Here is a 56383-nt window from a genome sequence, read left to right on the forward strand (position 1 = left end):
GTCAACGTGCCGCTGCACGCCTGCGAGCACTTCTACATCGTCTCCGAGCCCATCGCTGGCCTCACCCAGCTCCCCGTGCTGCGCGTGCCCGATGAATGCGCCTACTACAAGGAAGACGCAGGCAAACTCATGCTCGGCGCTTTTGAGCCACGCGCCAAGCCTTGGGGCATGGAAGGCATCTCCGAGAGCTTCGAATTCGACCAGCTTCAGGAAGATTTCGATCACTTCGAGCCGATCCTCGAAATGGCCGTGAATCGTATGCCCATGCTCGGCGCAGCGGGCATCCATACGTTTTTCAACGGCCCCGAAAGCTTCACGCCCGACAACGCCTACCACCTCGGCCTCGCCCCCAGCATGGACAACGTCTGGGTCGCCGCCGGCTTCAACTCGATCGGCATCCAGTCCGCCGGCGGCGCGGGCATGGCACTGGCCGCTTGGATGGACACAGGCGAAAAGCCCTTTGATCTGGGCGATGTCGATATTTCGCGCATGCAGCCTTTTCAGGGCAACAAACACTACCTGTTTGAGCGCTCCAAAGAGGCCCTCGGCCTTCTTTATGCCGATCATTTCCCCTTCCGCCAGAAAGACACCGCCCGAGGGATCCGCCGCACGCCCTTTCATGACAAGCTCCTTGCTCAAGGCGCGGTCATGGGCGAAATCGCGGGCTGGGAGCGCGCCAACTGGTTTGCCAATGAGGGCCAGAAAGCCGAATACGCCTACACATGGCAGCGCCAGAACTGGTTTGAAAACCGCGCCGCCGAGCATAGGGCCATCCGCGAAAACATCGGCATGTATGACATGTCCTCCTTCGGCAAACTGCGCGTCGAAGGCTCGGGTGCGGAGGCCTTCCTCAACCGCGTCTGCGGCGCCAATATGTCCGTGCCCGCAGGCAAAATCGTCTACACCCAGTTTCTCAATTCAAAAGGCGGCATAGAGGCCGATGTAACCGTCACGCGCCTCTCTGAAACCGCCTATCTCGTCGTCACCCCCGCCGCCACGCGGCTGGCCGATGAAACATGGCTGCGCCGCCACCTCGGCGCTGACATGGCTGTGATCACCGATGTCACAAATGCCGAAGGCGTCCTCGCCGTCATGGGGCCAAACGCGCGCGCGCTGCTGCAAGCTGTTTCGCCCAATGACTTCTCAAACGAGGCCAACCCCTTTGGCACAGCACAAGAAATCGAGCTGGGCATGGGCCTCGCCCGCGCGCACCGCGTGTCTTATGTCGGCGAGCTGGGCTGGGAGCTCTATATAGGCTCTGATATGGCTCAACACGCCTTTGACACACTCTTTGAAGCGGGGCAGGGCCTCGGCCTCAAACTCTGTGGAATGCACGCGATGGACAGCTGCCGCATCGAAAAGGCCTTCCGCCATTTCGGCCACGATATCACAGCCGAAGACAATGTGGTGGATGCCGGCCTCGGCTTCGCCGTCGATATGTCCAAATCCGATTTTATCGGCAAAGCCGCCGTTGCCGCCCGCCGTGAAAGCGGCCCCAAGGCGCGCATGGTGCAATTCCTGCTGCAAGACAGTGCGCCGTTGCTCTACCACAACGAGCCGATCCTGCGTGACGGCCAGATCGTCGGCTACCTCAGCTCAGGCGGCTATGGCCACAGCCTCGGTGCAGCAGTCGGCCTCGGCTACGTCCCCTGCGAAGGTCAAAGCGCTGCCGATGTCCTCGCCTCCAGCTACGAGATCGACGTCAAAGGCGCCCGCGTGCCCGCCAAGGCCTCACTCAAACCGATGTATGACCCAAAGTCCGAGCGCGTGCGCGCCTGATTCTTCTTCTGGTCATAAATACCTAAAAAGGGGCAGGGGCCCCAAACACAACACCCGCGATGATGTGCCAGCCCGATGGCGCTGGCGGGTGGGTGGGCGGGGCCAGTGCCATGGGGCTGGCATCTGCCTTCAATCCACCCTACTCAGAGAGCGAAGGAGCACCCCATGACAGAGAACCGCGACACACCCCAAGGCCTCGCCTTTGCGCTCACCGCCTATATCCTCTGGGGTTTTTTGCCGCTCTATATGAAGCTGCTCAGCCATATTCCGCCCGCCGAAGTCGTGGCACACCGTGTGCTCTGGTCGGTTCCCATCGCGGCCACATTGCTCATCCTGCTGGGCCGCACATCCGATATCAAAACGGCTCTCACAACGCCCAAAATGCTCTTTATGGGCTGCGTCACAGCCGCGCTCATCTCGGTCAACTGGGGCTTCTACGTCTGGGCCATCACATCAGGCAACGCGCTCGACGCAGCACTTGGCTACTACATCAACCCGCTGTTTTCTGTCTTCCTCGGCGCCGTGCTCCTCGGCGAGCGGCTCAACAAGCTCCAGTTCGCCGCCCTCGCGCTTGCCTTCGCCGCCGTGGTCATCCTCACCCTTGAGGCGGGCAAGCTGCCTTGGGTCGCCATGGCGCTCTTCATCACTTGGGGCTTTTACGCGCTGGCCAAAAAGTCGCTGCCCATCGGGCCAAATCAGGGCTTCCTGCTCGAAGTGCTCATCCTCACACCGCCCGCCATAGCCTATCTCCTCTGGCTCGGGCCAAGCGGCAATTTCCTCGGCAGCGCTTCTGATACATGGCTCCTCCTCGGCTGCGGCGTGGTCACAGCCGTGCCGCTCATCATCTACGCCAATGGCGCAAAGCTTCTGCGCCTCTCTACAATCGCCATTCTGCAATATATCGCCCCCACGATGATCTTTCTCATCGGCGTCTTTGTTTTCAAAGAGCCGTTCAGCGGCGCGCGCATGGTCGCCTTCCCGATGATCTGGCTCGCGCTCGTGCTCTATTCCATTGCCATCTTCCGCAACATGCAAAGCGCGCGTAAACTGGCCCGTGAAACCTCGGGCAAAACGACGACACCACCATGAGCAACACACTCCTCTCCATAGGCCATGGCTACAGTGCGCGCGCGCTTGCGCAGCGCCTGCTGCCCCTCGGCTGGCAGATAAGCGGAACCACACGTTCGCCGGAAAAATTTGCAGCCCTCAAAGCCGAGGGCGTCACGCCCCGTCTCTTCCCCGGCGGCGATCTGACCGAGGCGCTGGACAAGGCCACGCATCTGCTTGTTTCTGCCGCGCCAAGCGAAAACGGCGACCCCTTTCTTGCCAAATATGGCTCTAAACTGGCCCAACTCGCGCCCAATCTGCGCTGGGTCGGCTACCTCTCCACAACGGGTGTCTACGGTGATCATGCCGGTGCTTGGGTGACAGAAGACACCCCGCTCACCCCAAGCAGCCGCCGTGGCCTCATGCGTGTTGAGGCCGAAGAGCAGTGGCGCGGCACCGGCTTGCCGCTGCACATCTTCCGCCTCGCGGGCATTTATGGCCCGGGGCGTGGTCCCTTTGAAAAGCTCCGCAAAGGCACGGCGCGGCGCATCATCAAGGAAGGGCAGGTTTTTTCGCGCATCCATGTCGAAGACATCGCCCAGGTGCTGCACGCCTCGATAGAGCAGCCCGCCCCCGGCACAGCCTATAACGTCTGCGATGACATGCCCGCCCCGCCACAAGATGTGCTCGCCTATGGCGCAGAGCTGCTCGGCATGGCCCCACCGCCCGAAGTGCCGTTTGAAGAGGCCGAGCTCACGCCAATGGCCCGCAGCTTCTATGGCGAAAGCAAACGCGTCTCCAACAGGCGCATCAAGGATGCGCTCGGTGTAAACCTGCTCTACCCCGACTATCGCGCGGGCTTGCAAGCGGTCCTCGCCACAGAGGTTGCCGAATAATCCTTGCCTTTCGGCTCACACCCCTTACCTAACGCATACCGTCCACACACGAGGCCCCAATGTCCCTGCGCGTAACGCTTGCCAAGTTTATTGAACACCCCAGAACAGCCGCCATCATCACCGCTGTTATTGTTTTCAATGCCATCATTCTGGGCCTTGAAACCTCGCCGGACATCATGGCGCAATATGGCCCGCTCATCAAAGCGCTCGACACCCTCTGTCTCAGCATTTTCGTAGCCGAGCTTCTGGCAAAGCTGGTTGCTCATGGCCCACGCTTTTTCCGCTCCGGCTGGAATATCTTTGATTTCGTGATCATTGCCATCTCGCTTATTCCCGCCGGTCAGGGTTTCTCGGCGATGCGCGCGCTGCGGATCCTGCGGGTGTTGCGGGTGGTCTCTGTGGCCCCGTCGTTGCGCCGCGTGGTTGAGGGGCTGATCACCGCCATGCCGGGCATGGGATCGGTCTTTATGCTGATGGGGCTGATTTTCTATATCGGCTCTGTTATCGCCACAAAGCTCTTCTCGGAGGCTTTCCCCGAGTGGTTTGGCTCTCTGGGCGCATCGGCCTACACGCTCTTCCAGATCATGACACTGGAAAGCTGGTCCATGGGAATCGTGCGCCCGGTGATGAAGGTCTACCCCCACGCCTGGGCGTTCTTCTTGCCTTTCATCCTCGTCACCACCTTCGCGGTGGTGAACCTGCTCGTCGGCCTTGTGGTCAACTCCATGCAAGACGCCCACCACACCGAAGATGTCGCCAACACCGACGCCTACCGCGACGACGTCAAAGCGCGCCTCGATGCAATTGACAAGAAGCTCAACGCTCTGGCGGGAGAGCGGAAGGGTTAGGCCTGCTTATCTGGGTTTTTCAAAGACAATAATATGTCCCGTCGATATCGTCCAATACCCGTCACGCCCGCTTGACTTGTGCCACCCCCAGCACATCCAGCACTTTCGTCACGATATGCTCGGCCTGAAGCCCGGCTTCGGCATACATCTCCGCAGGTGAGCCCTGGTCAATAAACCAGTCGGGCAGCACCATGGAGCGGAACCTGAGCCCCGTATCAAACGCGCCTTGCTCGGCCAGAAGCTGCGCCACATGGCTGCCAAACCCGCCCACAGCACCCTCTTCCAGCGTGATCAGCACCTCATGCTCCCCCGCCAGCTTCAAGATCATCTCGCGGTCCAGCGGCTTGGCAAAACGCGCATCCGCAACCGTGGCTTCAATGCCCTTGGCCGCCAGCTGCTCGGCGGCGGTCTCGGCCTCGGCCAGACGCGTGCCAAAGCTCAAAAGCGCCACACGGCTGCCCTGCCGCACAATCCGCCCCTTGCCGATCTCAAGCGGTACACCGCGCGCAGGCAGCTCCACGCCCACACCCTCACCGCGCGGATAGCGGAAGGCAATCGGCCCGGCGTCATAGCCCGCCGCGGTGGCGACCATATGCTTCAGCTCGGCCTCATCTGCCGCCGCCATCACAACCATGTTGGGCAGGTTCGCCAGATAGGCGATGTCATAGCTCCCCGCGTGGGTCGCGCCATCGGCGCCAACAAGCCCCGCACGGTCAATCGCAAAGCGCACAGGCAGGTTCTGCAAGGCCACATCATGCACAATCTGGTCATAGCCACGTTGCAGGAATGTCGAATACATGGTGCAAAACGGCTTCATGCCCCCGGCCGCCAAAGCGCCGCAAAAGGTGACGCCGTGTTGCTCGGCAATGCTCACATCAAAGCAGCGCGAGGGGTAGCGCTCCGCCATCAGGTCAAGCCCCGTGCCGCTCGGCATCGCCGCTGTGACCGCGCAAATCTTGTCATCCTCCGCCGCCAGCGCCACCAGCTCCTCGCCAAAAACGGCGGTGTAGCTCGGCGCATTGCTCGGCGTTTTCACCTGCTTGCCGGTGATCACATCAAACTTCGCCGTTGCATGTCCCTTATCGTCGCGCGCTTCAGCCGGGGCATAGCCCTTGCCCTTCTTGGTGATCGCATGAATGAGGATCGGCCCCGTCGCGCGCGCCTTCACAGTGCGCAAGAGCGGCAAGAGCTGCTCCATGTCGTGCCCGTCAATCGGCCCGATATAGCTAAAGCCCAGCTCCTCAAACAGCGTGCCGCCCACGGTCATGCCCTTGAGCATCTCCTTGGCCCGCTTCGCCCCCTCCTGAAAAAACGGCGGCATCAGGCTCACCGCGCCCTTGGCCGCCGCTTTGAGTTCCTGAAACGGCTCTTCGGCATAAAGCCGGTTGAGATACCCCGAAAGTGCGCCCACAGGCGGCGCAATGCTCATGTCATTGTCGTTGAGAATAACAATCAGTCGCTTGCCCAAATGGCCCGCGTTGTTCATCGCCTCAAAGGCCATGCCCGCGCTCATCGCCCCGTCACCGATAACGGCAATCGCGTCGCCCAGCCCCTCGGGGCAGTTCCCGCCCAAATCCCGCGCCACGGCAAAGCCGAGCGCCGCGCTGATCGAGGTCGAGCTGTGCGCCGCGCCAAAGGGGTCATAGGGGCTTTCAGAGCGCTTCGTAAATCCGCTCAAGCCACCGCGCTTGCGCAGGGTGCGAATGCGGTCGCGCCGCCCTGTCAGAATCTTGTGGGGGTAAGACTGGTGCGAAACATCCCAGATGATCTTGTCTTTCGGCGCATCAAACACCGCATGAAGCGCCACCGTCAGCTCGATCACCCCCAAGCCAGCGCCTAAATGTCCGCCCGTTTCGCTCACCGCGCTGATGGTTTCGGCACGCAGCTCGCCCGCAAGCTGCACAAGCTCGCGGTTGCTCAGCCGCTTCATATCGGCGGGGCTGGCCACTGTGTCTAGCAGCGGGGTTTTGGGGCGGTCACTCATGGTCACCCTTTCGGGGCTGTTACTTACGCCGCGAGATAACGAAGCGCGCCGCCTCTCGCAAGCATTCGGCATCGTCTTGATAGCTAGATAAAGCGTCACAAGCCTCTTCCACAAGGTTTGCCGCCTGGCGTTTTGCCGCATCCAGCCCGAGGAGTGACACAAAAGTCGCCTTGCCAGCGTCCTCGTCCTTGCCCACAGCCTTGCCCGTCTCGGCGGCGTTCCCCTCCACATCAAGGATGTCATCGGCAATCTGGAAGGCAAGGCCAAGCCTGTCCCCATATGTCTCTAATCCAGCCGAATTCGCCCCCGCCATCACAGCGCCCGCCGTGGCCGACCAGCGGATGAGCGCACCTGTCTTGCCGCGCTGCACCGCCTCGATCTGCGCCAGATCCAGCGGCACAGCGCTCGTTTCGGCGGCAATATCCATCATCTGCCCGCCAACCATCCCGGCATGGCCGCTCGCCTGTGCCAACCCGCGCAAAAGCTCTAATGCATTGGGCATCTCCTCGCTTGCAAGCAGTTCGAATCCCTTCGCCTGCAGCGCATCCCCCGCCAAAACGGCGGTATGTTCGCTCCATTTGCGGTGCACCGTCGGCTTGCCACGGCGCAGGTCGTCGTCGTCCATGCAGGGCAAATCATCGTGGATCAGCGAATAGGCGTGGATACACTCCACAGCCAGCGCCGCCTGCTCGGCAGCGTCAAACCCCTGCCCATGCAGCCTTGCGGATTCGATCACGAGAAACGCGCGCAGAGCCTTGCCGCCCTCCAGCGCATAAAGCATGGCGAGCAAAAGCTCCGCCTCAGGCAAAGACTTGGCCGCCAGAAAGTAGCGCATCGGCGCATCTTGCATGATGCTTTGCGCCCGCTTCAGAGCCGCGTCAAACCCCAGTGGTTCAATCAACGTCAAGCGGCTTCGTCCCTGTCGGAGTGCCCTCGCCATCCAGCGTGATCGCGGCTACCTTTTCTTCCGCGTCCTTGAGCTTGCCCTCGCAATGCTTCTTCAAAAGCGCGCCGCGCTCATAGAGCGCAATCGAGTCATCCAGCGGCACATCGCCCCGCTCCAGCTGGCCCACAACCTTCTCCAGCTCGGCCATAGCGGCCTCAAAGCTCATCTCTGCAACAGGTGTCTCGCTCATGCGTCTCTCCAACTTGTTGAGCCAACCTTACAGGCGCTTGGAAAAGGGTTCAATTCACAACCGGACCGGCGTAAAGATATGGTCATGTCAGTGATCGAGAGTAGCAATTTGGCGCTTTACCCCGAGGAGGCCGCGGCCGCCCTCCAAAAGCTCACCCAGCTTACGTCCATCTGCCTCAAGGGTCGCGCCTATCGGCTCGATCAACCGCTTCACCTCGTGCCTGCGCGTCACGCCGTCTTTCGCGGCACGCTTGAGGGTGCCGATGTGGTCTTCCGCCTCGCCCTTTCCGCGAAGGCCCGCGAAACCATGGCTGGCGAATGGGCCGAGCTCTCCCGCGTCTGGCCCCATATGTCCGCGCCGCCGTTTACCGTGCAACAACCGCTCTTTCACGCCGCCAAGGCTGGCCTCACCATCACCGCGCTGGCCCGCGGCGAGGGCCTGCTCACAGCGCTCTGGCGGCTTCCCCCCGAGGCGCGCCACGCGCCCATCGCCCTCTCGGCAGACTGGCTGCACAAACTCACTGCCCCAAGCATCGAGACGCGCGCGCCCAACCGTCGCCCCTGGCGCATGTGGGCCGAGAAGGCCGCCGAAAAACAGCCGCACGCAAGCCTGCGCAGCGTCGAGGCACAAGTGCTGCAAAAAATGAAAAAGCTCTACCGCCAGATCGACCACCCCGAATGGCGCATCGCCCTCGCGCATGGCGATTTTCACCTCAACAATCTCTTCTGGGATGGCACCACCCTCACAGGCATCGACCTTGGCGCAACAAACCACGCCCCGCTCTACAAGGACATCGCCCGCGCGCTCGTTCATATGGCGCGGCGCGGCATGCTGCCCTCAGGCGCGCGCCGCTTCGGCGTCGATGCCGAGGCGTTTGCCGCCTTCAGCGCCCGCTTTGCGCTCTCCGAGATCGAGGCAAACGGCTTTTTGCCCTATTTCATCGCCTTTGAAACGCTGATCAAAGTCGAACATCCGCAAATGCCCCAAGCGCGGCTCGATCACGCCTTGGCGATGTCCGAAGCGCTCGCAAGCGACCTCAAACAAATCACTTAGCCAGCTTCGCCTTCAGCTCGTAAAGCGCTGCAAGCGCCTCGCGCGGGGTCATCTCGTCGGGGTATATCTCGGCCAAAGCGCCCTCAACTTCGCTCACTTTCGCCTTCACTGGCTGCGGCGCAGGTGCGGCACTAAACAAGGGCAAATCATCAATAACCGCCTTTGCAGAACCTTCCCGCTCACCCTTCTCCAAGGCGTCAAGCACCACCCGCGCCCTTGCAATCACACTCTCTGGCAGCCCCGCCAGCTTGGCCACCTGCACCCCATAAGAGCGGTCCGCCGTGCCCTTGCGCACCTCATGCAAAAAGATAATATCGCCCTCCCACTCCTTCACCATCACCGTAGCATTGGAGCAGCGCGCCAGCTTGTCGCTCAGCTGCGTCATCTCGTGGTAATGCGTGGCAAAGAGCGCGCGGCATTTGTTGGCCTCGTGCAAATGCTCCAGCGTCGCCCAGGCAATGCTAAGGCCGTCATAGGTCGCCGTGCCGCGCCCGATCTCGTCAAGAATCACCAGCGCACGGTCATCCGCCTGATTGAGGATCGCCGCCGTCTCCACCATCTCCACCATAAAGGTCGAGCGCCCCCGCGCCAGATCATCAGACGCGCCCACGCGGCTGAACAGCTGGCTCACAATCCCCACACGCGCCGCCGCCGCAGGCACATAGCTGCCCATCTGCGCCAGCACAGCAATCAGCGCATTCTGCCGCAAAAACGTCGATTTACCGGCCATGTTCGGCCCCGTCAGCAGCCAGAGCTGGTCATCCTCCGCCAGCGCACAGTCGTTCGGCACAAAGCTCGCGCCGCCCTGCCGCCGCAGCGCCTGCTCCACAACGGGGTGGCGCCCCTGTTCAATCTCCAGCGCGCGGCTCTCGTCCACTTTCGGGCACGCCCAGTCCTCCTCGCGCGCAATCGCCGCCAGCCCGAGCGCCACGTCAATTTCGGCCAGCGCCCCGGTGGCTGCAAAGACAGCCTCCTGCGCCTCCAGCACCGCGGCGCGCAGCGCGCCAAATATGCGCAGCTCGATCTCGGTCGCACGCCCCCCTGCGTTCAAAATCCGCGTTTCCATCTCGCTCAGCTCGGGCGTGGTAAAGCGCACTTGGTTGGCCGTGGTCTGGCGGTGCTTGAAGCGCTCGTTGAGCGGCGCGCCCAGCATCTTCTCCGCATGGGTCGAAGTGACCTCGATGAAATACCCCAGCACATTGTTGTGCTTGATCTTGAGCGCGCCGATGCCCGTCTCGGCGGCATACTCCGCCTGCATCTTGGCAATCACGCTGCGCCCCTCGTCGCGCAGGGCGCGGCTGGCGTCGAGCTCTGCGTCATAGCCCGCCGCCACAAACCCGCCATCGCGGGCAAAAAGCGGCGGCTCCGCCACCAGCACCGCATCGAGCAAATCGCACAGCGCCTCATGCCCCAGAAGTTTCTGCCCGGCCTCATTCAGCAGCGCAGGAAGCGCAAGTTGCGCCATGTTAGAGCCTATTTCACCCGCCTTCGCGAGGCCATTGCGAAGGCTCGCAAGGTCGCGCGGCCCGCCGCGCTCAAGCCCAAGCCGCGAGAGCGCGCGCTCCATATCGGGCACATGCCTGAGCTGCTCGCGCGTCTCGCTCAAAAAGCCCGTCTCGCCCAGCGCATAGCTCACAGCCTCCAGCCGCCGGTTGATCTCACCCACATCGCACGAGGGCGCGCTCACCCGCCGCTCCAGAAGCCGCGCGCCCTGCGCCGTCAGCGTGCGGTCAATCGCCGCCAGCAGCGAGCCGGCCCGCGCCCCCTGCATGTTCCGCGTCAGCTCAAGGTTGCGCCGCGTGGCCGCGTCAATCTGCATGACCCGCCCCGCCACCTCGCGCACAGGCTTGCTCAAAAGCGGCAGTTTCCCCTTCTGGGTGATCTCCAGATAATCAAGCACCGCCCCCAGCGCCGAAATTTCTGCACGGCTGAACTGCCCGAAGGCCTCCAGCGTCTCGACCTCAAAGAAATCACAGAGCCGCTTCTGCGCGCCCTCGCTGTCAAAGCTGGCCTTGCCCAGCTCCGTCACAGCCACGCCTTGCTCTTCGGCAATTGGCGCAAGCGCACCAAACTGCGCATCGGCAAAGACAATCTCGCTGGGCGCAAGCCGTGCCAGCTCCGGCCCAAGCCGCACACGGGAAAGCTCCATCACCCGCAAATCGCCTGTGGACATATCCAGCCAGGCCAGCCCCGCCGCCTCGCGTATCTCCACATAAGCCGCCAGAAAGTTGTTGCGCCGCGCTTCCAGCAGGCTGTCTTCCGTCAGGGTGCCAGGCGTCACAAGCCGCACCACATCGCGCCGCACAACCGATTTATAGCCGCGCTTCTTGGCCTCTTCGGGGCTTTCCAGCTGCTCGCACACAGCCACACGAAAACCCTTGCGAATGAGCGTCAGCAGATAGTTCTCCGCCGCATGATGCGGCACGCCACACATCGGGATATCGTCGCCCTCATGCTTGCCGCGCTTGGTGAGCGCAATGTCCAGCGCCTCGGCCGCCGCCACCGCATCGTCAAAAAACATCTCGTAAAAGTCGCCCATGCGGTAAAACAAAAGCGCCTCGGGGTAATTCCCCTTAATCTCAAGATATTGCGCCATCATAGGCGTCACGGCAGATTTGCCAGCGCTCACAGTGTCATCCCCCCGAATGGTTAGCGCCAAACTAACCATGCCACGCCCAGCGCGAAAGCCGAAAAGTCGTGTTTTGGTTGAGAGAAGGCCGCGCAACGTCTATGACGAACCGACCCAGCATGAAATCAGGCCCGAAATGACCAAACAAAAGATCTCCCGCGAAGACGCCCTCGCCTTTCACCTTGAGCCAACTCCCGGCAAATGGGAGGTGCAGGCGACTGTCCCCATGACAACCCAGCGGGATCTGTCGCTTGCCTATTCCCCCGGCGTGGCCGTGCCCTGCGAGGATATCGCCGCCAATCCGGAGCTGGCCTATGACTACACCAACAAAGGCAATCTCGTCGCGGTGATCTCCAACGGCACAGCCGTCCTCGGCCTTGGCAACCTTGGCGCGCTCGGCTCCAAGCCGGTCATGGAGGGCAAATCCGTGCTCTTCAAGCGCTTCGCCGATGTAAACAGCATCGACATCGAGCTTGATACAGAAGACCCCGACGAATTCATCAACGCGGTGCGCCTCATGGGGCCAACCTTCGGGGGCATCAACCTTGAAGACATCAAAGCCCCCGAATGCTTCATCATCGAGCAGACCCTCAAAGAGCAGATGGACATTCCTGTCTTCCACGATGACCAGCACGGCACAGCCGTGATCTGCGCCGCCGGCCTGCTCAACGCCCTGCAAATCAGCGGCAAGTCGATTGATGAGGTCAAAATCGTCGTCAACGGCGCGGGCGCAGCGGGCATCGCCTGCATCGAGCTCATCAAAGCCATGGGCGCCAAGCATGACAACTGCATCTTGTGCGACACCAAGGGTGTCATCTACCAAGGCCGCACCGAAGGCATGAACCAGTGGAAATCGGCCCACGCCGCCAACACAGAGGCGCGCACCCTGGCCGAGGCGATGGATGGCTGCGATGTCTTCCTCGGCGTCTCCGTCAAAGGCGCGGTCACGCCCGAGATGGTCGCCTCCATGGGCGCCAACGCCGTGATCTTCGCCATGGCCAACCCTGATCCGGAGATCACCCCTGAAGAGGCCCACGCCGTGCGCGAAGATGTGATCGTCGCCACAGGCCGCTCGGATTATCCCAATCAGGTCAACAATGTCCTCGGCTTCCCCTATCTGTTCCGCGGCGCGCTTGATATTCACGCCCGCGCCATCAACGACGAGATGAAAATCGCCTGCGCCGAGGCTCTGGCCAAACTGGCGCGCGAAGATGTCCCCGATGAGGTCGCCATGGCCTATGGCAAAAAGCTCAGCTTCGGGCGCGATTACATCATCCCGACCCCCTTTGATCCCCGCCTCATCTATGTCATCCCCCCCGCCGTCGCGAAGGCAGGTATGGACACTGGCGTCGCCCGCCGCCCCATCATTGACATGGACGCCTACGAAGCCTCGCTCAAATCTCGGATGGATCCGACAGCCAGCATCCTGCGCAGCCTCAACGCCCGCGCCCGCCAGAATCAGGCCACGATGATCTTCGCGGAAGGCGATGATCCGCGCGTGCTGCGTGCCGCTGTGCAATACCAGCGCTCCGGCATGGGCAAGGCGCTTGTTGTCGGCCGGCTCGAAGATGTGCGCAGCAAGCTCACCGCTGAAGGTATGGCCGATGCGGTCGATGAGCTTGAAGTGGTCAACGCCGCCAATTCGCCCCATCTGCCCGAGTATAAGGCCTTCCTCTACAAGCGCCTCCAGCGTCAGGGGTTTGACCGCCACGATGTCCACCGCCTTGCCGCCCGTGACAGGCATGTTTTTGCGGCGCTCATGCTGGCCCATGGCCACGGCGATGGCCTTGTCACAGGCGCAACGCGCAAATCGGCCCATGTCATGCAGCGCATCAACATGGTGTTTGATGCCTCTGCCGAGGCCGGGGCCGTCGGTGTGACAGCGCTGTTGCACAAAGGGCGCATTGTTCTTGTGGGCGATACGCTGGTGCATGAATGGCCTGATGAGCAGGACTTGGCAACAATCGCTGAGCGCTCTGCCGATGTGGCCCGTCACTTGGGCCTTGAGCCGCGTGTGGCGTTTGTGAGCTTCTCCACCTTTGGGTATCCGCGCTCCGAGCGGGCCGAAAAGATGCACAAGGCCCCCGAGGTTCTGGCCGCGCGCGGTGCCGATTTTGAGTATGAAGGTGAAATGACCGTTGATGTGGCCCTCAATGCCCAGGCGCAAAAAAGCTATCCTTTCTCGCGCCTCACGGGTCCGGCCAATATCCTCGTCGTCCCCGCCCGCCATTCTGCTTCGATCAGCACCAAGCTCATGCAGGAAATGGCCGGCGCAACTGTCATCGGCCCGATCCTTGCCGGCATCGACGAAAGCATCCAGATCTGCTCCACCGTCAGCACAGTGAACGACATCCTCAACATGGCGGTGCTCGCCGCCTGCAAGGTCGGCTAGGGAATGACACTCTTCTGCCTCGGCTCGATCAATCTGGATCACTTCTATGAAGTGCCCCAGATTCCCCAGCCGGGCGAAACCCTCCTCGCCAAGGCTCATAGAACGGGCCTGGGCGGCAAGGGCGCAAATCAGTCTGTCGCTGCCGCGCAGGCAGGCGCAGATGTGGTGCATATCGGCGCGGTGGGGGCCGATGGCGCTTGGGCCAAAGCCCGCATGGCAGAGCTCGGCGTGCGCACCACATATATTTCAGAGGTCGCCGCCCCCACGGCCCACGCCCTCATCACAGTCGATAAAGCGGGCGAAAACGCCATTGTCGTCTTCCCCGGCGCAAACATGCACCAGTCTCTCACACAGCTCAAAACGGCTCTGCTCACCGCCAAGCGCGGCGATATGCTGCTTCTGCAAAACGAGACAAATCTGGCGCTGGAAGCCGCCACCCTCGCGGGCAGCCTCGGCCTCACAGTGCTCTACGCCGCCGCGCCGTTTGAGGCCGCGGCCACCAAAGCGCTCCTCCCGCTCACCAACCTACTCATCCTAAACGCCGTCGAAATGGCCCAGCTCACCGAGGCCACAGGCCTTTCGCCCGAGAGCCTCGCGCCCGAAACCATCATCATCACGGAAGGTTCAAAAGGCGGCCGCGCCATCACGCAAGCAGGCGAAACCCGCTTCCCCGCCTTCCCCGTCAAAGCGCGTGACACAACCGGTGCAGGCGACACTTTCACAGGCTATCTCGCCGCCGCCCTTCTTGAGGGCCAGCCGCTTGAAAGCGCGCTGCGCCTCGCCGCCGCCGCCTCGGCCCTCAAAGTCACAAAAAAAGGGACAGCCGATGCCATCCCCGCCCGCGCCGAAGTCGAAGCCTTCCTGAAAGCCCAACCCTAGCCCTTTCTTATTGCTCTAAATATCCCACCGATCCTGCGCAGCAAGTGCGCTCTATCGGTCATCGCGTTTGCTGCGCAAACTGCTTGGGGGGTCTGGGGGCAGCGCCCCCAGCGGATCGGCTTGCGAAGCAAGTCGAAGCCTCACCCCGCAAAAGGCGCAGCACTCCCCCAGAGCTTTTTCACGGTTTTATCCCGCCCACAGGCCTTGCGATAAAACTTATAAGCGCTCGCCCGCGTCTTCGGCCCGGCCCGTGTCAATACAATCGCGCTGCTCTTGTAATAGTCCTGATGATAGTCCTCTGCCGGATAAAACCCGGTCAGCGGCAAAACCTTGGTGACAACATCGCGCCCCAGATCTTGCTCTGCCTCCGCCACAGCCTTCTCGGCAGAAGCCTTCTGCGCCGCGCCATCATAAAACAGCGCGGTTTTATAGGCCGGTCCACGGTCACAAAACTGCCCGCCGTCATCCGTTGGGTCAATCGAGCGCATAAATTTGTGCAAAATCTCGTCCCGGCTGATCTTGCCCGCATCAAAGGTGATCTTCACCACCTCATAATGCCCCGTGTGGTTCTTATACGTCGGGTTGGTGCTCTTGCCGCCTGCAAAGCCCGAGACCGCCTCAATCACCCCGTCAACGCTTTCAAAGTCTGATTCCACACACCAAAAGCAGCCGCCCGCCACAACAATCGCCTCGCGCGGCCCGGCCTTGGCCACCCCTGATTGCATCCCCAGCACCAGCGCGATCAACACCGCCAGAATCAGGGCCTTCATTTCTCTCACACAGCACATCATAGCGCATTCTCCTGCCAAACCTGCCCCAGTCTAGCGTGCAAAAACTCCCCTGTAGACAGCCCTCACAGAGAGGTTACAACTTGTTCCCGAAACGTGAGAGGCCAAACCATGAGCGACAAAATTACCACCCACGCCGCCGAAGAAGACGCGCGCAATGAACAGATCAAGATCTGGCTCAACGGGCGCTGTGTCCCCAAGGCCGAGGCGCTGGTCTCTGTCTATGACAGCGGCTTCATGCTCGGCGATGGCGTCTGGGAGGGGTTGCGGCTCTACAATGGCACATGGGCCTTCTGGGAGGAGCATTTCGACCGCCTCTTTGAGGCCGCCAAAGCGATTGATCTGGACATCGGCATGCGCCGCGACGCGCTCTATTCCGCCTTGTTAGAGACACAACACGCCAACAACATGAGCACAGACGCCCACGCGCGCCTCATGGTCACACGCGGGGTCAAGACACGCCCCTTCCAGCACCCCTCGCTCAGCCAGCAAGGCCCGACCGTGACGATCATCATGGAGCACTCCCAGCCCAAGATCCCGCGGCCCATCCGCCTCGCCACGGTCCCACACATCCGCGGCCTGCCGATGACGCAAGACCCGAAGCTCAATTCGCACAGCAAGCTCAACTGCATCCTTGCCTGTATCGCCGCCGAAAAGGCCGGGGCCGATGAGGCTCTCATGCTCGATGTCCACGGCTTCGTGAACACCACCAACGCCTGCAATTTCTTCATCGTGCGCAAGGGCGCGGTTTGGACCTCCACGGGTGATTATTGCATGAACGGCATCACCCGCCAAAAAGTGATCGACCTCTGCCGCGCCAACGATATTCCCGTGTTCGAGCGCAATTATTCCCTGGTTGATACCTACTCCGCCGATGAAGCCTTCCTCACAGGCACATTCGGCGCCCAAACTCCGGTCAGCGAAATTGATGGCCGCCCCATCGGCACAGGCGAGATGGGCCCGGTCACCAAGCGTTTGCGCGCGCTCTACAAAGATCTCATCGAGGCACAATCATGACATCTATCGCCATGTGGTCTGGCCCGCGCAACCTCTCCACCGCGCTCATGTATAGCTTTGCAAACCGGCCCGATTTTGTGGCCGTTGACGAGCCGTTTTATGCCCATTACCTCGCACAAACAGGGCTCAATCACCCGATGCGCGAAGAGGTGCTTGCCAGCCAGCCTCAGGAGGCCGCCACAGTGGTGCAGTCTCTAATCCGCCCTTTAGAGACACATTTTTATCAAAAACACATGTGCCAACATATGTTGCCTTCGGTGCCGCGCGATTGGATGTTTGGCGTCCAGAACGTCTTTCTCATCCGCCACCCCGCCCGCGTGATCGCGAGCTTTGGGGCCAAATATGAGGGCTTCGGGCTGGCAGACATCGGTTTTTCCCAGCAGCTGGAGCTTTACGAGATGCTACAGCGCGCCGGCCACCCTGCCTTGGTGATAGACAGCGCGGATATTCGTGCAAACCCCGAAAAAATGCTCACCAAACTCTGCGCAGCGCTGGGTGTGCCGTTTGATAAATCCATGCTGAGCTGGCCTGAGGGCGGCCAACCCTGCGATGGCGTCTGGGCGTCCCATTGGTATCAGGCCGTGCATGGCTCGCGCGGATTTGCCGGCCCCGAAGGCCCGCTGCCTGAGCTTCAGAGCCCGGCAGACAAGGCGCTTCTCTCCGCCGCGTTGCCCATCTACGAAACAATGGCACATCAGAAGATGACCGCCTGATCGCGCCCAAATCCGCTACCTTTTGGCTCAGTTTCAACTGAAAACTCATATTTCTCTTGTCACATGCCTTGGTTGCTCTATTCGTTGCAGCAAGAAACAATAAGACAGAGCCGTATGAACATCGCATCCGCCTTCCCGACCGAGCAGACAGATAAAGCCAAATCAGCCAAAGAATGGGTCTCCACCCTGGCCAAGTTCCGCGAGCCAAACACTGCGCGCAGCTATTTTGAATTGCTCGTCACGGCAGTGCCTTTCTTGGGGCTTTGGGCCGCCGCTTGGGCGGCGCTTTCGGTCAGCTATTGGCTCGCTCTTGCGCTCTCGCTGCCGATTGCGGCGTTTCTTTTGCGGCTGTTCACAATCCAGCATGATTGCGGCCACGGCTCCCTGTTCAAGAACCGCAAGGTAAGCGATTGGGTGGGCCGCGCCCTCGGGGTTGTCACCCTCACCCCTTATGATGTCTGGCGGCGCACCCACGCCATTCACCACGCCAGCCATGGCAATCTCGCCAAGCGCGGCATTGGTGATATCGTCACCCTCACTCTGGCCGAATACAAGGCGCTCTCCCCTTTGGGCAAGCTCCAGTATCGTATCTATCGCAGCCCGTTTTTTCTCTTTGGCTTCGTGCCTGCCTATCTCTTTTTCATTCAACAGCGCTTTCCCGTCGGGCTGATGACAACTGGCAAATACTGGTTTTCGGCGATGCTCACAAACCTTGTGATCCTCTGCGTGCTCGGTCTGATCTATGCTTTTGGCGGTGTCGCGCCGCTGTTGCTCATATTCCTACCTTCCACGCTGCTTGCGGCCACAGCCGGCATGTGGCTCTTTTATGTGCAGCACCAGTTTGAAGAAACCACATGGGATCACAATGAAAACTGGGATCTCCATGACGCCGCCCTTTACGGCAGCTCGCACTATATCCTGCCGTCCTGGGTCAACTGGTTCAGCGCCAACATCGGTATTCACCATATCCACCACCTCTACAGCCGGATTCCTTTTTACCGTCTGCCCGAGGTTCTGCGCGAAAATGCCGAGCTGGCCGAGATCAACCGGATGACAATCCGCGAGAGCTTCGCAAGCGTGCGCCTCCATTTGTGGGATGAAACCAACAAGCGCCTGTTGTCCTTCCGCGAGGCCCGCAGCCTCGCCGCCTAGGCTTTATGGTCCAAAATCGTAGGGTGCGCATTTACTGCGCACCTCCCTATGCCTAAAGCAGCTTCGCCAGCCGCATCGCGACAGTCATATTCCCCGAAACTTTCAGCTTCCCCGTCATAACACCGGTCATCGCGTTGAGCTTTCCTCTCAGCAGCTTCCCAAGGTTTTCCTTGCTGATCTTCAAGGTGCAGTCCGTGTCCTGATCCTGCGTCAGCACAGCTTCCCCCTTCAGAATGATCACACCATCCGAACCACAGTCAAACTTGAGCGACCCTTCAAAGCTCTTCCCCTCAAGCCCGCGTGAGATACCTTTTGCCATGTCCTGCATCATATGCCTCCCTAAAATGCCCGCATCATGACGTGGTTTTACAATCTACACCGCCCTAACCTCACGGCAGGCGCACGCTGCATTACCTAATTTTCTCTTAACGCAGAGCCGGATCAGGGGGTGCACGCTTCGTGCACGGGGTGTGCACGCATATCACCCCCCCTGTTTTGGTGTTGCAGCACTCGTTAACCCTGCGGAACGCACCCCTAACAAAAGCAAAGCGAGCCCATGCTATACTGCACAGACCCGCTTGATTTTGTTCAGTTTTCCACGCCCGAAAGGACTATTTGAACCGACGATTCCGTGTTGCCAAAAGCTTGAGACGCAGCGCATTGAGCTGGATGAATCCCGCCGCATCCTTCTGGTCATAGGCCCCGGCATCATCTTCAAAGGTCACATGCGCCTCCGAGTAGAGCGAGTGGTCTGACCAGCGGCCAACACATGTCGCCGCGCCCTTATAGAGCTTGAGCCTGACAGTGCCCGTCACATGTTCCTGGCTCTTGTCGATCGCCGCTTGCAGCATTTCGCGCTCAGGGCTGAACCAGAAACCGTTGTAAATGAGCTCCGCATAGCGCGGCATCAGGCTGTCCTTGAGGTGGCCCGCGCCGCTGTCGAGTGTGATCTGCTCAATTCCACGGTGTGCCTCCAGAAGCACGGTGCCGCCGGGGGTTTCGTAGATGCCACGGCTCTTCATGCCCACAAAGCGGTTTTCAACAAAGTCGAGCCGCCCAATGCCGTGCTTTCCGCCCAATTCATTGAGCTTTGTCAGAAGGTTAGCCGGGCTGAGCGCCTCACCATTGATGCTCACGGCATCGCCTTTTTCAAAGCCCACCTCGATATATTCCGCCTCGTTCGGCGCATCTTCAGGCGCAACGGTGCGTTGGAAAACATAGTCCGGTGCCATCTCGGCCGGGTCTTCCAGAACCTTGCCTTCGCTTGAGGTGTGCAATAGGTTCGCATCCACAGAGAAGGGCGCTTCCCCGCGCTTGTCCTTGGCAATTGGAATCTGGTTTTTCTCAGCAAAATCAATCAGCTTGGTGCGGCTGGTCAGGTCCCATTCCCGCCATGGCGCGATCACTTTTATATCGGGGTTGAGCGCATAACAGGCCAGCTCGAAGCGCACTTGGTCGTTGCCCTTGCCTGTCGCCCCATGGGCCACGGCATCCGCGCCCACGTCCTCGGCAATCTCGACAAGACGCTTGGAAATAAGGGGCCGCGCAATGGACGTGCCGAGCAGGTAAAGCCCCTCATAAACCGCATTCGCACGGAACATCGGGAAGACAAAATCGCGCACAAATTCCTCGCGCAGGTCTTCGATATAGATGTCTTTCACACCCATCATCTCGGCTTTCTTGCGGGCGGGTTCAAGCTCCTCGCCTTGTCCCAGATCGGCGGTGAAGGTCACAACCTCACAGCCATATTCCGTCTCAAGCCATTTGAGAATGATGGAGGTGTCCAAACCACCAGAATACGCAAGGACAACTTTCTTGGGAGCCGACATCATGATTTCCTCTTGTCTCGTTTGCCGCGAGGTAGCTGTTTTTGCGCCCCTCTGCAAGCGCAGCCCCTTGCTTTGCGAGGCTTCGTGGTAGAATAAAAACAGATGGATACAATGAAAACAGCCTCCCGCCAGATCGCAAACCAGCTGCGCGCCGTGTTTGAGCCGACCCCGCTCCAGCGCAACGCACATTTGTCCGAGCTGTATGAGGCCGATATTCTGCTCAAACGCGAAGATCTGACCCCCGTGCGCTCCTACAAAATTCGTGGTGCCTTCAACGCGATGACCGAGGCCATGAAAGGCCATGAAGCGCCACCGCTTTTTGTGTGCGCAAGTGCGGGAAACCATGCGCAAGGTGTTGCTTTCATGTGCAAATACCTTGGTGCGCGGGGGCGTATTTTCATGCCCGTCACCACGCCGAGCCAGAAGATACTGAAAACCAAGACCTTCGGTGGAGGGTTGATCGAAATTGAGCTTGTGGGTGACTATTTTGACGAAACGCTTGCCGCGGCCAAAGCCTATTGCGAGGCTGAGGCGGGTGTCTTCCTGCCGCCGTTTGATGCCGAAGATGTCATCATGGGCCAGTCCACGGTGGCTGCTGAAATTGAAGAACAGCTGGGAAGCCAAGCCCCCGATCTTATCGTGCTACCGGTGGGCGGCGGGGGGTTGTCGGCGGGTGTGACAGCCTATTTTGGGCGTGAAACCAATTACGCTTTTGTAGAGCCATCAGGCGGTGCCTGTCTGGCTGCGGCGCAAGCCGCCGGCAAGCCTGTGCCTCTGCCCACGGTGGATTCCTTCGTAGATGGGGCGGCTGTAGCCGAAATCGGTCAGCTCACGTTTGCAAAGCTGCACCCCTTCAAAGATCAGACCCATCTTCAGATTGACGAAGACAGGCTCTGCACCACGCTGATTGAAATGCTCAATATAGAAGGCGTCGTGCTGGAGCCCGCAGGCGCTTTGACCATCGACGCGCTCAAGGATATGCGCGACGAGATCAAGGGCAAAACCGTGGTCTGTATCGTTTCGGGCAGCAACTTTGATTTCGAGCGCTTGCCCGAAGTCAAAGAACGCGCCCAGCGTTACTCCGGCCTGAAGAAATACTTCATCCTGAGGATGCCCCAGCGCCCCGGCGCGCTTAAGGATTTCCTCGGTTTTCTCGGCCCGCATGACGACATTACGCGCTTTGAATATCTCAAGAAATCCGCGCGCAACTTCGGCTCTGTTCTGATCGGGATCGAGACCGACACGCCCGAGAGCTTTGAGCGGCTCATGAAGCTGGCAAACGATAAAGGCTTCAGCGCACGCGACATCACAAACGACGAGGTGCTCGCCTCATTTCTCGTCTAAGAGCGCCTCTCTTGAAAGCGTGAATCCCGAGCCAATCCAGCGCTGCTCCGCCTGTTTCAAGGCATCTCCCAAAGCCTTGCCTTCAAGCTCGGGAAAGTCCTTTGCAACCAGTGGAAACTGCGCCTTCCCAGCAGCGTCGAGCCCAGCAAATGAGGGCTCGCCACCACAGAGCGCCGCCCGTAAAACCACAGCACTTTGTGCAACTTCAGCACCTTCGCGATACGCCAGCTCGGCGGCGCTTTCAGCACTCCAGGCAAAGCGGCGCAACATGTCAAACAGCCGCCGGTCTTTCTTGGAGAGCCGCAAGGGCAGGTGGCCGGCAAAAGCCATCAGAGCTGCAAGCCGCGCAACAGGCGTAGCGCTGCCACCCAGCATGACAAACCGCTGCAAAACAGGCAGGCTGGCACCCGGCAACACACGCACCAGAACGCCCGAGCCTTGCAGCGCCCCAAGCACCTTCAAAGGGTGCGCGGCCCCCAGAGTTTTAAGCACCTCTGCGGTGATCCGCTCGGTTGAAACATGGCGCAAACCATAGCTCAGCCGCGCGGCAGCCAGCAAAGCGTCAGGGTCTATCGCTTCAGGTCCGAAGCCAAGCTGGGCAGCAAATCGAAAGAGCCGCAAAATGCGCAGATAATCTTCCCTAATCCGTTCATCAGGCGCGCCAACAAAACAGATTTTGCGCGCAGCAATATCGGCCAGGCCACCCGTTGGATCACTCAGCTTTCCGGCCCGATCTGCATAGAGCGCGTTCATGCGGAAATCGCGCCGCGCGGCATCCTCTTCCAGGCTCTCGGAAAAGGCAACGACAGCGTGCCGCCCGTCGGTTTCTACATCTTTGCGAAAGGTCGTCACCTCAAGCACAGAGCCGCCGCCAACAACGGTCACGGTGCCGTGCTCTATACCTGTGGGAACGGGCTTATACCCCAGCGCTTTGGCAGCCCCGATAACGGCTTCGGGCCGCGCGCTTGTGGCAATATCAAGGTCCGTCACGGGCAGGCCAAGCAGCGCATTGCGCACACAGCCGCCGACAAAATAGGCCTTGGCCCCGCCAGCCTCTAGTGCGCTTAGTAGCGCCTGTGCCGCACGGTCTTCCAGCCAGTGTCCTGATACCTGTGTCACCCCGAAATCCGCTCTGCAAAGCCCAGCGTCATGCGCGCCGTCGCGCCCCAAATGTAATGCGGCCCGTAGGGGATTGTGTAGTATTTTCGCAAGCTGCCCCGAAACAACCTTTGTTGCACCGCATATTTGCGCGGATCGCTCAGGTGGGCCAAAGGCGCAAAGATGATTTCTTCCACCTCGCCTTTGTCAAGAATGGGGGCAAAATCACCCTTAACGAAGCCAAGAACCGGCTGAACAGAGAAGCCGGTGACCGTTAGGTGCTTTGGCAGTGTTCCCAGCAACTCCACTTGTTGAGGGGGCAGGCCAACTTCTTCCTGGGCCTCGCGCAGCGCGGTGGCTTCTATGGAGCCGTCAGCGGCCTCGACCTTCCCGCCCGGAAAGGCGATCTGACCCGGATGATGGCGCAGGTGCTGTGCACGTTTTGTCAAAACAACACAGAGCGTGCCGCCCTGCTCGACCAATGCAATCAGGACAGCCGCTGGGCTGTTTATACCTTGCTCAACAGGAATCACATCTGGGTTGAGGTCATAGTCAGAGGAGGTCGCTCCCGGCTTGGCCAGAACGGCCCTTATGGCAGCAATCTCTTTCACCCGGTTACTGCGCTTCAAGCCCGACAGTTGACGGATCCAGTTCGAAATGACGGTTGCAGAACTGGCAGTCTGCGGTCACCTTCCCATCTTCGGTTGTCATCTTTTCAATATCTTTGACGCCATAAATCGAGAGGCTCTGGCGCACACGCTCTTCTGAGCAGGTGCAGCCAAATTGCACCTCACGAGGCTCGTAGACCGCGGGCTCTTCCTCGTGAAAGAGTCGCCAGACAAGCTCGGCAGGCGCAACAAAAGGGCCTATCAGCTCGAGGCTTTCAACCGTGTTGAGCAAGTGGTTGACCCTGTTCCAGTCTTCATCCTTGCGCTGGGCATGGTCTCTCTGTGCGGCCTCGCTGTCGGCGTTGCGACCTTCGCTCTTGAGCGATTTGGGCAGATGTTGCAAAAGCATACCTGCCGCACGCCACTGGGTGCCCTTATCTTTCATGTAGGTTTCGCCATGCTCGACAATCAACTTGGTTGCGATCTGCTCTGAGGCGGCAAAATAGCCCTCGGCAGCTTCGGCAATAGACGCGCCTTCCAGAGGGGCCAGCGCCTGATAGGGTTTTGTTCCCTTCCCTTCGTCAATCAGCACCGCAAAATAGCCTTTGCCAAGTTGATCAAAGGGTTTGCCATCTGTGATGCGCGTGCGGTCATAGCTTGCATAGGCGCGGATACTTGCGGGGGCGTTGAGTTCGGCAGGTGCGAAATAATCGGTCGCAATCATGCGCACGGGGCCATCTGTCTGCACCTGTAAAGAGAGCTTCCACTTGGATTCAACCATGCTTCCAAGCAGGGCTGTGATGATAACCATTTCGGAAATCAGGGATTCCACCTGCTTGGGGTAATCGTGCTGAGCCAAAATATCGTTCACAGTCTGGTCAAGGCGCACAATGCGACCCCGGCAATCAGAAATTCTGAGCTCAAAGGGCAGGACTTTTTCGTCCCAAATTTTGTTTTCCGTGTTTTCCATAAGGCCAAACCAATCCGTGTGTTTGCCCAGCACCTAATCGCCCAAGCCGGCCAGCGCAAGGCAAGGGATCAGGTTTTGGTGCCAGAAAACTCTAGCAGAATGGCAGAAATGTCATCCGAAAAGTCGCGGGCGCCTGCAAATGTATCCAACTCAAAAAGAAGCGCATCCAGCAAGGCGGGCCCACGTTTGTCTTGCCAGTTTTTGAAAAAACAGATGACATTTGCATCATCATAAAACGCACCAGCCTCGTTCATACATTCGGGCACACCATCAGAGTAAACGGCGAGCCGGTCTCCCGGATTGAGGCAGATCTCAAATTGCTCATAGCTGGCATCGGGCACAAGCCCGACCGGCAGGCCGCCACTGCCCACAAACTCGACATCACCGCTTGCGCGCTGCACAAGCGGATGGGGGTGGCCGGCTTGGCTGGCGGTTACTTTGCCGGTTTTCAGGTTGGCCACGGCATAAACAAGCGTAAAATAATGCTCAGTGGTCATCTCTTTGAGAACGAGGTTGTTGAGCCTTGCCACAACTTGGCTGGGCGGTATCGGCGCAAAAATATCGCCTTCACAACGCTCTATGGCTATATTTTGTTCCTTTGATGCTGATGACATATACCCCGCCAGACGTGCGGTCATAAGGGCAGAGCTGATGCCATGGCCAGATACATCAATCGCAAAAATTCCAATCTCCTCTTCGTTGATCGGAAAATAGCCCACAAGATCGCCACCAACATGCCCACTGGATTGGAGCATCAAGGAAATCTCGGCGCTGCCAAAGTTTCTATAGCGCTCCCTTACCAGTGACTGTTGCAGCTGTTTCGCCTCGATCAGGTCATTGTCGATTGTGGTATAAAGCGCTTTCAGCTCATCCAGAGTTGTGTTGATCAATTCGTTCTTGCGGGTGAGTTCGCGCTCCATATTGAGAATTCGCTCGCCCGCAACCAAACGCGCCCGCAGCTCGGCCGCGCTCACAGGTTTGGTCAGGAAATCATCGGCACCGGCATCAAGCCCCTGGGCAATTTCTGTTTTGTCGCTTTTTGAGGTGAGCAGAATGAAATATCCAAAGCGATCAGCATCCATGGCCTTGAAGCGACGGCAGAATTCGATTCCGTCCATACCGGGCATCATCCAATCACTCACCACAAGATCAGGCTGCGAGGCTTCGCAAAACGCCAGCGCTTCATCTCCGCTTGAAACTTCGGCGACTCGGTAGCCCCATTTTTTGAGGCTGGCGCGCAGGATGCTGCGTTGCAAACGGCTGTCATCAACGACAAGCACAAGGTTGCTTTCCGTTTCATGTGTTTCAACAGGGTTGCGACTGCTCTGACTCATAAATCCCCTGAACGTCTTGCGTTCTTCTCCGGCCTCTTTCCATAGCCTGTTTGCTTTAAGCTCTCGTGAAGAAATTCTCTCTCATTTTAGTGTTCTTTTAGCTTTCTCTTAACAGGTGGCTGTTAGAGTGCTTGGCACGAACTTGAGGTGTAGGCATGATCAACTGGGATAAAGTGGAGGAACTTCGCCAAGATATCGGCGCAGAAGATTTTGGTGAAATCGTCGTTGTTTTTCTGGAGGAGGTCGAGCTTGAGCTCTCTTCCCTCGCTCAAAAGCCGGTGGAGGGTTTGGGCGCAAGTATGCATTTTCTCAAGGGCAGTGCCTTGAACCTCGGATTTGAGGAATTTGCAGAGAAATGTTCTCTTGCGGAAAAGTTGGCCGCAGAAAATAGCGCCGCCCAGATTGATCTGGTGGCGCTGCAATCATGTTATGACGCATCTATAGACGTCTTTTTGCAGAAAATCTGAGAGCCTGTCTCAAACTGAGTGCAGATAAGCTGTAATGCTGCTATATGTTTGCGCAAAATAGCAGTGGGCAAAACATGCGGGCACTTATACACCTTGGAGCGCTTCTCGTTTTTGTGCTTCTTTCGGGCTGCGCGTCTACAAAGTATCGGACATATACTGGCCCCGAGATCACTCAGTTGGTTGTCGAAAAGGAGGCACGCAGGCTTTACCTATTGAGCGGGCAAGACGTTATAAAGACTTATAAAATTGGCCTTGGGTTTAGTCCTGTTGGGCATAAGGCGGTTGAAGGCGACGGGCGCACACCGGAAGGGCGCTACATCATTAACCGCCGAAACCCTAACAGTCAGTTTTATCTCTCAATCGGGATATCGTATCCCAACTCCCAAGACATAGCGCGGGCGCGCAAGCTGGGAAAAAGCCCCGGCGGCGATATCTTTATTCATGGACGCCCGGCAAAATACAGAAATGGCATTCGAGATTGGACAGCTGGCTGTATTGCTGTGAGTGATCGGGAGATGGAAGAAATTTATGCTATGGTCCGCAATGGCACGCCTATCTTGATCAAGAAATAGGCTACTTATTCCGTTTCGGCACCCAAGCTGCCCATCGTCAGAGTCCACCAGATTTTTCCGCTGGTTTCCTGATGCCATGCGAAGCCGAGATGTGTCGCGCGTTTATCGAGTAAGATTGCTCGGGTGTCTGCTTGGTCCATCCATGCGCCCAATGTTTCCAGCTCGGTTTCATAGGTTTCTGAAATCAATTCGCCAAGCGCCGTGCCCCCATAGCCCGCCCGCTTCACCCGATCAATCGGGGAGGATCCATCTGATCCAAAATGCCAGGGACGATTTTGTGCTGCCATATCAAGAGAATGGGTTGCAGCGGCAGCATTTAGCTCAGCGCTCATTTCAACGTCTGAGGCCCCTGCCGCTTGCCGCAAAGCATTGACAGAGTCCAGAATGCGAAACTGGATCTTTCCGGAAGCGGCGTTTGAAATTCTGTAGAGTTTTGGAAGCGGTTTACCGTCGGCTCCGAGCTGTGATTGTGGGGGAGCGGTCGTGCAGCCACTGAGCAGCAGAACCGAAACAAGAATGGAAACAAGCAAGCGCATGGCAGCCCCTTCAGAAATCTACGATCTTTGGTTTAGCGGTGAATCGCCGATCAATCAAACGCGGATTACAAAGGTTTGAATTGCGAGCCCAGCCCATCCAACATATATGATTGAACGATCATTTTTCGGAGTTCATGCGATGGCTATTTTTTCCAAATCAATGAGTCGCAGAGGGTTTCTTGCTGGCTCTACATCTCTTTTGGCTGCGCCGGCATTGGCCCAGACAGCAACTGTTGATGGTGCAGAGACTGTCGAAGTCGAGCGTGATTTGAGCGAAGTTGTTCGACGCAATATCTCAAGTTTCCGCTCTTTGAGTTGGGAGCCTTATTTCTCCAACCTCAAAAATGGGGCCTGCCTTGTTGATACAACCTCACGGGCATTGCATTTTTGGTCAGAAGATCAGTCGGTTTACAAGCTTTACCCCACGAGCGTTCCCTTGACAGAAGACTTGACCCGCCTTGGCCGCACATCCGTTGTCCAGAAAGTTGAGGGCCCGAGTTGGCGACCAACGCCTTCGATGCGGGAGCGCAATCCGGAGTGGCCAGATTTTGTTGGTCCGGGTCCGGACAATCCTCTCGGAACCCATGCGCTTTATCTATCCTGGACCTATTATCGCATTCACGGCACACACGATACGCGAAAAATCGGACGGCGCTCATCTAATGGGTGTATCGGCCTATATAATGAGCATATTGCCGAGCTCTTTTCTTTAACAAAAGTGGGCACGCAAGTGTTGCTAATATGACGAAATTGTGAGTGCGTCTTCTAGCCTGTGACCATATTGGGTTTGCAAAAACGCGCCAATACTGATTAACAAAAAATACGACGCTCTTATTGGCGTATGGATGCTTTGGGCATTCTATTTCTGGAGGATAAAATGAAAAATTTCGTGATCGCAGCTGCCTTCATTGCCGCAGCTTCTTCTGTTTCTGCTGGCAGCATGTCAGACCCAATGATTGAAGCCCCTGTTGTTGTCGCAGACGCGGCTGGTTCTTCAGGCGGTATGGTCGTTCCGCTTCTGCTTCTGATCGCAGTGGCCGCAGCTGTTGGCAACTAATACATCTTCTCTTGGAAGATAGGGGAAACGGCAGCTTTCTAGCTGCCGTTTTTCTTTTTACCAGCCCTGGATGTTTTCTTTGATGAGATCTGCCAAAAACGCGACATGCGCCTCGCCCGCGTTCAGGCAGGGAATATATTCAAAGGTTTCGCCGCCAGCCTCTTCAAAGGCCTCTTTAATCTCTTCATTGATCTCTTCAAGGGTTTCGATGCAGTCCGCCGAGAAAGCGGGCGCAACAACGGCGATACGTTTTTTTCCTTCTTCTTCGGCAAGCCGGGCAACCTCTTTTACAGTATAGGGCTTGAGCCATTCTTCAGGCCCGAAAACCGACTGAAAAGTCGTTACGATTTCAATATCTTGCCAACCAAGACGCTCGCGCAGCAGGCGAGTCGTTTTTTGGCATTGGCAGTGATAAGGGTCGCCTTGCATCAGGTAGCGTTTGGGCATTCCGTGATATGAAACAACAAGTGTTTCGGGGCGTTGCTCCATAGCGGCCACAGATGTTTCAATAGAGCGCGCCAGCGCCTCGATATACCGGCTGTCGTCAAAGTATCGTGCTACCGTGCGCACCGAAGGTTGCCATGTCTGCTTCATCATGGCGCGAAAAAACTGGTCGTTGGCGGTGGCCATCGTCGCGCCTGCATAATGTGGGTAGAGTGAGAAAAACAGCACCCTGTCACACCCTTGTGCGACCATTTCAGCAACCTTGCTTTCAGTTGATGGGTTGCCATAGCGCATACAGTAATCGACCAAGACCTCGCCGCCATATTCTTTTTCGATCAGATCACGCACCGCAGCAGTTTGTTCCTTGGTGATGGTCATCAAGGGGCTTTCACCTTCTGCTTCATTCCAGATTGATTTATAAGCAGCACCGCTTGTGAAGGGCCTTTTTGTGAGAATGATAAGCTGCAAAAGCGGCTGCCACTTCCAAGGGGCATAATCAATAACCCGGCGATCAGATAGAAACTCGTTCAGATAGCGGCGCATTGACCAATAATCATAATTATCTGGCGTGCCCAAGTTTGCCATTAACACGCCGATTTTAGGCTTTTTTACCTTTGGGTGGTCTTTTGGCAGATGGCTGGTGTCAAATTCGGCTTGAGTCAGTTTTTGCATTTAGTCATCACCATTCATTTTAGGCGTTTCGGGTTCTGGCAGTTTTATTTCGCTGGTTTTGAGTGCATCAGCAAGTCTGGCTTGGGCGGAGCCAGGCCGCAGGGGCTTTTGCTGGCTTTCATGAGGTGTCCAGCCGGTGAGAAATATGATCTCGAAGGTGGCGAGAATACGGCCTGTTTCGTCTGAGAAATGTTCTTTGTAAATTTCATCAGCAAGGCGAAAGAACTCTCTTTTCTCGAAACGGCGCTTGCGCATGTCTAACGCATTCGATTCTCCCATACGCCTCAAATCATGAGCCAGATGAAAAATGCTTCGATAGCTTGCTGTCAAAGTGAGTTTATCTGCCACGGGCAGGGCAAAGCCTGCTCGCTGCATCAGCTGGCCGAGATCCCGGATTTCGCCAGCCATTACCACGCGGGGGCTGAGGCCACCTGTAAGCGCAATCTCGGCCTCGCTGAGCGCTTTGCGCAGCTCATGCAAAGTGTTGCCGCCAAATAGGCAGCCGATAAACAAGCCATCAGGTTTGAGGGCGTTGCGGGCCTGAATCAGCTGACCGACGACATCATTGGCCCAATGCAGAGACATAGCATGCACAACCAAGTCATTTGTATGGGGCGCACACCTGAGCGTTTCAGTATCCTTGATGGGCTCAAATGTTGGGAAAGCAGGTTGCCACACCTCGGGCTGGCCAGCGATCAGGAGAGGATTGGTAAACGCTCTATTAACCAGTTCCAGCCGATACTGGATTTCGTCGATTGCGGCCATGTGTGCAAAGTCGGCTTCGGGCAAGCGGGCGCGCTGGCGGTGTCGCTCAAGTGTGGTGCGATCAGTATGAAGGTTGCGGGTTGTCATAGGGTAGGAATATGGGCTGGAGGTCGGGGATACAAACAGTTGTTCAGACTCTGTATCCAACGAGCTGTCTAAGCTGTGGCGACGCTGTTGAGGGCGATGCGGGCTTGTGCAGCAAATGCTGGCTCGGGTCGCATTTTGTTGCGGGTCTCGTATGTAACGGATGCGGCGCGCCGCTCCCTGGCCTATCGGCTGGCGTCGAGCAGTGTGACTCCTGCCTTGCAGCGCCGCGAAGCTGGGCGGCGGCTCGCACAGTATTTCTCTATAAAGACTGTGCAAAAAAGCTGGTTTGGCAGCTCAAATATGCGGACCGTGCCGAAATAGCTTCGGCTGCGGGGCTTTGGCTTTCGCGGGCTCTCGCACCAATCCTTCCGGACAACCCGATTATTGTGCCTGTGCCACTCCACTGGACACGGCTTCTTAAGCGAAAATATAACCAGTCGCAGTTGCTTTCCGCGAGTTTGGCCGAGAGGGGTGGCTTTCAGCATATGCCATTTCTCTTGAACCGAAGAAGACGCACCCCGCCGCTCTTCGGGTTGGACTTGGAAGCGCGTAAGGCCTGTTTGGAAAAAGCGATTGTGGTGCGAAAGCGCTATGTGCCTGCAATTGAAGGCCGCAACATTGTGCTTGTGGACGATGTGATGACGACGGGCGCCACGCTTTCGGCGGCTACAGAGGCTTGTCTTTTGCACAATGTCGCAAGCGTGCAGGCAGTTTTTCTGGCACGCGCCATCAAGAATGACTAGGTTCTGCCTCAACACTTCTGTTTGAGGGCCAAATGACACAGATTGAGATTTACACATCGCCACTTTGTGGCTTCTGCCACGCGGCTAAAAGGCTTCTGGATAGTAAGAACGCTTCTTACACCGAATATGACATTTTGACGGACCCCAAGCTGAAGCCGGAGATGATGCAGCGCGCCGATGGTGCGCGCACTGTGCCGCAGATATTTATTGATGGTATCGGAATTGGTGGATGCGATGATCTTTTCGGACTGGAAAGAACCGGTAAGCTTGACGGCTTGCTTGGGATATCCTGATGAAAACTGCCCTTGTGCAAATGACCTCAACAGACTCACCGGCCAAAAATCTTGCCAGTTGTGAGTGGCTTGTGTGCGAGGCGGTGGCACAGGGGGCACGGTTTATTCTAACCCCCGAGGTTTCCAATTGCATTGCCGATTCCAAGGCTGTTCTGGGGGCTGTGTTGTGCCGGCAAGAGGATGACCCTTTTCTGGCTCGAATGCGCCAGTTGGCGGCCAAAAATAATATCTGGATCCTTATTGGCTCTCTGGGGCTCAAAAACGAGCAGGCCAGTGATCAATTCGTCAACAGATCCTTTCTGATAGATCCGCTGGGGGCTATCGTTGCGCAATATGACAAGATTCACATGTTTGACGTTGATTTGCCCGGTGGTGAAAGTTACCGCGAAAGTGCGTCTTATGTGCCGGGTAGGAAGGCCGTTTTGGCGGATACGAAGATCGGTAAAATTGGATTGAGTATTTGCTATGATCTGCGATTTCCCATGCTGTATCGCACTTTGGCCCAGGCTGGCGCCCAAGTTTTAACCATCCCAGCGGCTTTTGCTCAGACCACCGGTGAGGCGCATTGGCACAGCCTGTTGCGCGCTCGGGCTATAGAAAACGGGGCCTATGTGCTCGCGCCCGCGCAGACGGGAGTGCATTATGCAAAAGATGGTAAAGAACGCCGTAGTTATGGCCACGCTCTTGCCGTTTCTCCCTGGGGAGAGGTTTTGGCGGATGCGGGCAAAGATGTCGGCATTTGTTGTTTTGATCTTGATCTTGAGGCCGTAACGCTGGCGCGCAAACGTTTGCCCTCCCTTATGCAGGACAGCCTGTTTGAGGGGCCGGAATGAACAACAAACAAAGCTCGCTCGCAATTACGCTGGTCAGCGAAATATTGGCCACTGATCAGTTGCTCAGAAACAAGCTGACCCGCGTTTTACCGCAGGGGATGGAGATCTCTCATTTTTCTGTCTTGACCCATTTGGCGCACATCAGTGCCGAAAAAACACCTGCGCAGCTTGCCAAGACCTTTCATGTCACCAAGGGGGCCATGACCAACACGCTCAACAAACTTGAGTGGGCTGGATATGTGCATATTCGCCCCGATTGGGATGATGCACGCCGTAAGATGGTGGCCATCAGCCCAGCAGGACGGCGCGCGCGCGATGCTGCGCTCTCTGCGATTGAGCCGATTTTTAACAGTCTGGTTGATGAAGGCGGCGCTGCAAGCATCAGATCGGCAATTCCTGTTTTGCGGGAAATGCGCCACAAGCTTGAAAGCAACGATTGATCAACCCAGCTTCTTGGCGGCCGTCACATAGTTTACGCTCAGGTCGCGGTCGGAAACCTTCCAGTTCCAACTGACCGGATTGAACACAAAGCCTTTGCGATCCACCGGAGACAGACCTGCCTTTTCAAGGAAATCGAAAAGTTCGTCGGGGGTGATGAACTTTTTCCATTCATGCGTCCCCTTGGGCAACCAGCGCATGATATATTCGGCACCCAGGATCGCCATGGCAAAGCTCTTGGCGTTACGATTGAGGGTGGAACAAATGTGTAATCCGTTTGGATTGAGCAGTTTGGCGCATTCATCAAGATAGTCTTGCGGGTCGGCAACATGCTCGACCACTTCCATATTTACAACCACGTCAAAGCGCTCACCGGCCTCTGCCAGCGCCTCTGCGGTGATAGCGCGAAAGTCTATCTCAAGGCCTTGCTGCTCGGCGTGCAGGCGGGCGACTTTGATGTTTTTTTCGGCGGCGTCTGCGCCAACCACGTCAGCGCCAAGCCGTGTGAGCGGTTCGCTGAGAAGGCCACCGCCACAGCCGATGTCAATAATCCTCAAGCCTTTGAACGGAAGTGGCTCGGCCAGATTGCGATTGAACTCCGCAGCAATTTGCTTCGTAATATAGTCAAGCCGGCACGGGTTCATCAGGTGCAGAGGGCGAAACTTGCCGTTTGGATCCCACCACTCGGCAGCCATTGCCTCAAACTTGGCAAGCTCGGCTGGATCAACAGTTCTGGTCTGGTCTTGCATGGTCTGGCCCCTAAAATTCGCTGATGCGTCTGGAAAGATACGACATGCACGAATCCACAGATGAAAAAAGCGTTCGAGCGCGACTTTACCCTGCTATTGAGCCCTTTGACAGGCGGATGATCGACGCAGGGGAAGGTCACAGACTATACGTTGAGCAATCCGGGAACCCGGCCGGCGTGCCTGTGGTTGTTTTGCATGGTGGCCCCGGCGGAGGGTGCAGCCCGGCCATGCGGCGCTTTTTCAATCCGCAGTATTACAGGATTGTCTTGTTTGATCAACGCGGCTGTGGCCGCTCAAAGCCCTTTGCGTCGGTTGAGAACAACACCACATGGGACCTTGTCCGCGACATAGAGACGATCAGGAAAGAGTTGGCGATAGACGCGTGGCATGTTTTTGGGGGCAGCTGGGGGGCCACGCTCTCGTTGATTTATGCGATTGCCCATCCGGAGCCTGTGAAGTCTCTTACGCTGCGGGGAGTATTCTTGGGCCGCAAAAGCGAGCTAGATTGGTTTTACGGCGGTGGTGCGGGGGCTTTTTGGCCTGATGTATGGCACCGGTTTCTTGAGCCTATCCCCAAAGATGAGCAAGATGACCTGATTGCGGCTTACCACAAACGTCTTTTTGGTGGCGCAGAGAGCGATGCGCTCAAATGCGCCCAAGCCTGGACCGCCTGGGAAAACACCTTGGCTTCGATCCAATCAGACGGTGCGTTTTATGTGCCAAACAACGCATTCTGCCGTGCCTTTGCACGCCTTGAGAACCATTACTTTTACAACGGCCTGTTTTTGGAAAATGATAACTTCATATTGTCCAATGCGCCGCGTATTTCGCATATTCCAACCAAGATTGTGCAGGGGCGATATGACATGATCTGCCCACCTGTCTCAGCCCATGAGCTGTCGTTGGCGCTTGAGCAGGCGGAACTGAAAATTGTCGGCTTATCAGGTCATGCTTTGTCGGAACCGAGGATCAGCGCGGCATTGGCAGAAATCATGGATGAATTGGCCAAACAGGCGTAACCGATTCGGCCTTGCATCCTTAAGTTTTTCGGACTAGAGACAGCACAACAGCGGCGCGCTGGGCTCCAGCGCACCACCGAGAATTTCAGCGGGCCGCACGGCCCGCTTTTTTGTTTGAGCGAAAATATGTCGAACCTGATTGCAAAAACTGCCCAAGATCGGCGTATGGCCGAAATCGTCGGCCCCGTTATTGAGGACATGGGCTTTGAGCTTGTGCGCCTGCGGCTGCAAGGTGGCGAGATTCCGTTGCTTCAAATCATGGCTGAGCGCCCAGAGGGCGGCATTGAAGTTGATGATTGCGGAGCTATCTCAAACGCGCTGAGCGCCTTGCTTGATGTCGAAGACCCACTTGAAGGCGAGTATACCCTTGAGGTTTCGAGCCCTGGTATTGACCGCCCACTTACACGTCTGAAAGATTTTGAGACATTCGAGGGTTTTGACGCCAAAGTTGAAACCGCTGAAATGATCGACGGTCAGAAGCGGTTTCGCGGCGAGCTTGCGGGTGTTGAAGGTGACGAAGTCTTGCTCACGATTGAGCAGGGCACCATCGGATTGAAGTTCGAGTGGCTGGTTGAGGCCAAGCTTGTGATGACCGATGAACTCATCAAAGAAATGTTGCGGCAACGCAAAGCCTCCGGCGCCTATGCGGACGGTGGTGAAGTAGAGATAGAAGAATCCCCTGAGTCTGAGGAGAAAGAATAAATGGCCATTACATCAGCCAACCAACTAGAGCTCTTGCAAACGGCCGAGGCCGTTGCGCGCGAAAAGATGATTGACCCAGGGCTTGTAATTGAAGCCATGGAAGAAAGCCTCGCCCGCGCCGCGAAGAGCCGCTACGGCGCGGAAATGGACATTCGCGTGGCGATTGACCGCAAGACAGGCAAGGCCACATTTACCCGCGTTCGCACGGTTGTGGAGGAAGAGGAGCTTGAGAACTATCAAGCCGAAATGACGGTTGAGCAGGCTAAGCTATACCTTGATGACCCGAAGGTTGGAGACAGCTTTGTAGAAGAGGTGCCCCCTGTCGAGATGGGCCGTATCGCCGCGCAAAGCGCCAAGCAGGTTATTTTGCAAAAAGTGCGCGAAGCCGAGCGTGAGCGCCAGTTCGAGCAGTTCAAGGACCGTGCCGGCACCATCATCAACGGTGTGGTGAAACGCGAAGAATATGGCAATGTTATCGTTGATGTGGGCAGTGGCGAAGCCATTTTGCGCCGCAATGAGAAGATCGGCCGTGAAAGTTACCGCCCGAACGACCGGATTCGCTGCTACATCAAGGACGTGCGCCGCGAACAGCGTGGGCCGCAGATTTTCCTGAGCCGCACGGCGCCCGAATTCATGGCTGAGCTCTTCAAGATGGAAGTGCCTGAAATTTATGAAGGTATCATCGAGATCAAGGCTGTTGCCCGTGACCCCGGCTCGCGCGCCAAGATCGCAGTGATTTCCTATGACAACAGCATCGACCCGGTTGGCGCTTGTGTTGGTATGCGCGGCAGCCGTGTGCAGGCTGTTGTGAACGAACTTCAGGGTGAAAAAATCGATATCATCCCATGGAACGAAGATGTGCCGACATTCCTTGTGAACGCGCTACAGCCAGCTGAGGTTTCCAAGGTTGTTCTTGATGAGGAAGCGGAGCGCATTGAAGTGGTCGTTCCAGATGAGCAACTGAGCCTTGCGATTGGTCGTCGTGGTCAGAATGTGCGCCTTGCGTCACAGCTGACAGCGTTGGAAATCGAGATCATGACGGAAGCGGATGAATCCGAGCGCCGGCAGAAAGAGTTCGAGCTGCGCACCAAGCTGTTCATGGATAAGCTTGATCTGGACGAGTTCTTTGCCCAACTGCTCGTTTCTGAGGGGTTCACCGCTCTGGAAGAGGTGGCCTATGTCGAAAAAGATGAGCTGCTGGTGATTGATGGTGTTGACGAGGACACCGCAGAAGAGCTGCAAGCCCGCGCCCGCGATATTCTGGAAGCAGAGGCAAAAGCCGCTATGGACAACGCCCGAGCGCTTGGCCTGGAAGACAGCCTTGCAGAGTTTGGTGATATGACGCCACAGATGCTGGAAGCGCTGGCCAAAGATGACGTCAAGACCCTTGAAGACTTTGCCACATGTGCCGATTGGGAGTTGGCCGGCGGCTGGACAACAATCGACGGTGAGCGTGTGAAGGATGACGGCATTCTGGAACCCTTCGAGATCACATTGGAAGATGCCCAAGCGCTCGTTATGAGTGCACGGATACAGCTTGGTTGGATCGACCCGGATGATCTGTCGGATGACTCCGAGCAAGACACCATCACCGAAGACGAGGCGGGGTGAGCAAGGCTTTTAATGGCAACAGACGCAGCGATCAAAACTTTGGACACGCAAGATGCGGTGCGCAAATGCATCGCAACGGGTGAGTTGCGGCCTAAATCAGAACTTCTGCGCTTTGTGATTGGGCCTGAACAAGGTTTGGTTTTTGATGTGGCCGCTAAGTTACCTGGTCGCGGTATCTGGGTCAGCGCAAGTCGTGCGGCGCTGGCACAGGCTATCGCAAAAAAAATGTTCAGCCGTTCGGCGAAAACACAGGTTGTTGTGCCGGATGGCCTTGAGGATTGGGTTGAGGCAACGCTCGTGAAGCGGCTAATCAGCCTGATCGGTCTTGCGCGAAAGTCTGGTGGGGCTGTGACGGGTTCCACAAAAGTGAAGGATTGGACGACAAGCGAGCGAGCCAGTATATTGTTTCAGGCAAGTGATGGTTCGCCGCGAGAAAAGTCGAAAATTAGACTATGGGGCGAAGGAAAAACCTTCGAATGCCTCACACGACATGAGCTTGGCGCAGCCTTCGGGAGAGAATTCGCAGTTCATGCAGCCTTAGATGCTGGAGGTTTGGCCTCGCGTGTTATAGAGGAAGCAACAAGATTAGAGGGCTTTCGGCCCGCCGCGCCTGAAGGGCGCATGAAAGGATGAGTATATCGAATGAGCGATAGCGACGGCAAAAAAACACTTGGTCTCCGCGGCGGACCGCGGTCTGGCAATGTAAAGCAGAGCTTTAGTCACGGCAGAACCAAGAATGTGGTGGTAGAAACGAAGCGCAAACGCGTTGTCGTTCCCAAACCCAGTGTCGTAACGTCTAGCACGGGTGCCGGCGACAAGAAGCTGAGCACTGCGCCAAGCAACCGTCCGGGCGGCATTTCTGACGCTGAGATGGACAGACGCTTGCGCGCGGTTCAGGCCGCCAAATCGCGGGAAGCAGAAGAAGCCGAGATCCGCGCAGCAGAAGAAAAGCAGCGCGAAGAAGAGCGTATGCGCCGCCGCCAGGAAGCGGAAGAAAAAGAGCGCGAGGAAAAAGAGCGCGAAGAGCGCGCCCGTGCGAAAGCGGAAGAAGACGAGCGCAAAAAGAATGAAGCTGCCGAAAGCGCAAAACGTGCCGCTGCGGCGCCGGCTCCGGCAGAAGACGCAGGAGCAGGCCGCACGGCAGCGAAGCCTCTTGCAGACCGTCGCAAGCCCGAAAAGGAGCGCGACGATCGTAACAAAACGGCCAAGACTCGTGGGGATGAAAGCCGTCGCAGCGGTAAGTTGACGCTGAACCAAGCTCTCACCGGTGGTGAAGGCGGGCGACAGCGCTCAATGGCGGCGATGAAGCGCCAACAAGAGCGGGCCCGGCAAAAAGCGATGGGGCAGAATGTCGAACGCGAAAAGATCGTGCGCGAAGTTCAGCTGCCCGAAGCGATTGTCGTGAGCGAACTGGCCAACCGCATGGCCGAGCGTGTTGCGGATGTTGTGAAATCGCTCATGAATATGGGGATGATGGTCACGCAGAACCAAACAATTGATGCTGATACAGCCGAGCTGATCATTGAAGAATTCGGTCACAGCGTGACGCGGGTTTCTGATGCAGACGTTGAAGACGTGATCAAGGAAGTTGCCGAAAATCCGGAAGATCTGAAGTCACGTCCGCCTGTTATCACAATTATGGGACACGTTGACCACGGCAAGACATCTTTGCTTGACGCTATTCGGGATGCGAAGGTTGTTGCTGGCGAAGCGGGTGGCATCACGCAGCATATCGGGGCCTATCAGGTAAAAACCGAGAGCGGCTCTTTGCTGTCCTTCCTTGATACGCCCGGTCACGCGGCCTTCACCTCGATGCGCTCGCGCGGCGCCCAGGTTACAGACATTGTTGTGCTTGTTGTGGCCGCGGATGACGCTGTTATGCCGCAAACGATTGAGGCCATTAACCACGCAAAAGCGGCGAAAGTGCCCATGATTGTTGCTATCAACAAGATCGACAAACCTGCCGCTAACCCCGATAAGGTGCGGACAGATTTGCTACAGCACGAGGTGATCGTGGAGAAGCTCTCCGGCGATGTGCAGGATGTGGAAGTGTCAGCCATCACGGGGCAGGGGCTGGATGAACTTCTCGAAGCAATCGCGCTGCAAGCGGAAATTCTTGAGCTGAAAGCCAACCCTGATCGGGCAGCTGAAGGGGCCGTTATTGAAGCCCAGCTTGATGTGGGTCGAGGCCCTGTGGCCACCGTTCTGGTTCAAAAAGGCACATTGCGCCAAGGCGATATTTTTGTGGTAGGTGAGCAGTATGGTAAAGTGCGTGCGCTGATCAACGACAAAGGTGAGCGCGTCAAGGAAGCGGGGCCTTCCGTGCCGGTTGAGGTGCTTGGGCTTAACGGCACTCCCGAGGCCGGCGATGTTCTCAATGTTGTCAGCTCGGAGGCGCAAGCCCGCGAAATTGCAGAGTATCGTGAGAAAGCGGCAAAAGAAAAACGCGCAGCCGCCGGAGCGGCCACGACGCTTGAACAGCTTATGGCGAAGGCCAAGCAAGATAAAAACCTCACAGAAATGCCCATTGTTATGAAGGCAGATGTGCAGGGTTCTGCCGAGGCAATTGTCCAGGCGATGGAGAAAATCGGCAACGATGAGGTGCGTGTGCGTGTTCTGCACTCTGGGGTAGGGGCGATCACGGAGAGTGATATCGGTCTTGCCGAGGCTTCCGGCGCGCCTGTCTTCGGCTTCAATGTGCGTGCGAATGCGCCTGCGCGCAACAGCGCAAACCAGAAGGGTGTCGAAATCCGGTATTACTCGGTGATCTATGATCTGGTGGACGATGTGAAACAGGCTGCAAGTGGTCTTCTTTCTGCGGAGATCCGCGAGAAGTTTATTGGCTATGCGGAAATTCGCGAGGTCTTCAAGGTTACTGGAGTTGGCAAGGTGGCTGGTTGTCTGGTGACAGAGGGGGTTGCCCGGCGCAGCGCAGGTGTGCGCCTCTTGCGTGACAACGTTGTTATCCATGAAGGCACACTCAAGACACTGAAGCGCTTCAAAGATGAAGTTTCCGAAGTCCAGTCCGGACAGGAATGTGGTATGGCGTTTGAGGCCTATGACGACATTCGCGCGGGCGATGTTATCGAGATTTTCGAGCGCGAGGAAGTTGAGCGCAACCTCGACTGACCGCTGGATAGGCGCTATTTCAAAAAAGGCTGACAGTGAAAACTGTCAGCCTTTTTATTTTTCGGAAGAGATGGGAAGGCCGGTAAATTCCTTTTCACCGGCACGAACAACTATATGTCCGCTTGACAGTTCTTTAACAAAAACACCTTGAACCAGAACACCGCTACCAACCATGATTGTACGCATGGTAGCCTCCTCGGGTCTGTTAATGTGAGTTCATAAAGAAACTGAAAAGCTGACAAAAGCAAGGTTTGATTGTCAGAGCCAGTCTCTCAAAATGGGAATGAGCGGAATATCTGCTGCTGGCATTGGATAGTCTTTCAGCTTGTTTGGCTGCACCCAAGCCAAGGTCTGCCCCTCGCGTGCAGTGAGAATTCCGTTCCATTTGCGACAGACAAATAAAGGCATGAGCAGATGAAAGTCGGCATAGCTGTGTGAAGCGAAGGTGAGCGGAGCCAGACAGCTGTTCCAGGTTTCGATCCCCAGCTCCTCATTGAGTTCTCGCACAAGAGCCGCCTCGGGAGTTTCGCCTGCTTCTATCTTCCCCCCAGGAAACTCCCAGAGCCCAGCCATTGACTTCCCGGCGGGGCGTTGGGCCAGGAGGACGCGGTTGTCTTTATCAAGCAGAGCGACGGCGGAGACCAATACGGTTTTCATGATCGGTAATCCGCATTGATTTCGATGTAGCCATGGGTCAGATCACAGGTCCAGACGGTGCTTTTGCCTGATCCAAGGCCGATATCCACCTTGATGAGAATGTCTTGCGCTTTCATGATCAGTGCCGCGTCTTCTTCGCGGTAGGTTGGGCTTACCCAGCCGTTTTCGGCAACCAGAATATCGCCAAACGAGATGGAAAGCTTGTCACGGTCGGCTGCGGCCCCTGATTTTCCAATGGCCATGACAATCCGGCCCCAGTTTGGATCTTCGCCTGCGATGGCTGTTTTGACCAGCGGGGAATTGGCGATGGACATTGCATGAACGCGTGCATCAGAGTCACTTTGTGCGCCTGTGACGCGAATTTCGATAAATTTGCTGGCCCCTTCGCCATCTTTGACCACTTGATGAGCAAGATCTTGCATGACAGCCTTCAGAGCGGCCTTGAAAGCAGGGTCGTTGCGCGAGGCTGTCGCACCACTTTGCCCGGTGGCACAAAGCAAGACGGTGTCTGAGGTAGAGGTGTCACTGTCGACGGTGATCGCGTTGAAGGTTGGTTCGGTCAATTCTGACAGCGTGTCTTGCAGGTCAGATTGGGCCATTTCAATATCTGTGAAAATATAGACCAGCATGGTTGCCATATCGGGCGCGATCATGCCCGAGCCCTTGGCAATGCCCGCGATACGGACGGTTTTGCCGTTTACATCACATTGGGCAGTGGCACCTTTTGCAAAGGTATCGGTGGTCATGATCGCTTGGGCGGCCTCTGCGATTTGTTCTTCAGAAAGCGTCTTCGTCAGGCCGTCAAGAGTTTCGATAATTCGCTCGTGAGGCAAACGCTCGCCGATAACACCTGTTGAAGAGGTGAAAACACGATCTTCAGAGACAGAAAGACTCTCGGCGGTTGCCTGAACCAAGGCGTCAACAGAAGCTTGCCCCGCGCCCCCTGTAAAGGCGTTGGAGTTGCCCGAGTTGACCAGGATTGCTGCCGCGCCGGAAGCCTCAGAGCCAAGCTTGCGCTGGCAATCCAGAACTGCTGCTGAGCGTGTGGACGAGCGGGTAAAGACGCCTGCCACGGTTGTTCCGGGGCAGAGGTGCGCCAGCATGACATCGGTGCGACCGCTGTATTTCACACCCGCCGCAGCCGTTGAAAAGCTGACCCCCGCAATTGGCGGTAGGTCGGGAAACTTCTTCGGCGCAAGCGGCGAGATTTTGGTGATATGAGCCATTCGGGTTACTCCGTCAGCAGGCTATCTTCTTTCAGGATGGCAGGGTCAACTTTGCCCTCTGCCGTGAGTTGGATGTCACCAGCTTTGCGCAAGCGCTCAAGTTCTTCATCTATGATCTTGTTGTATAGGCTGTTCTCAAGCTCGGCGCGCATCTCCTCGAATGTGGGCTGATCGGCCAAACGGGTTTCATTCAAGCGGATAACATGCCAGCCGAATTGCGTTTGGACGGGCGCAGATATTGCTCCTTCTGCCAAGGCTTCTACGGCATTTTGGAATTCCGGCACCATCATACCTTTGCCAAACCAGCCGAGATCGCCACCATTGGGTCCGGACGGGCCTGTCGAACGTGTTTTGGCCAGCTCGGCAAAATCGGCGCCTTCTTCCAGCTCCTTGACAAGCGCCAGTGCGTCTTCTTGCGTTTCAACGAGGATATGTGCTGCCTGATACTCCTTGTCAGGCGCCGCACCCTCATATGCCTCATTGTAGGCTTCGCGCAGCGCAGCTTCGGTCAAGCGTTCGTCGACAATTTGCGTGATAACCGTAGCGGCCAAAAGCGAGCGGCGTTCATTGTCGAGGCGGCGCTGGATGGGGGCTGGCATCTCCCCTTCAAATCGGTTCGCCAAAACAGTTTGGTTTATGAGTTGGTCAAGCAGGGCCTTGTAAAGCACCTCGTCTTCCAACTCGATAAATTGTTGGGGCAGGCGGCTGCGTGCTGTTGCCAGATGTCCCAGAGTGATCTCTGTTCCGTCAACCACGGCCACGACGGTGCTTGCAGAATGTGGGGTGTCCTCGGCCAGCGCTGCGAAGGGAGCAAGGGCAAGGCCAGCGGCCAGAGAGAGAATTTTGAAGTGTTTAGACATCATTTTTCCTTTGTTTCCTTCGTGTATCGCTCACAGCGTTGACACTGCCAAGAGCGGCGCTTACATCGCCTTAAGTTAAGACACGCTTTATGTTCCAAGCCGTTGTAGGACGCGCAAATATCCGGAGCAAGCAATTGTCTTGTGGCTGGATAAAATGATCGGATCGGACTTAATATGCTTGGACTTGGATCGCTCGCCAAAAAGGTTTTTGGAACGCCAAATGACCGCAAAGTTAAGGCCATCAAGCCGCTCGTTGAAAAGATAAACGCGCTGGAGCCTGAATTTGAAGCGCTGAGCGATGCCGGGCTGATCGAGAAGACGCAGGCGCTTAAAGAGCGTCATCAAGGCGGAGAGACGCTGGACGACCTCTTGCCCGAGGCTTTCGCAAATTGCCGCGAGGCGGCGAAAAGGGCTTTGGGCCTGCGCGCCTTTGATGTGCAGCTTATGGGCGGTATTTTCCTGCATCAGGGCAATATTTCAGAAATGAAAACAGGCGAGGGCAAGACGCTTGTGGCGACTTTCCCCGCATATCTTAATGCGCTGACAGGCAAGGGTGTCCATGTTGTGACTGTGAACGACTACCTCGCCAAACGCGACTCTGAGTGGATGAGCAATGTTTTCTCTGCACTCGGCATGACAACTGGAGTTATTTATCCCCAGCAGCCGGAATCAGAGAAAGCGGCCGCATATGGCTCAGATATTACATATGCCACCAACAACGAGCTGGGTTTTGACTATCTACGCGACAACATGAAAGCCGAGATTGGCCAAATTAACCAAAAATACCATCACTTTGCGATTGTGGATGAGGTGGATTCCATCCTGATTGACGAAGCCCGAACACCTCTGATCATCTCCGGACCTGCCGAGGACAGATCAGAGCTATACACGCAGATCGACAAGCTCATTCCCGAGTTGGACGATGTGCACTACACGCTCGATGAAAAGACCCGGAACGCGACCTTTTCTGACGAGGGCAACGAATTCTTGGAGCAGCTGCTGCGCCAGAGGGGTATTTTGGAGGAGGATCAAAGCCTTTACGACCCCGAAAGCGCCACCATTGTGCACCACGTTAACCAAGGCCTGCGTGCTCACAAGCTTTTTGCCAAAGACAAAGATTACATCGTGCGAAACGGTGAAGTTGTTTTGATTGACGAGTTCACGGGCCGTATGATGCCGGGAAGGCGTCTGTCAGACGGGTTGCATCAGGCAATCGAAGCCAAGGAAGGCTGTAGCATTCAATCGGAGAATGTGACCCTCGCTCAAGTAACCTTTCAGAACTACTTCCGCCTTTATGACAAGTTGGCCGGCATGACAGGCACAGCCACGACAGAGGCGGATGAATTCATGGAAATCTATGGCCTGGGTGTGGTCGAAGTTCCAACGAACAAGCCAGTCGAGCGCATTGATGATGATGATGCTGTCTACCGCACAGCCGCCGAAAAATTTGCAGCGATTGTTGAAACTATCAAAGAAGCCAACGCCAAGGGCCAGCCCATTCTTGTCGGCACGACCTCGATCGAGAAATCTGAAATGCTGAGCCAAATGCTTACGCAAGCCGGCGTAAAGCACAATGTTCTCAATGCGCGCCAACACGAAAAAGAAGCGCAGATTGTGGCGGATGCCGGCAAGCTTGGCGCTGTTACCATTGCGACGAACATGGCTGGCCGGGGAACCGACATCAAACTTGGGGGCAATGTCGAGTTCAAGATTATGGAGGCGATTGCCGCCTCGCCCGAGGATGACAACGAAGAGATCCGTGCAAAGATTGAAGCAGAGCACGAGACTTGGGAACAAAAGGTCAAGGAGGCTGGTGGCCTGTTTGTATTGGCCACAGAGCGCCACGAAAGCCGCCGTATCGACAACCAGCTGCGCGGGCGTTCGGGCCGGCAGGGTGATCCGGGGCGCTCCTCGTTCTACCTGAGCCTTGAGGATGATCTCATGCGCATCTTCGGATCAGAGCGACTGGACAAGGTGCTTTCAACACTTGGTATGAAGGAAGGCGAAGCCATCGTTCATCCATGGGTTAACAAATCGCTTGAGCGCGCCCAAGCCAAGGTTGAGGGCCGCAACTTCGACATCAGGAAGCAACTGTTGAAGTTTGATGATGTGATGAACGAACAACGCAAGGTTATCTTCAAACAGCGGCGCGACATCATGGAAGCCGGGGATCTTTCCGCCATCACTCAAGATATGCGCAACCAGGTGATTGATGATCTGATTGACCAGTTCATGCCCCCAAAAACCTATGCTGACCAATGGGATACGGAAGGGCTCTATGCGGCCTGTATCGAACAGCTCGGCTTGGATGTGCCGGTGATTGACTGGGCCGCTGAAGAGGGCGTTGACGACGAGGAAATTACCGAGCGGCTTGAAAAAGCAGCTGATGAATTCATGGCATCAAAGGCTGCACATTTCGGCCCCGAGACCATGCGCCAGATTGAGAAGCAGGTGTTGCTTCAAACCATCGACAAGAAGTGGCGCGAGCATTTGTTGACTTTGGAGCACTTGCGTTCGGTTGTCAGCTTTCGTGGATACGCCCAACGCGACCCGTTGAATGAATATAAGAACGAGGCCTTCCAGCTTTTTGAAACCATGTTGGACAGCCTGCGCGAAGACGTGACCCAGCAGCTTTCACAAGTGCGCCCACTTTCTGAAGAGGAGCAGGAACAAGCGCTTGCACTGATGCAGCAGCAACAGGCGTTACAAGCCACGGCCGCCAAAGAAACGGGTGCTGAAGGCCGCGCCGCTGCTGGCTTTGTTGAGGATGATCCCAGCACATGGGGCAACCCTGGACGCAATGAACCATGCCCTTGTGGCTCTGGCGACAAATTCAAGCACTGCCACGGGCGCGTCTGAAAAAGGTGCACAGAAACGCCTGAATGACTCCGCGCTTTCGCCTCATGCACGCCAGAATTCAAAGCCACATTGGCTCTGAACGGTTTTGGCGGAGGCACTCATGGCCAACTACAAGCGATATGGAATAGCCGCAGCGACTCTCGCTGTGATCTTGTTGACAGGGCAATTGATGCAACTGTCATCTGCCCAGAAGCAGGCCAGTCTGGCCGATGTGAAATCCATGCCTTTGCCGGTAGAGCTTCGTGACATTACCTTAACCGCAGCTGATGGCGCGACGATTAAAACAGCCGCGCTGGGCAGCGCTTTGCCGGCGTCCCCCTCTGGCGCCCTGCCTGAAATGTCGCAAGACTGCAAAGTCAAAATGCAGGCTGTTCCGAAGGCGGCTGCCTTGGTCGAGCTTGTGCTCGCGGCCCCCTGCGCCCCGTCAGAGCGGGTTGTTATACACCATAACGGTATGATGTTTGCGGAGCTGACAGACCCCTCGGGTGCGCTGCAAGTATCGGTGCCTGCACTAGCTGAAAACGCTGTGTTCATTGCGTCTTTTGCAGGGGGTGAGGGGGCCGTTGCCAGCACCAGCGTTGAAGACATTGCCCTATTTGATCGTGCCGCTGTGCAGATGCAGGGCCAGCTTGGAATTGCGCTTCATGCCCACGAGTTTGGGGCGGGGTATGATGAGGCTGGACATATTTGGCGCGAGGCTCCCGGCGAGATAGCCAAGGGGGCAAAGGGTATCGCGGGGTTTCTCTTACAGTTAGGAGATCCCACGCTTGAAAGCCCGCTGATGGCGGAGGTTTACAGCTTTCCAACAGGGTTTGCGAAACAGCTCGGCACAGTTGCTCTCAGTGTGGATATTGAGATCACTTCAGCCAACTGCGGCAAAGACATAGAGGCGCAAACCTTGCAAACAAGCCGTGGCCAACAGATCACGGTTCAGACTTTAGACATGTCAATGCCGGGATGTGAGGCGGCGGGCGACTTTCTGATGTTGAAAAACCTGGTCAATGACATGAAGGTGGCTTTCAACTGATCTTCATGTTGCGAGGCTTTTTTTGGAAATGGTAAAATATGTGGCGTTCCTCGCCACAGTTTGTTTTGTCGGTTTTGTTCAGCCTCTTCTGGCACAAGATGTGACTTTGACGTCGCGTGATGGCAGTGTCGAAATTTCGGGTGATTTGCTTGGATTTGACGGGCAGTTTTACCGTGTTGCCACGAAATATGGTGAGTTAACGATTGATGGCTCCGGCGTGGGGTGTGCCGGGCCAGGGTGTCCTAACCTTGCCGCTTTTGTTGCGGAGCTCGACCTCTCGGGTGCCCCTGAAATCGGGCGGCTTTTGCTTCCAGCCCTGATTGAAGCATTTGCCGCCAAGCAGCAGCTCAAGACAGAACGCACCAATGAGACCGAAGATAGGTATTATATTACCTTGTCGCAAAAGTCTGATGGCGCGCCAGTGGCGCGGTTTTTTGTCCAGATTAGCTCCAGCAGCGAGGGTTTTGCCGATTTGCTGGCCGACCAAACCGATATTGTCATGTCAACACGTGAAATTTCTCCTCAAGAGCGCCGCCTTGCACAGGAGGCAGGCATGGGCGACCTGACAAAACGCGGGCGGGCGCGTATATTGGCGTTGGATGCGCTTGTGGCCATTGTTTCCAACCAAAATCCCGTCAACGACATCAGTGTCTCGGACCTTTCTGAAATTTATTCTGGAAACCTTAACAATTGGCAAAGTCTCGGCCCGCAAGCGGCCGAGATTACCCCTTATCTGAGAGATCTGGAAACAGGTTCAGGGGCTGTCGCGCTGGAAAAGCTCCGGCTTCAACGTGATCAAGGCGCGGCGTCTGCGATCCAGTTTGTGTCCAGCAACGAGGCGCTTGCCGGGCGTGTGTCGGTTGATCCGTTCGGCATTGGACTGGTTGGCAGGTCCAACACATTGGATACAAAAATTCTAACACTCACAGGCACTTGTGGCCGATCGCTGCGCGCGACCCGGCGCAATGTGAAGACAGAAGACTACCCGCTCACGAGCCCCTTGTTTCTCTATTTGCCGGCCCGGCGGCTGCCAAAAATCGCCCGGGAATTTCTGGCCTATACCCGTAGCCCGGCCGCGCAGTTTGTGATCCGCAGGGCCGGCTTTGTTGACCAGGCCCCGGAAGAAATTTCTCTGGATTTTCAGGGGGACAGACTCGCCAATGCAATTTCCGTGGCGGGCGAGGACGTGTCTGTCGAGGCTGTGCGGGAGATGGTTGGCCAACTTCGGCAGATGCGACGGCTGACAACGTCGTTTCGGTTTGAGGCTGGCTCTGTGCGCCTTGATGCCCAATCCCGATCCAATGTTGAGCAGCTTTCCGGCGCATTGGAAGCCGGGATATATGATGGGAAAACCCTTGTATTTGTGGGTTTTAGCGACGGAGAAGGCTCCGCGAAGGCCAATCTTGAAATATCGCGCAGGCGGGCAAACGCCGTGAAATTAGCCGTGCAAACCGCGGCAGAAACCGCTGATTTCAATCAGTTGGATATTGGGGTTCTGGCCTATGGTGAGGCCATGCCCATGGCTTGCGACGACACCGATTGGGGCCGGCAAGTGAACCGCCGTGTGGAGGTTTGGATCCGCTAGAGAAGGCCCTGTGCGCGGAAACTCAACTCGGTCGATTTCCCGATGATCAGATGATCATGCAAGGCGAGGCCCAAAGCCTCTGCGGCACGCTCTATCTGCTCTGTCATGGCAATATCCTCAGGCGAGGGGCTTGGGTCTCCTGAGGGGTGATTATGCACTAAAATCAGCGCACTGGCGTTGAGCTGTAGCGCGCGTTTGACCACTTCCCGGGGGTAGACGGGCACATGATCGACGGTGCCGGACGCCTGTTCTTCATCGGCGATCAGGGTGTTTTTGCGGTCGAGAAACAGCACGCGAAACTGTTCTGTGTCGCGGTGGGCCATGGCGGTGTGGCAGTAGTCGAGGAGGGCGTCCCAGCTGGAGACGATGGGGCGCTGGAGGATTCGGGAGCGGGCGAGGCGCCGGGCGCTGGCAGCGACGATCTTGAGCTCGCAGATGACAGCCGCACCAACCCCGGGAACCTCTTGCAAACGCTCGGGGGATGCAGATATTACACCGTTGAAATCATTGAACTTATCAAGAAGACACCGCGCCAGAGGCTTCACATCGCGGCGCGGAATGGCACGAAAGAGCAACAGCTCGAGAAGCTCATAATCGGGCATGGCCTCTGGCCCGCCCTCAAGAAAACGTGCGCGCAGGCGCTTGCGGTGGTCGGCAATATAGGATGGCAGCTTAGCCTCTGGAATCGCTGGAGAAATCACGACTTCATCGGTGTCAAAGAGAGGCAGGGGCGCCTCGGAAAAGCGGTTGTGCTGTGCCATGGCCCCAAGGCTGCGCCAACAAGGTGAAAAACTGGTTAATTTTGAAAGGTTAACGATTCGATTTTGGCAAAAACAGGGGGGTGACATGCGTGCACACCCCGTGCACAAAGCGTGCACCGCCTGAAGCAGCCCCGCAAAAACCGGTGGTGTTAATGCAGCGCGCGGTGCTCTTTAACCAAAAATAAAGGGCACGCTGTTTCGCGCACCCTTTTTGAAGCCTGTGAGCTGATCAGCCCTTCATCGAATCCCAGAAACTCTTGACCGAGGAAAAGAAGCTCTTGCTCTCGGGGTTGTTGTCTTCCGAAAGCGCCGCAAACTCCTTGAGCAGGTCTTTTTGCTTGCCTGTGAGATTGACGGGTGTTTCAACGGCCAACTCGATGAACATGTCACCGGCCCCGCCACCGCGCAACGCGGGCATACCTTTGGCGCGCAGGCGCATCTGGCGGCCAGACTGGCTTCCCGAGGGGATTTTGACACGCGAACGGCCCCCATCAATTGTGGGCACCTCGATGTCACCGCCAAGCGCGGCTGTGGCCATGCTCACCGGCACACGGCAGAAGAGGTTGACCCCTTCACGCTCGAAAATCTTATGTGCCTCCACCTCGATGAAGATGTAAAGATCGCCGGTGGGCCCACCGCGCATTCCGGCTTCGCCCTCGCCTGCGAGGCGAATACGGGTGCCGGTCTCAACGCCGGCGGGAATGTTAACGGCAAGGGAGCGGTCTTTTTGAACGCGGCCCTGACCGTGGCATTTGCCGCAGGGGTTCTTGATGGTCTGGCCGAGGCCGGAGCAGGTGGGACATGTGCGTTCCACCGTGAAGAACCCTTGCTGCGCGCGCACTTTGCCCATGCCGGAACATGTGGGGCAGGTTGTGGGTTCTGCACCGCCTTCTGCGCCGGTTCCCTTGCAGCTGTCACAGGCGACCGAGGTGGGCACATTGATGGTTTTTTGCAGCCCGGAGAAGGCTTCTTCGAGGGTGACGCGCAGATTGTAGCGCAGGTCGGCCCCGCGCGCGGCGCGCTGGCGGCCACCACCGCGCTGCCCCCCCATGAAATCTCCGAAAAGATCATCGAAAACATCGGAGAAGGCTGAGGAGAAATCACCCTGCCCGCCCCCGCCATAGCCACCCGGGCCACGGCCACCACCGCCCATTCCGCCTTCAAAGGCGGCATGGCCGTAGCGGTCATAGGCGGCCTTTTTCTCGGCATCCTTGAGAACCTCGTAAGCCTCGCCGGCTTCCTTGAACTGGGCTTCGGATTCGGGGTTGTCTGTGTTGCGGTCGGGGTGAAGCTCTTTCGCTTTGGAGCGATAGGCTTTTTTGATTTCGTCTGCTGAGGCCCCTTTTGAGACGCCCAGAACGTCATAATAATCACGTTTTGCCATGGGTATTACCCTTTCTGGAAACAGCTAAGGCCGATCCGGCGCGCGGACCGGCCCTTGCTTGGTTTCCTTAGGCGCTTAGCCGCGCTTTTCGTCGCCGAGATCTTCGAAATCGGCATCGACGATGTCATCGTCACCAGCTTGGTCGGCGGCGGCAGGTTCGTCGTCTGCGGCCTCGGCCTGTGCCTTGTAGATGGCTTCACCCAGCTTCATGGCGGCTTCGGTGACATTCTGGATGCCGGCCTTGAGCTTTTCGGCGGTGGCATCCTCTTTTTCGAGGTCATCGCGCAGGGCGGCAATGGCCAGTTCGATCACTTCAACAGTGGTTGGATCGACCTTGTCGGAGTGCTCTTCCACCGACTTTTCTGTCGAGTGGATCAGGCTTTCTGCCTGGTTGCGGGCTTCGACGAGCTCTTTGCGCTCTTTGTCGGCATCGGCGTTTTCTTCCGCGTCTTTCACCATTTTCTCGATGTCGGCGTCTGAGAGGCCACCTGAGGCTTGAATGGTGATTTTCTGCTCTTTGCCAGTGCCTTTGTCCATCGCCCCAACCGAGACAATGCCGTTGGCATCAATATCGAAGGTCACTTCGATTTGCGGCAAGCCGCGTGGCGCAGGCGGGATGTTCTCAAGGTTGAACTGACCAAGCATCTTGTTGTCAGAGGCCATTTCACGCTCGCCCTGGAAGACCCGGATTGTCACCGCGTTCTGGTTGTCTTCCGCTGTGGAGAAAATCTGCGATTTCTTCGTCGGGATCGTTGTGTTGCGGTCGATCAGGCGGGTGAAGACCCCCCCGAGTGTTTCGATGCCCAAGCTAAGCGGTGTCACGTCAAGCAGGACAACATCTTTCACATCGCCTTGCAGAACACCTGCCTGAATGGCCGCACCCATGGCGACAACCTCATCAGGGTTCACACCTTTGTTCGGCTCTTTGCCGAAGAACTTGGACACTTCCTCGATGACTTTTGGCATCCGTGTCATACCGCCGACCAGGACGATTTCGTCGATGTCGTCTTTGGACAGGCCCGCATCCTTGAGCGCAGCGGCGCAAGGCTTGAGCGAGTTTTTGATCAGGTCGCTGACGAGGCTTTCGAGCTTTGCACGGGTCAGCTTCATGACCATGTGCAGGGGCGAGCCGTCTTTGCCCATCGAGATGAACGGCTGGTTGATCTCTGTTTGTGATGAGCTGGACAGCTCGATCTTGGCTTTCTCGGCGGCTTCCTTGAGGCGCTGGAGGGCCATTTTGTCTTTGGTCAAATCAACGCCGTGTTCTTTTTTGAACTCGTCGGCAAGGTAGCCGACAATGCGCATGTCAAAGTCCTCCCCGCCGAGGAAGGTATCACCGTTGGTGGACTTCACTTCAAAGAGGCCATCGTCGATTTCGAGGATGGTGACATCGAAGGTGCCGCCCCCAAGGTCATAGACTGCGATGGTCTGGGTTTCTTTTTTGTCCAGACCATAGGCCAGCGCGGCGGCTGTGGGCTCGTTGATGATGCGCAGCACTTCGAGACCGGCGATCTTGCCGGCGTCTTTTGTGGCCTGGCGCTGGGCGTCGTTGAAATAGGCGGGCACGGTGATGACGGCTTGTGTCACCTCTTCGCCAAGGTAGCTCTCGGCGGTTTCTTTCATCTTGCCGAGGATGAAGGCGGAAATCTGGCTGGGCGAATACTTCTCGCCGCGCGCCTCGATCCAGGCATCGCCATTGCCGCCATCAACCACGTTGAACGGCATGTGCTTTTTATCTTTTGCGAGGTCCGCATCGTCAAAGCGGCGGCCGATCAGGCGCTTTACGCCGAAGATCGTGTTTTCCGGGTTGGTCACGGCCTGGCGTTTGGCCGCCTGGCCAACAAGGCGCTCGTCTTCTGTGAACGCGACGATGGATGGCGTTGTGCGCGCGCCTTCGGAGTTTTCGATCACCCGGGCGGCCGAGCCGTCCATGATGGAAATACATGAGTTTGTGGTGCCGAGGTCAATACCGATGACTTTTGACATTTTCTGATCCCTTCTACGTTAAGGCGATGTTACGATGGCAGACCCGTTACGGCATCTGCCCCCGATCTGTTAGCTTGGGTTGGAGCGATCCTTCTCAAGCGCTTCGGAGGGTATATAAGGAGCGAAAAATGCCCCTGCAAGCGCCGAGACGTGTAAGAATCGGCAAATATGGAGGCTTTTAGCCCAGAAAGGTGGAAGCGTGGTAAATCTGGCTCAGAAGATCGACCTGAACGGCGCGGTTCTCTATGGCGAGGCGCTTGACCGCGCGGCGCAGGAGGCGCTTGTGGCGGATCTGCGCGAGATTGTCAGGCAGGCACCGCTTTATGCGCCCGAGACCCCGCGCGGCCAGAAGATGAGCGTGCGCATGACGGCTGCGGGGCAGTTTGGCTGGGTGACCGACAGGCGCGGTTACCGCTATGAGGCGCGCCACCCGGCCGGGATGGCCTGGCCGGCGATTCCGGAAAGCTTGCTGGGGATCTGGCGCGCGGTGGCGCCGGAGGCGCGGTTGCCGGAATGTGCTTTGCTCAATTTCTATGGCGAGGGTGCGCGCATGGGGCTGCATCAGGATAAGGATGAGGCCGATTTCAGCCAGCCGGTTGTATCTGTGAGCCTGGGCGATGCGGGGCTGTTTCGCATTGGCGGCACCGAGCGGGGCGGCAAAACGGCCTCGCATTGGCTGAGCTCTGGTGCGCTGTTGGTTTTGGGAGGCACGGCGCGGCTGGCCTACCACGGAGTTGACAAGATCCGTTTCGGCTCCAGCAGCCTTTTGCCTGCGGGTGGGCGGATCAATGTGACAATGCGGGTTGTGAGCTGAGCGCGCGGCTTCATGCCCAGATGCTGCGCCCCCGCTGTGTTTGGCTGCAAAAGCCGCCCAATCAGCGGCGCGCGCTCCATGACAGGGAGGCGTGACGGCGGGTGTAGAACTCGCCCATGAGGCCAATCATGATCAGAACAAGCGCGATGATCAGTGCATATTCCCAATTGGTGTTGCGGGGGTTGTAATTGATGAAGGCAAACCCGCGCGACTGGTCAATGATGTGAAACAGCGGATTCCAATCAAACATGGCGAGCATATAGGCAGGCATGGTATTGGCGACAAACATCTTGCCGGAGGCGATCATGTTGGCGCGCTGGTAGATCAGCGTGAAAGCGGCGACAAAGCCGGGAAACCACGGTTTTATCGCCAGCAGGACCATCCCCACGCCACAGCCTGTCAGCCAAGCGAGCAAAAGCATTCCCATTGTCGCTATGGGCCGGTCTATCTCGAAGGGGGTGATCGCCATGTAGTAGCCAAAGAGGATAACGAAGGCAGACAATATCTGGATATAGAGCGATGACAGCGCAGCGGAGGCGATGGAGACAATGGTGTTCATGGGGGCGTGCAGCATCATGGGCGAGGAGGGGCCTGCCGAGCCTGACACGGCCCCCACGGCTTTTACATGGGTCATGTAGAGAAAGATGCCTGTCATGATATAGAGCAGAAAATCGCCGCGCAGGGCCGCGCCACGCAGGCCCAAAAGCGAAAACATGATGTAAAAGGCAAGCACCATGATTGCCATTTGCATGAGATTTGTGAGCAACGACATGATTGCGTTGCCATGAGTCGAGCGAATGGAATGCACCACCGAATGGTATATCAGCTCGAAAATAATAAGGGCCGACGTCACTGCCGACCTGCGCCGTTTAACCTGAAACATCTGCTGCCTGCGCCGCCTTTCGCGGATACTCTTACCTACCAATTCTTGCCGAACCGTTACGCAGCCATCATAAGGTGAACAGGCGCTTGAGGCAACAACACCGTAAACGGCGGCTTAAAGAGTAAAGGAGAGTGACCTGTGGACTACGAAAAATTGAGCCGTGTCATGCGAGAGCTGGCGCTGGCGGCGGGCGACAAGATTATGGAGGTCTACGCGCGCGATGACTTTGATGTGAGGTCCAAGTCAGACGAAAGCCCCGTGACGGAGGCCGATGAGGCGGCGGATGCGTTGATTTCGGCGGGGCTGCGCGCGGCCTTTCCGGATGTTCTGCTGATCACCGAGGAGCAGGCGGCAACCCACAGCCAGACAGGTGACAGCTTTCTGATTGTCGATCCGCTGGATGGCACCAAGGAATTTGTGCATCGGCGCGGCGATTTCACGGTGAATATTGCTTATGTCCAAGAGGGCGTGCCGGTGCGTGGTGTTGTGTATGCCCCTGCCAAAGAGCGGATGTTTTACACCCGGCCCGATGGGAAAGCCGTTGAGGAACTGGGCCCCTTTGCGCGCGCAACCGCGGGCGCGACGCGACAGATTGCCGTGGCGCAGTCTGACCCGGCGGCTCTGCGCGTGGTGGCGTCCAAGTCACATCGTGATCAGGCGACAGACGCATACATCAGCCGCTACGCCGTTGCCGACAGCAAAAGCGCCGGCTCATCGCTCAAGTTCTGTCTGGTGGCCACGGGAGAAGCCGACTTTTACCCACGTCTGGGCCGGACAATGGAATGGGATACGGCGGCGGGCCATGCTGTTTTGCGGGGAGCGGGGGGGCAGGTGCTCCGCTTTGAGGATCACGCGCCGCTGACCTATGGCAAGGCGGGGTATGAAAACCCGTTTTTCATTGCCACGGCACCCTCTGTTGCGCTGAAGACGCCCTGAAAGATGGCGCTGCCATCGGTGAGTGTTGTTGTTGTCAGCCAGGGGCGGCCGGAGAGCCTGTTGTGGTGTCTCACGGCGCTGGCGGGGCAGGTGTATGCCGCTTTCGAGGTTGTGGTGGTTGCCGATCCGCTGGCCTGCGCGCGGGTTGCGCAAAGCCGTTTTGCCGGCCGTGTAAAGCTGGTGTCGTTTGAGCCGCCCAATATTGCCGCTGCGCGCAACCGGGGCGTGGCTGTGGCTGCGGGCGAGGTCATTGCTTTTGTGGATGATGATGCTGCTGCCGAGCCCTTGTGGTTGCACCGGTTGGTGGAGGGGTTTGCCTTGTCTGGGGTCAAGGCCGTGGGCGGCTATGTGCGTGGGCGCAATGGCATTTCCTATCAGTGGCGCGCGCGGCAGGTGGAGGCGGCGGGGTGGGCCAGCCCGCTGGTGGCCGAGGGCGCTGCGCCGTTTGTTCCGGAGGTGGCGGCAGGGTGTGCGGTGAAGACCGAGGGCACGAATATGGCGGTGCGCCGCGATGTGCTTGTTGCGTTGGGCGGGTTTGACGAGGCGTTTCATTTCTATCTTGACGAGACAGAGCTCAATTTGCGCCTGGCTGCCGCGCGGCACAAGACCGCGCTTTGCCCTATGGCGGAGGTGCATCACGCGTATCGGGCCAGCCCACGGCGTAAGGATGACCGCACGGTGCGCGATTTGTTTGATGTGGGTGCGAGCACGGTGGTGCTGCAACGCAAAACAGGCCAGCCTGTGGCACGCGCCATGGCGCGGATGCGCGCGGAACAGACGGCGCGCCTTGCGGCGCAACGCCGCCGCGGATTGATGGATACGGCGGGTGAACAGCAGGTGTTGCAAAGCCTGGAAGCGGGGTTTTGCGCCGGGGTAGAACGGCCTTTTGGATGCTATCCTGCTGGGTTGGAGACGCCAGAGGCGTTTTTGCCCTTTGCGCCGGACCGGCGCGAGAACGTGACCCTGGCGGGGCGCTGGCGCAACCGGGCCGCGCTGCGCAGGCGTGCCGGCGAGTTGGCGGCGCAGGGCCGCAATGTTTCGCTGTATTTGTTCTCATTTGACACAAGGTTTCATCACTTGCGCTTTGATATGGCCGGCTATTGGGAGCAAGCTGGAGGCCAGTTTGGCAAGGCAGTGCGCAGCGCGCCATTGGTGCAACTGACCAGCTTTGACAGGCGTTTGAAGGCAGAACAAGACCGGGTGAAACACGCGCGTGGAGAGGTCTGAAATGTTAACAAATGCGCCACAGTAGAGAATTTTTGGACGTTTTGGTTCTTTTTTAGGACCTATGTTATACTCCGTCGGAAAGTTTCATGTCATTGTCACCGCAATGTGGCGCGCAGCGAATGACGTGCCTTGTATGTTAAGAGGTTGAGCATGAAGAAGAAGATCACCAAGGCTATTTTCCCTGTCGCAGGGCTTGGGACACGTTTTTTACCAGCGACAAAATCGGTTCCAAAAGAAATCATGACTTTGGTGGATCGCCCGCTCATTCAATATGCAATTGATGAGGCGCGGGCGGCGGGCATCAAGGAATTTATCTTTGTGACCTCGCGCGGCAAAGGCGCGTTGGAAGACTATTTTGACGAGGCCCCGCAGCTGGAACAAACCCTGCGCAAAAAGGGCAAGGACGGCTTGTTGGATATCTTGCAATCCACCAATATGGAGAGCGGTGCGATTGCATATATCCGCCAGCACAAGGCGCTGGGCCTGGGCCATGCTGTCTGGTGTGCGCGGCGGCTGATCAGCAACGAGCCTTTTGCCGTGATGTTGCCGGATGATGTTATTGCTG

At 57.2% G+C, this 56383-nt stretch carries 54 protein-coding genes and 1 pseudogene (1 of these 55 cut by a window edge); 32 read left to right on the forward strand and 23 right to left on the reverse strand.

Annotated elements, in window-relative coordinates; genetic code table 11:
• The 4 genes from Q0478_RS10985 to Q0478_RS11000 form a co-directional block, all read left to right on the forward strand.
• The coding region (locus Q0478_RS10985) for an FAD-dependent oxidoreductase (protein ID WP_298679204.1) at positions 1-1779 on the forward strand (1779 nt) is incomplete at its 5' end.
• 165 nt (positions 1780-1944) lie between these two features.
• A complete protein-coding gene (rarD, locus tag Q0478_RS10990; RefSeq protein ID WP_298679206.1) occupies positions 1945-2868 on the forward strand; it encodes an EamA family transporter RarD in 924 nt (307 codons plus the stop codon).
• Positions 2865-3722, forward strand: a complete 858-nt coding sequence (locus tag Q0478_RS10995; protein WP_298679208.1) for an SDR family oxidoreductase — start codon at positions 2865-2867, stop codon at positions 3720-3722. Before rarD ends, Q0478_RS10995 begins: the two co-directional genes overlap by 4 nt.
• 59 nt (positions 3723-3781) lie before the next feature.
• Entirely contained in the window at positions 3782-4570 is a 789-nt protein-coding gene (locus Q0478_RS11000; RefSeq protein WP_298679210.1) for an ion transporter, read from the forward strand.
• 61 nt (positions 4571-4631) lie between these two features.
• Here Q0478_RS11000 and dxs read toward each other — a convergent pair whose 3' ends face one another.
• The 3 genes from dxs to Q0478_RS11015 are packed head-to-tail and all read right to left on the reverse strand — an operon-like array spanning position 4632 to position 7690.
• On the reverse strand, positions 4632-6554 hold the full coding sequence (dxs, locus tag Q0478_RS11005) for a 1-deoxy-D-xylulose-5-phosphate synthase (RefSeq protein ID WP_298679212.1): 1923 nt from the start codon (positions 6552-6554) through the stop codon (positions 4632-4634).
• Positions 6555-6573: 19 nt separating this feature from the next.
• Positions 6574-7389 carry a polyprenyl synthetase family protein gene (locus Q0478_RS11010; RefSeq protein ID WP_298679346.1) on the reverse strand — a complete coding sequence of 272 codons (816 nt, stop codon included), beginning with the start codon at positions 7387-7389 and terminating at the stop codon, positions 6574-6576.
• A gap of 58 nt (positions 7390-7447) precedes the next feature.
• On the reverse strand, positions 7448-7690 hold the full coding sequence (locus tag Q0478_RS11015; protein ID WP_298679214.1) for an exodeoxyribonuclease VII small subunit: 243 nt from the start codon (positions 7688-7690) through the stop codon (positions 7448-7450).
• An 84-nt stretch (positions 7691-7774) separates the two neighbouring features.
• Here Q0478_RS11015 and Q0478_RS11020 point away from each other — a divergent pair, with 84 nt between their 5' ends.
• Complete coding sequence (locus Q0478_RS11020; RefSeq protein WP_366914917.1) at positions 7775-8743, forward strand: phosphotransferase; 969 nt, start codon at positions 7775-7777, stop codon at positions 8741-8743.
• Here Q0478_RS11020 and mutS read toward each other — a convergent pair.
• Positions 8736-11342, reverse strand: coding sequence for a DNA mismatch repair protein MutS (gene mutS / locus Q0478_RS11025; RefSeq protein WP_298679348.1), 2607 nt, complete (start codon positions 11340-11342; stop codon positions 8736-8738). The genes Q0478_RS11020 and mutS overlap by 8 nt on opposite strands.
• Before the next feature lie 166 nt (positions 11343-11508).
• Between mutS and Q0478_RS11030 the strand changes: the two genes are divergently transcribed.
• A complete protein-coding gene (locus Q0478_RS11030; RefSeq protein ID WP_298679218.1) occupies positions 11509-13764 on the forward strand; it encodes an NADP-dependent malic enzyme in 2256 nt (751 codons plus the stop codon).
• Between the two features lie 3 nt (positions 13765-13767).
• Positions 13768-14643 (forward strand): ribokinase, encoded by an 876-nt coding sequence (locus tag Q0478_RS11035; protein ID WP_298679220.1) that lies wholly within the window; start codon positions 13768-13770, stop codon positions 14641-14643.
• A gap of 140 nt (positions 14644-14783) precedes the next feature.
• Here Q0478_RS11035 and msrA read toward each other — a convergent pair whose 3' ends face one another.
• Positions 14784-15413, reverse strand: coding sequence for a peptide-methionine (S)-S-oxide reductase MsrA (msrA, locus tag Q0478_RS11040; RefSeq protein WP_298679222.1), 630 nt, complete (start codon positions 15411-15413; stop codon positions 14784-14786).
• Positions 15414-15542: 129 nt separating this feature from the next.
• Here msrA and Q0478_RS11045 point away from each other — a divergent pair, with 129 nt between their 5' ends.
• The 3 genes from Q0478_RS11045 to Q0478_RS11055 all read left to right on the forward strand — a co-directional run bounded on the left by Q0478_RS11045 (position 15543) and on the right by Q0478_RS11055 (position 18313).
• Positions 15543-16448 (forward strand): D-amino acid aminotransferase, encoded by a 906-nt coding sequence (locus Q0478_RS11045; RefSeq protein ID WP_298679224.1) that lies wholly within the window; start codon positions 15543-15545, stop codon positions 16446-16448.
• Positions 16445-17161, forward strand: coding sequence for an HAD family hydrolase (locus Q0478_RS11050; RefSeq protein ID WP_298679226.1), 717 nt, complete (start codon positions 16445-16447; stop codon positions 17159-17161). Before Q0478_RS11045 ends, Q0478_RS11050 begins: the two co-directional genes overlap by 4 nt.
• Positions 17162-17275: 114 nt before the next feature.
• Complete coding sequence (locus Q0478_RS11055) at positions 17276-18313, forward strand: fatty acid desaturase (RefSeq protein ID WP_298679228.1); 1038 nt, start codon at positions 17276-17278, stop codon at positions 18311-18313.
• A 52-nt stretch (positions 18314-18365) separates the two neighbouring features.
• On the opposite strand, the gene Q0478_RS11060 is transcribed toward Q0478_RS11055, so the two are convergent.
• Together Q0478_RS11060 and Q0478_RS11065 are read right to left on the reverse strand one after the other, a co-directional pair.
• Positions 18366-18644 carry an SCP2 sterol-binding domain-containing protein gene (locus Q0478_RS11060; protein ID WP_298679230.1) on the reverse strand — a complete coding sequence of 93 codons (279 nt, stop codon included), beginning with the start codon at positions 18642-18644 and terminating at the stop codon, positions 18366-18368.
• Between the two features lie 280 nt (positions 18645-18924).
• Positions 18925-20142 carry an argininosuccinate synthase gene (locus Q0478_RS11065; protein ID WP_298679350.1) on the reverse strand — a complete coding sequence of 406 codons (1218 nt, stop codon included), beginning with the start codon at positions 20140-20142 and terminating at the stop codon, positions 18925-18927.
• A 111-nt stretch (positions 20143-20253) separates the two neighbouring features.
• Between Q0478_RS11065 and ilvA the strand changes: the two genes are divergently transcribed.
• A complete protein-coding gene (ilvA, locus tag Q0478_RS11070; protein WP_298679232.1) occupies positions 20254-21486 on the forward strand; it encodes a threonine ammonia-lyase IlvA in 1233 nt (410 codons plus the stop codon).
• Here ilvA and Q0478_RS11075 read toward each other — a convergent pair.
• From Q0478_RS11075 to Q0478_RS11090, 4 genes are read right to left on the reverse strand one after another with little or no spacing between them, the layout of a single operon-like run.
• On the reverse strand, positions 21472-22605 hold the full coding sequence (locus Q0478_RS11075; protein WP_298679234.1) for a CCA tRNA nucleotidyltransferase: 1134 nt from the start codon (positions 22603-22605) through the stop codon (positions 21472-21474). The two genes, ilvA and Q0478_RS11075, sit on opposite strands and share 15 nt — an antisense overlap.
• Entirely contained in the window at positions 22602-23195 is a 594-nt protein-coding gene (locus Q0478_RS11080; protein WP_298679236.1) for a CoA pyrophosphatase, read from the reverse strand. Before Q0478_RS11080 ends, Q0478_RS11075 begins: the two co-directional genes overlap by 4 nt.
• A 4-nt stretch (positions 23196-23199) precedes the next feature.
• Positions 23200-24195, reverse strand: coding sequence for an Hsp33 family molecular chaperone HslO (locus Q0478_RS11085; protein WP_366914918.1), 996 nt, complete (start codon positions 24193-24195; stop codon positions 23200-23202).
• Between the two features lie 35 nt (positions 24196-24230).
• Positions 24231-25496, reverse strand: a complete 1266-nt coding sequence (locus Q0478_RS11090) for a SpoIIE family protein phosphatase (RefSeq protein WP_298679238.1) — start codon at positions 25494-25496, stop codon at positions 24231-24233.
• Positions 25497-25651: 155 nt separating this feature from the next.
• On the opposite strand from Q0478_RS11090, the gene Q0478_RS11095 reads away from it, so the two are divergent.
• Together Q0478_RS11095 and Q0478_RS11100 are read left to right on the forward strand one after the other, a co-directional pair.
• The gene (locus Q0478_RS11095; protein ID WP_298679240.1) at positions 25652-25963 is read left to right on the forward strand and encodes an Hpt domain-containing protein; all 312 of its coding nucleotides are present in this window, start codon (positions 25652-25654) and stop codon (positions 25961-25963) included.
• A gap of 74 nt (positions 25964-26037) precedes the next feature.
• Entirely contained in the window at positions 26038-26535 is a 498-nt protein-coding gene (locus tag Q0478_RS11100; RefSeq protein WP_298679242.1) for a L,D-transpeptidase family protein, read from the forward strand.
• Positions 26536-26540: 5 nt separating this feature from the next.
• Here the strand turns inward: Q0478_RS11100 and Q0478_RS11105 are convergent, their stop codons facing one another.
• Positions 26541-27071 carry a CAP domain-containing protein gene (locus Q0478_RS11105; RefSeq protein WP_298679244.1) on the reverse strand — a complete coding sequence of 177 codons (531 nt, stop codon included), beginning with the start codon at positions 27069-27071 and terminating at the stop codon, positions 26541-26543.
• Between the two features lie 139 nt (positions 27072-27210).
• Between Q0478_RS11105 and Q0478_RS11110 the strand changes: the two genes are divergently transcribed.
• Together Q0478_RS11110 and Q0478_RS11115 are read left to right on the forward strand one after the other, a co-directional pair.
• Entirely contained in the window at positions 27211-27816 is a 606-nt protein-coding gene (locus tag Q0478_RS11110) for a L,D-transpeptidase (protein ID WP_298679246.1), read from the forward strand.
• 132 nt (positions 27817-27948) lie between these two features.
• On the forward strand, positions 27949-28128 hold the full coding sequence (locus Q0478_RS11115) for a hypothetical protein (RefSeq protein WP_298679247.1): 180 nt from the start codon (positions 27949-27951) through the stop codon (positions 28126-28128).
• Positions 28129-28185: 57 nt separating this feature from the next.
• Here Q0478_RS11115 and hemH read toward each other — a convergent pair whose 3' ends face one another.
• On the reverse strand, positions 28186-29244 hold the full coding sequence (gene hemH, locus Q0478_RS11120; protein ID WP_298679249.1) for a ferrochelatase: 1059 nt from the start codon (positions 29242-29244) through the stop codon (positions 28186-28188).
• Positions 29245-30096: an SAM-dependent methyltransferase gene (locus Q0478_RS11125; protein ID WP_298679251.1), complete on the reverse strand. Its 852-nt coding sequence runs from the start codon at positions 30094-30096 to the stop codon at positions 29245-29247.
• Positions 30097-30107: 11 nt separating this feature from the next.
• Here Q0478_RS11125 and Q0478_RS11130 point away from each other — a divergent pair.
• The 5 genes and pseudogenes from Q0478_RS11130 to Q0478_RS11150 form a co-directional block, all read left to right on the forward strand.
• A pseudogene (locus Q0478_RS11130) lies at positions 30108-30302 on the forward strand (double zinc ribbon domain-containing protein); the annotation flags it as partial.
• Positions 30303-30581: 279 nt separating this feature from the next.
• The gene (locus Q0478_RS11135; protein WP_298679354.1) at positions 30582-30839 is read left to right on the forward strand and encodes a ComF family protein; all 258 of its coding nucleotides are present in this window, start codon (positions 30582-30584) and stop codon (positions 30837-30839) included.
• 32 nt (positions 30840-30871) lie between these two features.
• Positions 30872-31132 carry a glutaredoxin 3 gene (gene grxC, locus Q0478_RS11140; RefSeq protein ID WP_298679252.1) on the forward strand — a complete coding sequence of 87 codons (261 nt, stop codon included), beginning with the start codon at positions 30872-30874 and terminating at the stop codon, positions 31130-31132.
• The gene (locus Q0478_RS11145; protein ID WP_298679254.1) at positions 31132-31965 is read left to right on the forward strand and encodes a carbon-nitrogen hydrolase family protein; all 834 of its coding nucleotides are present in this window, start codon (positions 31132-31134) and stop codon (positions 31963-31965) included. The genes grxC and Q0478_RS11145 overlap by 1 nt, the downstream gene beginning before the upstream one ends.
• The gene (locus tag Q0478_RS11150) at positions 31962-32405 is read left to right on the forward strand and encodes a MarR family transcriptional regulator (RefSeq protein ID WP_298679256.1); all 444 of its coding nucleotides are present in this window, start codon (positions 31962-31964) and stop codon (positions 32403-32405) included. Before Q0478_RS11145 ends, Q0478_RS11150 begins: the two co-directional genes overlap by 4 nt.
• Here Q0478_RS11150 and ubiG read toward each other — a convergent pair whose 3' ends face one another.
• Complete coding sequence (gene ubiG / locus Q0478_RS11155) at positions 32406-33152, reverse strand: bifunctional 2-polyprenyl-6-hydroxyphenol methylase/3-demethylubiquinol 3-O-methyltransferase UbiG (RefSeq protein WP_298679259.1); 747 nt, start codon at positions 33150-33152, stop codon at positions 32406-32408.
• 44 nt (positions 33153-33196) lie between these two features.
• Between ubiG and pip the strand changes: the two genes are divergently transcribed.
• The 5 genes from pip (at position 33197) to infB (ending at position 39613) form a co-directional block, all read left to right on the forward strand.
• Positions 33197-34171, forward strand: coding sequence for a prolyl aminopeptidase (gene pip, locus Q0478_RS11160; RefSeq protein WP_298679261.1), 975 nt, complete (start codon positions 33197-33199; stop codon positions 34169-34171).
• A 126-nt stretch (positions 34172-34297) separates the two neighbouring features.
• Complete coding sequence (gene rimP / locus Q0478_RS11165; protein ID WP_298679263.1) at positions 34298-34873, forward strand: ribosome maturation factor RimP; 576 nt, start codon at positions 34298-34300, stop codon at positions 34871-34873.
• The gene (gene nusA, locus Q0478_RS11170; protein WP_298679265.1) at positions 34874-36484 is read left to right on the forward strand and encodes a transcription termination factor NusA; all 1611 of its coding nucleotides are present in this window, start codon (positions 34874-34876) and stop codon (positions 36482-36484) included. It abuts the gene before it with no gap.
• A gap of 12 nt (positions 36485-36496) precedes the next feature.
• A complete protein-coding gene (locus Q0478_RS11175) occupies positions 36497-37117 on the forward strand; it encodes an RNA-binding protein (RefSeq protein WP_298679267.1) in 621 nt (206 codons plus the stop codon).
• Between the two features lie 9 nt (positions 37118-37126).
• On the forward strand, positions 37127-39613 hold the full coding sequence (infB, locus tag Q0478_RS11180; RefSeq protein WP_298679270.1) for a translation initiation factor IF-2: 2487 nt from the start codon (positions 37127-37129) through the stop codon (positions 39611-39613).
• A 54-nt stretch (positions 39614-39667) separates the two neighbouring features.
• On the opposite strand, the gene Q0478_RS11185 is transcribed toward infB, so the two are convergent.
• The 4 genes from Q0478_RS11185 to Q0478_RS11200 all read right to left on the reverse strand — a co-directional run bounded on the left by Q0478_RS11185 (position 39668) and on the right by Q0478_RS11200 (position 42356).
• Positions 39668-39799 carry a hypothetical protein gene (locus Q0478_RS11185; protein ID WP_298679272.1) on the reverse strand — a complete coding sequence of 44 codons (132 nt, stop codon included), beginning with the start codon at positions 39797-39799 and terminating at the stop codon, positions 39668-39670.
• Positions 39800-39871: 72 nt separating this feature from the next.
• On the reverse strand, positions 39872-40270 hold the full coding sequence (gene mutT, locus Q0478_RS11190; RefSeq protein ID WP_298679274.1) for an 8-oxo-dGTP diphosphatase MutT: 399 nt from the start codon (positions 40268-40270) through the stop codon (positions 39872-39874).
• Positions 40267-41496: a bifunctional glutamate N-acetyltransferase/amino-acid acetyltransferase ArgJ gene (gene argJ, locus Q0478_RS11195; protein ID WP_298679276.1), complete on the reverse strand. Its 1230-nt coding sequence runs from the start codon at positions 41494-41496 to the stop codon at positions 40267-40269. The genes mutT and argJ overlap by 4 nt, the downstream gene beginning before the upstream one ends.
• Before the next feature lie 5 nt (positions 41497-41501).
• Positions 41502-42356, reverse strand: coding sequence for a peptidylprolyl isomerase (locus Q0478_RS11200; protein ID WP_298679278.1), 855 nt, complete (start codon positions 42354-42356; stop codon positions 41502-41504).
• A 174-nt stretch (positions 42357-42530) separates the two neighbouring features.
• On the opposite strand from Q0478_RS11200, the gene secA reads away from it, so the two are divergent.
• From secA to Q0478_RS11215, 3 genes are all read left to right on the forward strand, one after another.
• A complete protein-coding gene (gene secA / locus Q0478_RS11205) occupies positions 42531-45215 on the forward strand; it encodes a preprotein translocase subunit SecA (RefSeq protein ID WP_298679280.1) in 2685 nt (894 codons plus the stop codon).
• Between the two features lie 100 nt (positions 45216-45315).
• The gene (locus tag Q0478_RS11210; RefSeq protein WP_298679282.1) at positions 45316-46242 is read left to right on the forward strand and encodes a hypothetical protein; all 927 of its coding nucleotides are present in this window, start codon (positions 45316-45318) and stop codon (positions 46240-46242) included.
• A gap of 28 nt (positions 46243-46270) precedes the next feature.
• The gene (locus Q0478_RS11215; protein ID WP_298679356.1) at positions 46271-47827 is read left to right on the forward strand and encodes a phosphate ABC transporter substrate-binding/OmpA family protein; all 1557 of its coding nucleotides are present in this window, start codon (positions 46271-46273) and stop codon (positions 47825-47827) included.
• Here Q0478_RS11215 and radC read toward each other — a convergent pair.
• The 3 genes from radC to dnaK form a co-directional block, all read right to left on the reverse strand.
• Positions 47824-48588, reverse strand: coding sequence for a DNA repair protein RadC (gene radC, locus Q0478_RS11220; RefSeq protein ID WP_298679284.1), 765 nt, complete (start codon positions 48586-48588; stop codon positions 47824-47826). The genes Q0478_RS11215 and radC overlap by 4 nt on opposite strands.
• A 229-nt stretch (positions 48589-48817) precedes the next feature.
• The gene (gene dnaJ / locus Q0478_RS11225) at positions 48818-49972 is read right to left on the reverse strand and encodes a molecular chaperone DnaJ (RefSeq protein WP_298679286.1); all 1155 of its coding nucleotides are present in this window, start codon (positions 49970-49972) and stop codon (positions 48818-48820) included.
• A gap of 75 nt (positions 49973-50047) precedes the next feature.
• Positions 50048-51958 carry a molecular chaperone DnaK gene (gene dnaK / locus Q0478_RS11230; RefSeq protein ID WP_298679288.1) on the reverse strand — a complete coding sequence of 637 codons (1911 nt, stop codon included), beginning with the start codon at positions 51956-51958 and terminating at the stop codon, positions 50048-50050.
• Between the two features lie 199 nt (positions 51959-52157).
• Here dnaK and Q0478_RS11235 point away from each other — a divergent pair, with 199 nt between their 5' ends.
• On the forward strand, positions 52158-52772 hold the full coding sequence (locus Q0478_RS11235; RefSeq protein WP_298679292.1) for an alpha-ketoglutarate-dependent dioxygenase AlkB: 615 nt from the start codon (positions 52158-52160) through the stop codon (positions 52770-52772).
• Between the two features lie 61 nt (positions 52773-52833).
• Here Q0478_RS11235 and Q0478_RS11240 read toward each other — a convergent pair whose 3' ends face one another.
• The gene (locus Q0478_RS11240; protein ID WP_298679294.1) at positions 52834-53655 is read right to left on the reverse strand and encodes an ABC transporter permease; all 822 of its coding nucleotides are present in this window, start codon (positions 53653-53655) and stop codon (positions 52834-52836) included.
• Positions 53656-53793: 138 nt separating this feature from the next.
• Here Q0478_RS11240 and cysQ point away from each other — a divergent pair, with 138 nt between their 5' ends.
• From cysQ to Q0478_RS11255, 3 genes are all read left to right on the forward strand, one after another.
• A complete protein-coding gene (gene cysQ, locus Q0478_RS11245; protein WP_298679296.1) occupies positions 53794-54591 on the forward strand; it encodes a 3'(2'),5'-bisphosphate nucleotidase CysQ in 798 nt (265 codons plus the stop codon).
• A 3-nt stretch (positions 54592-54594) separates the two neighbouring features.
• Positions 54595-55818: a glycosyltransferase gene (locus Q0478_RS11250; RefSeq protein ID WP_298679298.1), complete on the forward strand. Its 1224-nt coding sequence runs from the start codon at positions 54595-54597 to the stop codon at positions 55816-55818.
• Positions 55819-55968: 150 nt separating this feature from the next.
• A protein-coding gene (locus tag Q0478_RS11255) for a UTP--glucose-1-phosphate uridylyltransferase (RefSeq protein ID WP_298679301.1) crosses the window boundary here: on the forward strand, positions 55969-56383 show its start. Its footprint extends 482 nt past the window's final position; only the first 415 of its 897 coding nucleotides appear in the window; its start codon is at positions 55969-55971; the stop codon falls past the right edge of the window.

Origin of the sequence: uncultured Lentibacter sp. (assembly GCF_937123735.1) — a bacterium.
Classification (GTDB): domain Bacteria; phylum Pseudomonadota; class Alphaproteobacteria; order Rhodobacterales; family Rhodobacteraceae; genus Lentibacter.

What these genes read in the sequence shown, in the direction of transcription:
- Q0478_RS11050 (WP_298679226.1), top strand. Translation starts at nt 16,445, where the DNA reads ATGACATCTATCGCCATGTGGTCTGGCCCGCGCAACCTCTCCACCGCG.
- ubiG (WP_298679259.1), bottom strand. Translation starts at nt 33,152, where the DNA reads ATGCAAGACCAGACCAGAACTGTTGATCCAGCCGAGCTTGCCAAGTTT.
- Q0478_RS11200 (WP_298679278.1), bottom strand. Translation starts at nt 42,356, where the DNA reads ATGTCTAAACACTTCAAAATTCTCTCTCTGGCCGCTGGCCTTGCCCTT.
- Q0478_RS11030 (WP_298679218.1), top strand. Translation starts at nt 11,509, where the DNA reads ATGACCAAACAAAAGATCTCCCGCGAAGACGCCCTCGCCTTTCACCTT.
- Q0478_RS11055 (WP_298679228.1), top strand. Translation starts at nt 17,276, where the DNA reads ATGAACATCGCATCCGCCTTCCCGACCGAGCAGACAGATAAAGCCAAA.
- msrA (WP_298679222.1), bottom strand. Translation starts at nt 15,413, where the DNA reads ATGAAGGCCCTGATTCTGGCGGTGTTGATCGCGCTGGTGCTGGGGATG.
- Q0478_RS10995 (WP_298679208.1), top strand. Translation starts at nt 2,865, where the DNA reads ATGAGCAACACACTCCTCTCCATAGGCCATGGCTACAGTGCGCGCGCG.
- Q0478_RS11210 (WP_298679282.1), top strand. Translation starts at nt 45,316, where the DNA reads ATGGCCAACTACAAGCGATATGGAATAGCCGCAGCGACTCTCGCTGTG.
- Q0478_RS11065 (WP_298679350.1), bottom strand. Translation starts at nt 20,142, where the DNA reads ATGTCGGCTCCCAAGAAAGTTGTCCTTGCGTATTCTGGTGGTTTGGAC.
- Q0478_RS11115 (WP_298679247.1), top strand. Translation starts at nt 27,949, where the DNA reads ATGAAAAATTTCGTGATCGCAGCTGCCTTCATTGCCGCAGCTTCTTCT.
- dnaJ (WP_298679286.1), bottom strand. Translation starts at nt 49,972, where the DNA reads ATGGCAAAACGTGATTATTATGACGTTCTGGGCGTCTCAAAAGGGGCC.
- secA (WP_298679280.1), top strand. Translation starts at nt 42,531, where the DNA reads ATGCTTGGACTTGGATCGCTCGCCAAAAAGGTTTTTGGAACGCCAAAT.
- Q0478_RS11045 (WP_298679224.1), top strand. Translation starts at nt 15,543, where the DNA reads ATGAGCGACAAAATTACCACCCACGCCGCCGAAGAAGACGCGCGCAAT.
- nusA (WP_298679265.1), top strand. Translation starts at nt 34,874, where the DNA reads ATGGCCATTACATCAGCCAACCAACTAGAGCTCTTGCAAACGGCCGAG.
- Q0478_RS11175 (WP_298679267.1), top strand. Translation starts at nt 36,497, where the DNA reads ATGGCAACAGACGCAGCGATCAAAACTTTGGACACGCAAGATGCGGTG.
- Q0478_RS11185 (WP_298679272.1), bottom strand. Translation starts at nt 39,799, where the DNA reads ATGCGTACAATCATGGTTGGTAGCGGTGTTCTGGTTCAAGGTGTTTTT.
- mutT (WP_298679274.1), bottom strand. Translation starts at nt 40,270, where the DNA reads ATGAAAACCGTATTGGTCTCCGCCGTCGCTCTGCTTGATAAAGACAAC.
- Q0478_RS11100 (WP_298679242.1), top strand. Translation starts at nt 26,038, where the DNA reads ATGCGGGCACTTATACACCTTGGAGCGCTTCTCGTTTTTGTGCTTCTT.
- Q0478_RS11090 (WP_298679238.1), bottom strand. Translation starts at nt 25,496, where the DNA reads ATGAGTCAGAGCAGTCGCAACCCTGTTGAAACACATGAAACGGAAAGC.
- infB (WP_298679270.1), top strand. Translation starts at nt 37,127, where the DNA reads ATGAGCGATAGCGACGGCAAAAAAACACTTGGTCTCCGCGGCGGACCG.
- Q0478_RS11020 (WP_366914917.1), top strand. Translation starts at nt 7,775, where the DNA reads ATGTCAGTGATCGAGAGTAGCAATTTGGCGCTTTACCCCGAGGAGGCC.
- grxC (WP_298679252.1), top strand. Translation starts at nt 30,872, where the DNA reads ATGACACAGATTGAGATTTACACATCGCCACTTTGTGGCTTCTGCCAC.
- Q0478_RS11035 (WP_298679220.1), top strand. Translation starts at nt 13,768, where the DNA reads ATGACACTCTTCTGCCTCGGCTCGATCAATCTGGATCACTTCTATGAA.
- mutS (WP_298679348.1), bottom strand. Translation starts at nt 11,342, where the DNA reads ATGATGGCGCAATATCTTGAGATTAAGGGGAATTACCCCGAGGCGCTT.
- Q0478_RS11060 (WP_298679230.1), bottom strand. Translation starts at nt 18,644, where the DNA reads ATGATGCAGGACATGGCAAAAGGTATCTCACGCGGGCTTGAGGGGAAG.
- ilvA (WP_298679232.1), top strand. Translation starts at nt 20,254, where the DNA reads ATGAAAACAGCCTCCCGCCAGATCGCAAACCAGCTGCGCGCCGTGTTT.
- rimP (WP_298679263.1), top strand. Translation starts at nt 34,298, where the DNA reads ATGTCGAACCTGATTGCAAAAACTGCCCAAGATCGGCGTATGGCCGAA.
- Q0478_RS11150 (WP_298679256.1), top strand. Translation starts at nt 31,962, where the DNA reads ATGAACAACAAACAAAGCTCGCTCGCAATTACGCTGGTCAGCGAAATA.
- Q0478_RS11125 (WP_298679251.1), bottom strand. Translation starts at nt 30,096, where the DNA reads ATGACAACCCGCAACCTTCATACTGATCGCACCACACTTGAGCGACAC.
- Q0478_RS11215 (WP_298679356.1), top strand. Translation starts at nt 46,271, where the DNA reads ATGGTAAAATATGTGGCGTTCCTCGCCACAGTTTGTTTTGTCGGTTTT.
- dnaK (WP_298679288.1), bottom strand. Translation starts at nt 51,958, where the DNA reads ATGTCAAAAGTCATCGGTATTGACCTCGGCACCACAAACTCATGTATT.
- Q0478_RS11110 (WP_298679246.1), top strand. Translation starts at nt 27,211, where the DNA reads ATGGCTATTTTTTCCAAATCAATGAGTCGCAGAGGGTTTCTTGCTGGC.
- dxs (WP_298679212.1), bottom strand. Translation starts at nt 6,554, where the DNA reads ATGAGTGACCGCCCCAAAACCCCGCTGCTAGACACAGTGGCCAGCCCC.
- pip (WP_298679261.1), top strand. Translation starts at nt 33,197, where the DNA reads ATGCACGAATCCACAGATGAAAAAAGCGTTCGAGCGCGACTTTACCCT.
- radC (WP_298679284.1), bottom strand. Translation starts at nt 48,588, where the DNA reads ATGGCACAGCACAACCGCTTTTCCGAGGCGCCCCTGCCTCTCTTTGAC.
- Q0478_RS11250 (WP_298679298.1), top strand. Translation starts at nt 54,595, where the DNA reads ATGGCGCTGCCATCGGTGAGTGTTGTTGTTGTCAGCCAGGGGCGGCCG.
- Q0478_RS11105 (WP_298679244.1), bottom strand. Translation starts at nt 27,071, where the DNA reads ATGCGCTTGCTTGTTTCCATTCTTGTTTCGGTTCTGCTGCTCAGTGGC.
- Q0478_RS11010 (WP_298679346.1), bottom strand. Translation starts at nt 7,389, where the DNA reads ATGCGCTACTTTCTGGCGGCCAAGTCTTTGCCTGAGGCGGAGCTTTTG.
- Q0478_RS11000 (WP_298679210.1), top strand. Translation starts at nt 3,782, where the DNA reads ATGTCCCTGCGCGTAACGCTTGCCAAGTTTATTGAACACCCCAGAACA.
- Q0478_RS11095 (WP_298679240.1), top strand. Translation starts at nt 25,652, where the DNA reads ATGATCAACTGGGATAAAGTGGAGGAACTTCGCCAAGATATCGGCGCA.
- rarD (WP_298679206.1), top strand. Translation starts at nt 1,945, where the DNA reads ATGACAGAGAACCGCGACACACCCCAAGGCCTCGCCTTTGCGCTCACC.
- Q0478_RS11145 (WP_298679254.1), top strand. Translation starts at nt 31,132, where the DNA reads ATGAAAACTGCCCTTGTGCAAATGACCTCAACAGACTCACCGGCCAAA.
- Q0478_RS11135 (WP_298679354.1), top strand. Translation starts at nt 30,582, where the DNA reads ATGCCATTTCTCTTGAACCGAAGAAGACGCACCCCGCCGCTCTTCGGG.
- argJ (WP_298679276.1), bottom strand. Translation starts at nt 41,496, where the DNA reads ATGGCTCATATCACCAAAATCTCGCCGCTTGCGCCGAAGAAGTTTCCC.
- hemH (WP_298679249.1), bottom strand. Translation starts at nt 29,244, where the DNA reads ATGCAAAAACTGACTCAAGCCGAATTTGACACCAGCCATCTGCCAAAA.
- Q0478_RS11015 (WP_298679214.1), bottom strand. Translation starts at nt 7,690, where the DNA reads ATGAGCGAGACACCTGTTGCAGAGATGAGCTTTGAGGCCGCTATGGCC.
- Q0478_RS11240 (WP_298679294.1), bottom strand. Translation starts at nt 53,655, where the DNA reads ATGTTTCAGGTTAAACGGCGCAGGTCGGCAGTGACGTCGGCCCTTATT.